Origin of the sequence: Bacillus sp. AF62 (genome assembly GCF_050312695.1) — a bacterium.
Classification (GTDB): domain Bacteria; phylum Bacillota; class Bacilli; order Bacillales; family Bacillaceae_G; genus Bacillus_A; species Bacillus_A cereus.
This window is the reverse complement of record NZ_JBNPJZ010000012.1, coordinates 57672-115342: the sequence shown is the minus strand read 5'-3', so window position 1 is coordinate 115342 and position 57671 is coordinate 57672. Positions and strand designations below refer to the sequence as shown.

Genomic DNA, 57671 nt, shown 5'->3' with positions numbered 1-57671 from the left:
ATTTATTAAACTTACGTAATTTACTACAAATAATAGAACATCCATCTGTTACAACAACAGAAGGCGTACCGGAAAAACAATTTAAAACAGTTCATTCCGCTGACTCAAAAGAATTAGTAGGCGTTGGTGTAGAGCAACGCGTTATGGGTGGTCTAGAATCATGTTATCGCGTTCGCAGTAAACTATATGAAGCTACTCAACTTGAACCACTTACATTAAAGTATACGAATGGTTCTATTCCCGGAAATGGGTTAGGTGCTTACAATAGTGAAAATTTATTTATACACGTAAATGGCGGCGCACAAGATGGCATTGGTAAAACTTCCTTTGGTGGTGGGATTTATATAACGAAATCAAAAGGAAAAGACGGAGTATATTATAACGGTTCTGTCGGAAAAGGATTTGGATATGGCGCACAAAAAGGGGCACTATACGTACAAGGGAATGCTGATGCTCGCGCTGGCATTCGCCTTTCTGGGGCAGACATGATAATTGGAGGTAGAATAACAAAACCACTCCGTGAAAAAGAGCACGGAAATATAGGGGCATACTCCAATATTAAAGGGTTTGCTTTTGAATATATGACAAATGGGCGAGCGCTTGTTTTAGGTGACCCTGGTCCATGGATTTGCGCCGGCATGACTGGCGGTGTTGTTTATTTACGTCATGATTCAAACTTAGGCTTAACAGAACAGGCCTTAAAAAGAAGAATCGCAAAAGGGGCAAATGTTACATTACAACCAATTAGTAAAAATGGTTTGAAAGATGTAACTGAATTATTGCTAGACTATATTCGTGTACTAAACGAGCATGAGCAATATGAGGAAGTTGCTTTGTTAACCCCGTTATTAGATGATATACAGAACCAGTTTTTTGAAATTATCCCGAAAAAAGAACAGGCAGATCCATCTATCTCAACAGAGTGACATGAGTAATTTTCATTATTAAGAAAAAATTGACGAAGTACACTTCTCATAGTAATCTATAGTAACAATTTGAGACCTGCTGAAATTCAGCAGGTCTTTTTACTAAAAACTGATGTTTAAAAGAAATTAGGAAAAATTATAAAGTGAAACTTTAATTAGCCTACAGCAATTGAGCGTTTACCGGCATCCAGCTACTGAATTTAGAGGCGGGAATCTTACTGTTCACAATTAGCGCGATAAAATGAATACTAATTTCTTTTAACGTCACTAAAATATCACTTGCTAACATATTGTAATGAATGTATAGTATCATGTTGTACATTCATTATGACAAGAGAAAGGATCTTATTAAGGGTATGAAACTTGGTGCTCGCATTTTAAAAACGGGTATTGCCATCACGTTAGCTTTATTTGCTTGTATTTTACTTCAATTACCGAGTCCGGTATTTGCGGGAATTTCAGCTATCTTTGCTGTTCAACCTTCTGTATACCGTTCTTATTTAACCGCACTTGAACAAATTCAAGCAAATGTAATCGGTGCGATATTTGCTATCGCATTTGCTACTGCTTTTGGACATAATCCTTTTATTATTGGATTAACATGTATATTAGTAATTGCTCTTACACTGCAATTACGATTAGAAAACACAATATCAATTGCTTTAGTAACAGTTATCGCCATTATGGAGTATCAAGGCGAAGATTTCTTTAGTTTTGCCTTACTTCGCTTTGCGACGATTATGATTGGTATTATTGCGGCTTCACTTGTAAATTTAGTATTTATGCCGCCGAAATATGAAACAAAACTTTATCATCGTATCGTTGATAATACAGAAGAAATTGTAAAATGGATTCGAATGAATAGCAGGCAAGCTTCTGATTTTACAACGCTAAAAACTGATATTGATCGTATGAAAGAAAAAATGATCAAATTAAACCATTACTATTTGCTGTATAAAGAAGAAAGAAGCTACACGAAAAAAGTAAAGTTCGCAAAAATTCGTAAGCTCGTTTTATTCAGACAAATGTTAGCGACAACAAGCCGTGCTTTAAGTACGTTAAAATCATTACACCGTACTGAAAACGAACTGCGTTACATGCCGGAAGAGTTTCAGGAATCTATCCAAAACGAACTTGACTCATTAACGCATTATCATGAACAAGTTTTATTAAAATTTATTGGTAAAGCAAAAAAACAACAATCTGTTGAGATGCTTGATGAAGTTGAAACAGGTAAACAAGAATTAATTGATATCTTTATGGAATATCAAAATAAGGACGATGAAGAAGCATATAAAACATGGCTACATCTCTTCCCTCTTATTTCTTCCATTATTAACTATAGTGAAGAAGTAGAGCATTTAGATTTACTTGTAGATAGCTTCTACACATACCATAAACCAGAAAAAGAACTCCAAATCGATGATAGAAAAGAAGACGAATAAAAAAACAGCTCCTTTTATGCTAAAGGAGCTGTTTCTGTTATATGTTGAAGTTGATATAAATTGTAATAAAATCCTTTTTTTCGCATTAACTCTTCATGAGAACCAGTCTCTTTAATCTCACCGTCTTCAATGTAAATAATCGTATCAACATGCGTAATCGTCGCTAATCGATGTGCGATTATAATCGTCGTCCTGTCAGCAGCTAACGTCTGAAGCGCCTCTTGAATATACCTTTCATTTTCTAAATCCAATGCCGAAGTTGCTTCATCCAATATAAGTACCGACGGATTCTTTAGAAACACTCGTGCAATTGCCACACGTTGTCTTTGCCCGCCCGATAGCTTTACACCACGTTCTCCAACGACAGTATTATAACCCTCTGGTAAGTCTATAATAAAATCATGAATTTGCGCAGCTTTGGCAGCTGCAATCACTTCTTGCTCTGTAGCTTTCGGATTTCCATATAATATATTAGCTCCAATTGTATCGCTAAACAATAAATTATCTTGCAGTACAATTCCAATATTACTACGTAAATTTCTCATATTATACTTTCTTACATCTATCCCATCTACATAAACCGCTCCCTCAGAAACATCATAGAAACGCGGGATCAAACTAGCAAGAGATGACTTTCCTCCCCCACTCGCTCCTACAAGCGCTACTTTCTCTCCAGGCTGCATAGTTAATGACAAGTTGTGTAATATCTCTTTTTCATCTGCATTATAACGAAAAGAAACATTATCAAATACAATTTCTCCATTTAATTTTTTCGTTTGTACCGCATTTGGCACATTAACAATATCGTATTTTTCATCTAACAGTTCAAACACACGGTCCATCGATGCAAAAGATTGTGTTAATGTTGTAGATGAATTAACAAGGCGGCGAAGCGGACTATATAAACTATCCATATATCCAACAAAAGCTACCATCGTCCCTAGCGTTAACTGCCCTTGAATTACTTCATATGCTGCAAAACCAATCACAAGTAACGGACCTAAATCTGTTAACGTATTTACTGCCGAGAATGTTCTCGCCGTCCAACTTGTATGGGTTAATGCTTTCGTTAAAAATTCATTATTTCTTTTTTCAAACTGCTTCCCCTCATACTCTTCTAACGCAAAGCTACGTGTCACTTGCATTCCTTGAATACGTTCATGCAAATATCCTTGCATCGTCGCTAACGCTTGTGAACGCTCTTTCGTCAATTTCCGAAGACGTCCGAAAAAATATTTCACTGCAATTACATAAATAGGTAAAATCAATAACGCAACAAATGTTAATTTTATATTCATAGAAAACATAACAATGATGGCAATAGCAATTGTTGCAGTATCTAACCAGACGTTCATCAAACCAGTAATTACAAAATCCTTCGTTTGTTCTACATCATGGATGACACGCGAAATAATCTCTCCTGTTTTTGTATTGGAGTAATAACGTAAACTTAACTTTTGTAAGTGACCGAAAATATACTTCCGCAAATCATACAGTATTGTATTTGCGATACGCTGCGCGAAATATTGACGATAATATTCAATCGGTGGTCTTAATACCGCAAAAATAAAAAAAGCAATTCCAATCGCTGTTATTAATTGAGATGTTTTATCTTGAAGTGAACCTCCGCCTTGAATTACATCATCGATAATATACTTTAATAACCACGGCATAATAAGTGGGATACCAAACTTAACTAGTCCAATAATAATTGTAATAGCGATAAGCCATCGATATGGTTTAACAAATTGTAAATATCTTTTTATGCCCTGCACATAATCCCCCCTCTAATAGGACAAACCTGCCGGGAAGCCCCCTGCAGGTTTGCTTTAATTTCTGTACATTAAATATCGTTCATACCACATATCTACGAAGTCTGGTGCGAACGGACCTTTTCTTTGATGAATCCACTGTGTTAAATGTGCTACATTTCGTTTTAAAATTGTATCGATAACAGGTGGATACTGCATAATTTGACTATGTTTTTCATACTCATCTTCATCTAGAAGCGTATATGTCATATCTGGATACACTTTAATATCTAAATCATAATCAATATACTTTAATGCTTCAGAATCATACGCAAAAGGGGAGCTTAAATTACAATAATAATATACGCCCTCTTCCCTAAGCATCCCAATCACATTAAACCAATAGTTGGCATGAAAATAACAAATTGCTGGTTCACGCGTAATCCATGTTCGGCCATCCGATTCTGTAACTACTGTACGATCATTCGCTCCGATCACAAGACTCTGTGTCCCTTTTAAAATTGTTGTTTCTTCCCACATTCTATGAATGGAGCCATTATGTTTATAACTATGTATTTGTACTTTTTCTCCTTCTTTGGGAAATCCCATATATGCTCCCTTCTTTCAACTGCAAATGCCCTTTGAACGGCATTCACTTTTCTTCTATTATAACTTTTTTGTCAAAATTTTAAAACTAAAGGGATAAGACTCTATTTTCCACACTGAATATGCAGGAGGTTTATCGTTGAATACAATAATACCCAATCTTCTCATAACACAAGGATTATACTGTATTATTTATAAACGAGGACATGTAATAGAAAAAGCCCCTCTCTATTTGAAGGACTTTTCACCTGAAGGCAATAATATATCTTATCCTAAATTTGAAATCATTTTTTCAGTTGCAAAAGATTGGATTACACTATTCGTTTGTTCTTCAAATTTCTCATGTAACATCTTCAACGCTACTTCTGTTCTATATATTTCCTGACGGATAAAATGCAGTTCTTTTTTATCGCACGTTTCTTTTTCATTCATTTCAATTTGTTGATACTTCTCTAGATGTGCTTGTAACTTTAACAACTCATCCATCGTTTCTAATTGCTCCCCTACCAACTTATCAAAATCGTTCATTACTTACCCCCTTTTGGACTTATTCATCAGTTATTATTCCTAATTACATATTTCTAATCTTTAACTTCCTTCTCCTTTGACAACATTTGTTGACTTATTAGAAGTTATGTCGTTCACTTTCTTTTCATTACAATGACCCGCACACAAAGAAAACACTTCTCTCGAATTGGAGAAGTGTTTTTCTTTCATTACTCGTTTGAACTAGAAGATTGTGATTGTTTTGCAGCTGACTTAGCATTTTGTTTTTTCACAGCATGCACGTCTGTTTCAGTTGCAAATTCTGTACCATAACTAGCGTTTGCACTTTGTGCACCAGAAGCTTGTGCTTTCTTTGCTTCTGATTGTGCGTTTGCTTGTTTTACTGCTTGTACATTTGTTTCAGTTGCAAACTCTGTACCATAACTAGCATTTGTACTTTGAATACTAGCACCAGAAGTTGCCTTGTTATAACCTTGTTGTTTTTTACTCATCTTTCTCACCTCCACAATCAATAATGTAACCAATTCAACTAGAAGCTATCCGTAATTTTCTTTTGAAAAAATTCCGCATATATCTCTTGTTACTCATTCAAACTATAGAAAATGGAGGTGGAAATATGTATATAGGACGCGATATGACTGAACTAACGATGCTTTCAAAAAACGAATGGAAAGAAGATGAATTAGCTTATTTTCATCATTCATTACAACAGATTTTGCCCTATTTAAATGCGGAAGGGCAAAGTATTTATAAAGAAATTGTAATAGAGATCGAATCAAGGGGCGGCTTACAAGAAGGTGATGCCAGTTGGACTCATGGGACAAAAATTTCTTACGATTAAAAAAGTGTTCCCAATTTAGGGAACACTTTTTTGTTTATTGCATTGTAATTTTCTCAACACAACTCTCATAAATCGTACGATGCGATTTAGAGAAAGGTAACTGCTCAAATGCTTCTTTCGATACAAGTTTCAATGTATCTGTTTCAACAATATCACCGGTTACTTTTCCGTAAAATACAAATATATCCCAAGTACGATGTGTAAATGTATGTTGTACATTCATTGCGTACTCATCAATAGAAATCGAAAGCTCAAACTTTTCTTTCATATAATCTATAAGCTGTTCTTTCTGACTTCGAATCCCTTCGCCAAGTTCAATATTCGGAAACTCCCACATATTAGCTAATAATCCGCTACTTGGACGTTTATTAATAACGTAACGACCATCTTCAGTTTGAAGTACTCCTGCAACAAGCGGTACCATTGTAGGAGCTTTCGCTTTACTTTTTACTGGTAGTTCTTTTTGAACACCTTCAGCATATCCTCTGCAATGCTCACGTACAGGACAAAGTAAGCAAGATGGATTTTTTGGAATGCAAATCAATGCACCTAACTCCATCAAACCTTGATTAAAATAAGATGGATTTTCTTTCGAAATAATTTCACGCACAATTTCTTCAAAAACTTTTCGAGTCTTTGGTTTTGCAATATCATCCCATACTGATAAAATGCGAGATAATACACGCATAACATTTCCATCAACTGCCGGCTCTGGTATACCATATGCGATACTTAAAATAGCACCTTTTGTATATGGTCCGACTCCTTTTAACTTTTCAATTTTCTTTACATCACTTGGTACAACCCCGCCGTATACTTCTTTTACCTCTTTTACTGCCGCATGTAAATTACGTGCTCTAGAATAATACCCTAAACCTTCCCATGCTTTTAATACTTCTTCATCATCTGCGTTCGCTAACGCTTCAAGTGTAGGAAACTTCCCCATAAAATTTGCGTAATATGGTTTTACAGCTTCTACTCTTGTTTGCTGTAACATAATTTCAGAAACCCAAACGCGGTATGGATCTTTATTCTTTCTCCACGGTAAGTCGCGCTGTTCTTCTTCAAACCAACCAATTAAATCATTTTGAAACTGCTCTATATTAAAATTTTTTAGTATTTCAAGTGTCAAACTTGATCCCCCTCATTTTTTTGCATATAAGTACTATTATAAAGATTTTAGGAAAAAATTTAAGTAAGATGACATAGGAAATTGAAGGCAAAGGACTTGAGGTATCGAATAAAAAGAGTTACATTAATAAAAAACGGAGGTGGATTTCTATGGACACAGCCACTCACCTTGTTATGGGTATCACTTTAGGTAGCTTAGCAACATTAGACCCAGCCATAGCACAAAGTGATATTGGCCCACAAGCTGTTATGCTTGCTACAATTGCTGGTTCCAACATTCCTGACATTGACACAGTTTTAAAATTGCGTAATAACGCTAAATATATAAGAAATCATCGCGGAGTTACTCATTCCATTCCCGCGGTAATTCTTTGGTCATTCCTTATAAGTGGCATCTCTTTCGCCTTCTTTTCAGACGCTCCATATCTTCATCTACTACTTTGGTCATTTATTGCAGTCTTCCTTCACGTCTTTGTAGATATTTTCAACGCCTATGGTACACAAGCATTACGGCCTTTCACAAAAAAATGGGTCGCACTCGGCGTGATTAATACATTCGATACCGTAATTTTCTTTATCCATATACTTGCAATTGCTTGCATGCTCGTCGGTTCTCATAAAGGATACACTGCCTTAGCAGCATATATATTAATGATTGTTTACTATATCGGACGAATTATGATGCACAGAAATATAAGAAGCGTTGTACACAAACGTTTCAAAAATGTCGAAAAGATTATCATTTCTCCTTCTTACCGATTTTATCATTATCATTTAGCAGTCGTTACAGCTGATTATTACTACGTTGCGAGATGGCACCGTGGTAACATCATGATATATGACAAGTTCGATCGGGTACCGTTCCCAGACAATGATATTATGCGAGCAGCTAAACAAGATGAAAACATCTCGGCCTTCCTATCTTTCTCTCCTGTATATCGCTGGGATATTTTTGATCATGATCATTATTACGAAGTACGATTCATTGATTTACGGTATCGAAGTAAAGATTATTATCCATTTGTCGCGATTGTTCAGCTCGACCATAATTTAAATATTATTAGTTCCTATACAGGATGGATTTTTAGTGAAGAAAAACTTCGAAAAAAACTGGAATTACTTCCACATTAAAAAAAGCGACTCAAGTCGCTTTTTTTTATGTTTCAAATGATCTTCTTGATTAATTAAATGACTATACTTCGGATTGTTTGTACGCATTTCATGAAGGCGTACACCATGATTATTAATCCATGATCGTACCACTTGCTCAGTCATTTCCTCACCTTGATAACGCCCTGATTTTGCATAAGTTGTTTGAAAATCTTCCCAAAGTAATTCAACCCATGCACGAGCTTGTCCGTAAGAAAGCTTATCATTCTTGTCTAATAATTCTTTCGTTAATGCTTCATAAATATCATTCATGTTCTAATCTCCTTTTACCTATTTATCCCTTCATTTCTAAAGGATAGTTTCTTCTGTTTTGCACATTCTATAAGTGATACTTCTTAAAGAGGTATCAACTGATGAGGAGGAGGGCGTTCGCAATGGGTAAACAAGCCGAATTTTGGTCTGAGTCAAAAAACAACAGCAAAATCGACGGTCAGCCGAAAGCGAAATCACGCTTCGCTTCGAAGCGACCTAACGGCACAATTAACACGCACCCACAAGAACGTATGCGTGCTGCAAATCAGCAGGAAGAGTAGTACAAATTAAATTAACTTCCTACACGAGGTGATAAAGATGAGCTACCGTGATCGCTTAGATAGTCGTTCTGAATTATTTAACCATACGTGGACTCGTCCAAAACATGCAAAAGCGCAAGTTAACGGACAGACGCAACAAACCCAGTCTCTCATTATATTGGCAAATGAATGTAAAAAACGCCAATTTTAGAATCTCCTATCTCCTTTAACGCCTACCAAAGATGAAAACCAGAGAGATATGTGCTCTCTGGTTTTTATTTTTCTTGCAATAAGGAAATTGGTATGCCAATCTCTTCATTATCATTTTGCTTATATCCCCAAGCAAATACCCCATTGAAATACGTAATTTTAAATAATACACCAGGTTCTTCTACTAATTCATATATTTCACCAATACGGAACTTGTTTATATCCGTCATATAAGCACGAGCCATTGCCATTTTTCTCATTAATACATCGAATTCATTGACAATCCCAAGCTGCTCAGCTTTTACTGCTTGCTCCTTCAAAGCGCCAATTTCTTCCCTTAGCTCATGCGGTGTCATTTCACTGTAGCGTTTTGGCATATTCATCTTATTCTCCTCATTCCTCTTCGCGTTTCATTTGCAAAAATATCTCAATTTCATCAATAGAGAATCCTTTTCTATATAACGCTTGTTTCATCTTGTTTTCAAATGTCCATCCATCATGCTTCTTATATTTCTCATAATATTTATTCCCATGATAGTGTAACGCTTCTTGTTGCTTTTCGTCATCTCTTTCGTCTTTCAATTCTTCCAAACAAATTTGAATTACTTCTCTAGAATATCCTTTTCGAACAAGCATCTCATCTAACTTTAGCTTCATTTGTAAAAAAGAATGCTTTTGATAAGATTTTTTCTTCTTTTCTATGAGAAACAAGGCATTCTCAATTTGCTTTTCCTTCGGATATTCTTGTAAACTGTGCATAATAAGTAAATCTTGAACACCTTTATTTAACAACTCTCTTTTAATAACAGTTGGACCTTTTCGATTCACATTACTTTGCGTTCGCGTATATAAAACAGCGTACTCTTTATCATTAATATATCGGTCATGTAATAATTTCGAAACGACTTCAGAGATGATGGCCTGTCCCACTTCTTTTTTTCGTAAAAAATCTTCTATTTCTTGTTTTGTTCTCATTTGATAGGATAAATAGGAGATTGCTTGTAAATATGCTTTTTGTACCTCTTCATTGTACAAAATATTTCCTAACTCTATTTCATCAATTTCTAAGCCTTTTTGTAATCCATGTTTCATTAAGATTACTTGATCCACACTAAACCCGTACTCTTCACCTTGGCCTTTATCAATATAAATATTAAATCGTTCTTTCGATCGTTTTTGTACTTCTATTTTTGTAATGACAGCCATACTCTCACCTCTCTATTATTTTAACATAGTCGAGGAACATTTTTTCTTTTCAAGAATATATATAATGAGGAGGAAATACTTGTGAAAATCGCAATTTCTGGTGGTACAGGCTTTATCGGTAAATATCTTTCTACTTTTTTTGTTCAAAAAGGATATACTGTTTACATCCTCACACGAAAAAAAACTACTGAAACTTCCGACCCTAAACTTCAGTATGTTCAATGGACACCAGATTTACAAACCTTCCCCCTCTCTTCTATTGATGTAGTTATTAATCTAGCCGGAGAGTCTATTAATAGTAGATGGACAAAGAAACAAAAGAAAGCCATTTTAAACAGTAGAATTCAAACAACAAAAGGACTCATTAAACAATTGCAGGCACTCCATAAAAAACCACATACATTTATTAATGCAAGTGCTATTGGATACTACGGAACATCTGAAGTAGAGTCTTTTACTGAGCAACAAGAAACTCCTGGAAATGACTTTTTAGCAGAAACAGTATTTTTATGGGAACAAGAAGCAGCTAAAGCATGTTCTCTCGGAATAAGAACAATTTACACAAGATTTGGCGTTGTATTAGGTGCAGATGGCGGAGCCTTGCCAAAAATGTTACTTCCCTATCAATTCTATATCGGCGGCACCATTGGTTCTGGGAAACAATGGTTATCATGGATTCATATAGACGATGTCGTTCGTATGATGGATTTCATCATACACAAAAAAGAAATTGATGGTCCTCTTAATATGACAGCACCAACACCTATAAGAATGAAGGAATTTGGAAAGACCATCGCTGCTGCAACGAGAAAACCACATTGGCTGCCTGTCCCTTCATTTATGCTTCACGCCTTATTAGGTGAGATGAGCATACTTATACTAGAAGGGCAACATGTATTACCTAGTAAAGCAATTAAACATGGATACCAATACACATTTCCGGCAATAGACCATGCATTACAAAATATACTTTCGCATACAATGTAGTACTTCTAAAACACAATTTTACATGGGCCCTTTTAAAACTTTCATTTTCTAGGATCCGAAGCATTACCATACAAATAACCTTTCAGTTACTTTCCCTTAACTTCCATTAGCATTATAAAGTAACAGAAATGAGGTACCTATGAAAATATTGCTCAAACAAGCCATTGTATACCCTATTACATCTCCAAAGTTTCAAGGCGATGTACTCGTTACAGGAGAGCGAATTACCGAGGTCAAACCTTTTATTCAACCTACTCAAGATATGACCGTTATAGATGCACGAGCACTCCATCTCTTACCTGGCTTTATTGATGTCCATACTCACCTTGGTCTCTATGATGAAGGTACTGGTTGGGCTGGAAATGATGCCAATGAAACATCTGAAGTTTCAACACCACATATTCGTTCTTTAGATGGAATCCATCCTCTCGATATCGCCTTTCAAGACGCTGTACAAAATGGAATTACAACCGTTCACGTTATGCCTGGCAGTCAAAATATTATCGGAGGTACTACTTGTGTAATAAAAACAGCTGGAACTTGTATTGATCATATGATTATTCAAGAACCTGCTGGTTTAAAGATTGCCTTTGGAGAAAACCCTAAAAAAGTCCATAGTAATGGAACAAAAGAATCCATAACACGTATGGGGATTATGGGGTTACTTCGGGAATCATTCTATGAAGCACAACACTACGGGCACGAAGCTGATTTTCGAATGCTTCCTATTTTAAAAGCATTACGTCGTGAAATACCCGTACGTATCCACGCTCACAGAGCAGATGATATTAGTTCTGCGCTACGCTTTGCAACGGAATTCAACCTCGATCTACGTATTGAACATTGTACAGAAGGACACTTTCTTGTTGAAGAGCTTTCGAAACACAATTTGAAGGTTTCAGTTGGTCCCACTCTGACACGCCGTTCTAAAATCGAACTAAAAAACAAGACATGGGATACTTACCATATATTATCCAAAAATGGTGTGGAAGTTTCTATAACAACAGACCATCCTTATACACCCATTCAGTATTTAAATATTTGTGCTGCTGTCGCAGTAAGAGAAGGGTTAGACGAGAAAACAGCACTAGAAGGAATCACCATATTCCCAGCGCGAAATTTGCGGTTAGAGGATAGAATTGGAAGCATCGAGGTTGGAAAAGACGCCGATCTCGTGTTATGGACTCATCATCCTTTCCATTATTTAGCCAAGCCTGTACTAACTATGATTGATGGAAAAATAATTTACAAAAAAAATAAAAAAAACTAGTTTATTTTTTTGACTAGATAAAGTATTATACGATTATAAACTGAATGAAACCATAATCAATTTGTGTCGTGATTATCATTTTCAAATTGATGAATGGGGAAGGCAAATGGTGCGCCACCAGCGTTAGAAACTGGTTCTAGTGGGTTCGATTCCCACCCCGAAATTTTTTAAAGATTGATATAAAAATTTCGAGGGTGGGGTGTTTTTTCGTCATGCTACCCTCGTGTGAGGAGGAGTTAGTATGTTGAAAAAACGCGACTTACACGACAGCCACGTTCTATACGAGTTAATGGTGGATCCAGCTGTCTTCCCTTTTGTGCGTCAAAAGGCTTATTCTTATGAAGAATATTTATTCTTAACGAAACAAACGATTGAAGCTGAAGAGCGTGGTGAATTAATTTCACGCACAATTTTAGATGAATGGGGTAACCCTATCGGAACAATTACTTTATTTGATGTGCAAGAAAAAGCTGGATTTCTCGGGACATGGCTTGGCAAACCATATCATGGAAAAGGCTATAATAAATTGGCAAAAGATTCATTTTTTAGTGAACTTTTCTATGAATTAGATATTGAAACAATTTTCATGCGTATTCGTAAAATAAATATTCGTTCTATTAAAGCTGCAGAAAAACTGCAATATGTGAATCTAGCAAATGAAACAAGAAAAGCCGTATATGATGAAATTAACGCAAACGAAGAAGTATATAACTTATATGAAATTCCAAAAGATCAATACACACTTGCTACAATGCGAGATACAACCTTCCAAGATGCTCATCAATTAAAAGAAGCATAATCTAAATTTTCTGAAATGATAATCAATCATTAACATTTTCCATATGCGTATATCCCCTCATGTCTTTGGAAACGATAAATAGTAACTTTAAGACACGAGGTGATTTGTAATGGATAAAAAGAAACGTGATAAAACAAAAAACACATTATCTAGTACACAAGAAGTTCTCTATCAACGCGAATTTCAAAAAGCAGATCGTGCAGCAGGATATCGCTCGAAAAGCATTTAAAGTGAAAATGAATAATTAGAAGTTTCCCCCCTAATTATTCATTTTCATTACATAATTTTCTCGACTGATAGAAGTAAGCAAAAAGACCCCTTATGCTTATGCATAAGGGGTCTTTTTGCTGTGGACAACTTTATCCACAAAACTGATGCAATTGTTAGTAATTTTCAAAAACACTTAATATTTTTCTATATTAAAGCATATATCAGCTGTTTTAATTGTGGATATTTTTCTAAAAATTGTGGACAATGTGGATATAGTTGTTAATATTCCGACTTTACTGTTTAATGAAAGCGCAATTATTTTGTGGATAACTGGCTAAATTTTCTTTAAAAATAATAAAGAACCCTCTTTACATATACAAAGAGGGTTTCATATTAAGTAAAAGATTGTGCAAGAGCAGGTGATTTAATAGGTATATGACGCGGTTCTGCATGATTTTCTGCCAAAATTGCATCTACAATATGACCAGCTGGCTCTGGAAGATAGATGCTTTTCATTGCTTCTTTCATTTGAAGAAGCTTCACATCATCTTGTAATAATGCCTCTGTTTTTGCGAAAACCTCACTATCATCGCGAATGACAACTGCTGCTCCTTTTTTTTCAAAGTACATCGCATTTTCATTTTCTTGTCCTGGAACAGGCTTATATAAAATGACAGGTACTTGCAACGCTGCTGCTTCACTTAATGTTATTCCGCCTGGCTTCGTAATCATACAAGAAGTAACTCGGAATAATTCATCAATATTTTCAACATACCCAAACACTTTTAATGCATCGGAATTTTGCTTCTGTAAACTTAATAAATCATGTTTTAAAGCTTCATTTTTTCCACAAACGACAACTACTTGTAAATTAGGCACTGACATAAATGATTGGCATAGTTCTTTTACATTTCCTAATACCCCATGAGCACCTGCTACAATTAGTAAAATCTTTTTATTCTTACATAACTGATATTTATTATATATGATGTCTGAATTTACCTTTAACTCAAAACTACTCCGAATTGGAATTCCTGTTTCAACAATTTGTTCCGCAGGTACACCGATATCAACCATCAATTCTTTCACGTGATCCGTTGCAACAAAATAACGATCTACTTCTCGATGAATCCATATTTTGTGCACGCAAAAATCCGTTAATACGTTATAGACAGGAATTGAAATCCCCGTTTGTTTTTTCAATTCTGGTACAGCAATAATTGGAAATGTATTAATTACAATATCTGGTTTCTCCACCTGTAACAGTGTTTTCAAACGTTTTCTTCCAAAGTTCGCATACCAAGATGCTATTTTCTTATCATAAATTTTTTCTACCCCGTAATAAAACAAACGATATAATTCTTTTCCTATTGTATAACTTTTTAAATATAGATATTTTGTAATGTCAGTTATAAATGGATGTGATTCTCCAAACAAGTCGCATACAATGACATCTTCAATTCCTTTTTGGCGAAATGTTTGTTCTAATGTTTTTGCTACTTGCACATGACCATTACCGTAATGTGCAGTTAATATTAAAACCTTGGGGTTTTTTATCAAACAAATCCACTCCTAGCTTTTTGTTTCTCCATATTGCATATACGACAATAGGAAAAACATTTTCCTTAAAAATTACATAAACAGATTCTAATAATTCCCTTTTCAGCTATGTACCTGTCGTGGATATGCAAAGCATATAAGATTGACCCCTTAATCCTATCTGTGCTCATATCTTTACATTATACTTTCCTATAAGAGCTTTCGCAATAACTTACAAATCTTCTCTATTCCATGATACTCACTCTTTTACTTCTTAATTCTTTTTACTATTTTGATTTCCCTTTACAATTATGTAAATTTATCCACTTAGTCCGTACAAAATTATGGATATTCTACTTTCAGTATACTCTTTTATCAATATATACTCTAGATTTTATTGTAAAGAAAGCAAAAAGCCTAATCCAATATTTGGATTAGACCGCTTGTAAAATATGTTTAGCATGTTCTACATTTTTCTCAGTAGGTGGTTCTACATTTGCGAGTGGGTACTTGTGTCCAAGCGCCTCCCATTTATATACACCAAGCTTATGATATGGTAACACTTCAACTTTTTGAACATTAGACAGACTTTGAATAAAGCTAGATAGTTTTTGTAGATCCTCTTCATTATCCGTAACACCAGGAACTAATACGTGTCGTACCCAAATCGCTTTATTCTTATCCGATAAATAACGAGCAAATTGTAAAATATGTTCATTTGGTTTCCCTGTTAATTTACGATGCTTTTTGGAATCGATATGTTTCAAATCCAATAAAACTAAATCTGTATAATCCATTAAAATATCTAGCTTATTTTGGAATTCTGGTTCCTCAGAATAACACCCACCAGAAGAGTCGATTGTTGTATGGATACCAGCCTCTTTACACTTTTTAAACAACTCAATTAAAAAGTCTAGCTGTAATAATGGCTCTCCACCGCTAACTGTTATACCGCCTCCGGAGGCTTCAATAAATGGAAGGTAACATGTCACATCCTGCATCACTTCTTCAACTGTTATTTCTTTACCTTTACCGATTTCCCACGTATCAGCATTATGACAATATTGACAACGTAATAAACACCCTTGTGTAAATATGACATAACGAATCCCTGGGCCATCAACAGTACCACAAGACTCTACAGAATGTATTCTTCCTTTTACCATGTTACTTCCTCCTTTATTGAAACAGCCTCCCTTCGCTATGTATTAAAAGCGAAGGGACACTTTTTTCATTTACATGCTTTCATGCATTGTACGGTTAATTACATCAATTTGTTGTTCACGAGTTAATTTAATAAAGTTTACAGCGTAACCAGATACGCGAATTGTTAATTGTGGATATTTCTCAGGATGTTCCATTGCATCCATTAATGTTTCACGATTAAATACGTTAATATTTAAGTGATGGCCTTCTTTTACTGCATAGCCATCAAGCATAGATACTAAGTTACGTACTTGTACATCATCTTCTTTACCAAGTGCTTTTGGAATAATAGAGAATGTATTAGAAATACCATCTTGTGCATCTTCATATGGTAATTTAGCTACAGATAATAATGAAGCTAATGCACCTTTTGTATCACGTCCATGCATTGGATTTGCACCTGGTGCAAATGGCTCTCCAGTACGGCGTCCATCTGGAGTGTTACCAGTTTTCTTACCGTATACAACGTTAGAAGTAATAGTTAAAATTGACATTGTATGAACGGAATTACGATATGTTTTATGTTTACGCAGTTTATTCATAAATGTTTTCACGAGATTTACAGCGATCTCATCTACACGATCATCATTGTTACCGTATTTTGGGAAGTCTCCTTCAATCTCGAAGTCAACTGCAATACCATTTTCATCACGGATTGGTTTTACTTGTGCGTATTTAATTGCACTTAATGAGTCTGCTACTACAGATAGACCCGCGATACCTGTTGCCATTGTACGAAGAACATTTGTATCATGAAGTGCCATTTCAATACGTTCATAGCTATATTTATCATGCATATAATGGATAACATTTAATGTGTTTAAATATAGACCCGCTAACCATTCCATTGTCATATCAAACTTATGCATAACTTCTTCGTAATTTAGTACTTCAGAAGTAATTGGTGCGTACTCAGGGCCAACTTGTGCTTTTGATTTTTCATCTTTACCACCGTTAATCGCATATAATAATGCTTTCGCTAAGTTTGCACGAGCTCCGAAGAACTGCATTTGCTTACCGATTCTCATTGCAGATACACAACAAGCAATTCCGTAATCATCGCCGTAATCAGCACGCATAATGTCATCATTTTCATATTGAATTGCTGATGTTTTGATGGACATTTTCGCACAGTAGTTTTTAAAGTTCTCTGGTAATTGTTTAGACCAAAGAACTGTTAAATTCGGTTCTGGAGCTGGTCCTAAATTATCTAGTGTATGCAAGAAACGGAATGAGTTCTTTGTTACTAATGGACGACCATCTAATGCCATACCACCGATAGATTCAGTTACCCAAGTTGGGTCACCAGAGAATAATTCATTATAATCAGGTGTTCTTGCGAATTTCACAAGACGTAATTTCATAATGAAGTGATCTACAATTTCTTGTACTTCTTCTTCTGTTAAAGTACCATTTGCTAAATCTCTTTCAATGTAAATATCTAAGAATGTAGAAGTACGTCCAAGACTCATTGCAGCTCCGTTTTGCTCTTTAATCGCTGCAAGATATGCGAAGTATAACCACTGGAATGCTTCTTGTGCATTTGTTGCTGGTTTAGAAATATCGAAACCATGAGAAGCAGCCATTTGTTTTAGTTCTTGAAGTGCACGCATTTGCTCAGATAACTCTTCGCGTAAACGCATTGTATCTTCGCTCATTACACCACCAGTTAAATTCAAATCGGCTTTTTTCGCTTCAATTAAATGATCAATACCATATAATGCTACGCGTCGATAGTCACCGATAATGCGTCCACGACCGTATGCATCTGGAAGACCAGTAATAACACCTGATTTACGTGCATTTCTCATTTCTGGTGTATAAGCATCAAATACACCTTGGTTATGAGTCTTTCTCCAATCTCTAAAAATACGACTAAGTTCTTTGTCCATTTCGTATCCATAAGATTCACAAGCTTGTTCTGCCATACGAATACCACCATATGGTTGTAAAGAACGTTTAAATGGTTTATCAGTTTGGAAACCGACTACTTTTTCAATATCTTTATTTAAGTATCCTGGGTCATGTGATGTAATAGAAGAAACAATTTTTGTATCCATATCAAGAACGCCACCGTTTTCACGTTCTTTTGTTGTTAAATCCATTACTTGATCCCAAAGTTGTTTCGTTGCTTCAGTTGCTTCTGCTAAGAAAGATTCGTCTCCTTCGAAAACGTTTACATTATTTAAAATGAAATCGCGAACATCAATCTCTGCTTTCCATTTTTCACCTTTAAAGTTTTCCCATGCGTTTTTAACATTTTCTAATACTTGAGTCATCCTAATCTCCTCCATTTTTGATTAGTACAGGACTAAGATTTTTTATATAACAGCTTACACACTTAGAATACTACTTTTTTACGAAAGTGAACGAAATAGTTGTGACATGTTTGTGAAATGTTGAGCAAACTACTATATATATAGTGTTAACTTCATTTAAAAGTCTTTAAAATTAACCCTTTCCTTAATTGTATTTTTTTGGTATCCTTATATACGAGTCCTATTTTGTAATATAAGAACAATACCCATTGTAGAGCTGTAATACTCTTATCTCCTAATCTGTTATAGTTTTTATAACAGAACAAAAAAGTGTACACATGTTGTACACTTTTTTGTTACTTCTATAAAACATCTCTTTTTCTATTGCCATCATAGAATCCGCCACGATTGTCTGTTGATGCAATTATTTGCTCTAGTCCTTCTATATGATCACCTATAATTCGAAGTACAGCTGGAGGATGACCTATTTTTGCAAAATGTTCACTGGGACGAATACGGTTCATCTTATCAACCTCAACACGACATACACATGCAATTTCAAATCCAGAAAGAAGAGCCTTCACCTGTGCTACACAAGGTGACAATAAAGATTTATATCCAATTGCTTTCAAACACTTGTGGCTAAATGCATTAGGTACCGCAATAAGTGAGCCTACCCCTAAATCCTTTCTATCACAAGCTAAATTTAGTGCATACTTAAATGCAGTTACAAGATGAAGTGGTACTCTTAAATCTAAATAATGATTTAAATCATTTAATGCGACGTCCTTTCCATCTGCAATAGCTTTTGCAAAAGGATATAGTTCACTAGCTGGAATAACAAAATCACCATCTATAAATAACACAATTTCTCCTTTTGCAAAATAAGTTCCAAGTGAACGCCCTACATCGTTTCCAAGGGCTTCTTTATATACAATGGTTGTTGCGCCTTTGTCTTTTGCAATCGTTGCTGTTTTATCTGACGAACCATTTACGACAACGATGATTTCAAAAGGTTCAATTTTACGAAGCTCTTCTATAACCTTTCCAATTGTTTTCTCTTCATTTTGTACAGGAATAACAACCGATAGTTGCTTTTCTCTATACAAATTGGATGTAACGCCCCATCCTTGATAAAAATCTTCGAAATTTAAAGTATGATAGACGCTATCCCTTTTCCTATTTCCATCATAATATCCCCCGCGTATATCACTGCTTACTATTCGTTCTGCAACTGCTTCTATATGATCACCTATCATTCGTCTTTCAGATTGAGAAAGGTTCGTGCCATATGCAGCATGTTCAATCGGTCGAAATTTATTCGGCGTAATAACATCAATAGCACAATGACGGTTAATTCTCCATTTACTTTGTGCTATACGTAAATGAGCTACAATAGGATTAACTAAACATTCATATCCAATACTTTGGACGACTTCTTTCGTCAACGCATGAGGTACAGATAATAAAGAATCTATCTTTAATTCTTCACGCTCTAACATTGCATTTAATATTTGACGCCACACTGTAACGGAATGGGGTTTTTGTTTCTTTAAAAACAATGCGTCCAAATTATTTAAAACGATGTCAGTCTGATCATGTAAAATTGGATTAAGAAACAATTGTAATTTGGAAGTTGGAATAGCAAAGTCCCCATCTATAAATAGTAATACATCACCTATCGCATGTTTTGCGCCAACTGCACGCCCAACATCGTTCCCTAATAGTTCTGTATACCTGATTACCTTACAACCTAGCTGATTAGCAACCTCTTCTGTACCATCATTACAACCATTTGCTATGACAATAATCTCTACTGGATTTAACGGTTTTACCGATTGAATAACGTCTGAAATCGTATCTACTTCATTACTTGCAGGAATAATAACTGATAGCGACTTAGCCATTGTTTTCTTCACGAAACCATTTAATAGTTTCTTTCAATCCTTGTTCCCACGTTACTGTCGCTTGAAATTGAACAAGTTCTCTTAACTTTGTTACGTTCGGCCTTCTATTCGGAATTTCTTCAAAGCCATGTGGATATACTTCCTCAAAAGGAACTTGTACAATTTTCGAAGAAGATTTCGTTAGTTTTTTTATTGTTTCTGCTACTTCTTTTATACTCTGTTCGTTCTCAGAACCTATATTAATAATCTCACCATTTACCTTCTCATCCATTGCCCGAATTGTTGCTTCTACCGCATCACTCACATACGTAAAGCAACGTGTCTGCTTTCCATCTCCATATACGAGAATGTCTTCTCCTTGCAAAGCTGCACGGATAAATCGCGGGATTACTCCTGCATATGGACCATCTTTCGCTCTTGGACCATAAATATTAAAATAACGAACAATCGTTACAGGTAAGCCTTCTAATGCGTATCCTAAACATAATGTTTCTTCTAACGTTTTACAAACTGCATAACTCCAACGAATTTTAGAAGTTGCCCCGTACAATCGATCTCCTTCTTCAGAGAAAGGCGGTTTGCCTTTACCATATACTTCTGAAGTAGATGCAAAAACTACTTTCTTCTTTCCTTTTAATGCTGCTTGTAAAATGTTTCTCGTTCCGTCAAAATTCGTTTCAATGAGCTCTATACTTTTTTCCATTGTCGTTTTAACACCTAAAATTGCTGCTAAATGAAACACTACATCATGTTGGTTTACTAATTCATACATAGAATTTTTATCTAAAACACTTATTGGAATAACCCGAATCTCTCTCATTAGCTCATTATGATACTTATTTTTCCCTTTATAGAAGTTATCCACAATCGTGACTTCATAACCCCTTCTCACCAACTCTTCAGCTAAATGAGATCCAATAAATCCGGCCCCACCTGTAATTAAACATTTCTTACTCATACACTCACCTTCTTTATAATTCCCCGTGTATCTATTACTCGGTCTATTCCTTTAAAAAGCTTCCAATCGATATTAGAGTGGTCAGTTAAAATTAAAACACAACCTGCCTCTTTAACTGTTTGTTCATCCAAAGCAACAGATTGATACACCTTATCTCCAATTTCCGCGGAAGAAATATATGAATCATGGTATTTTATCTCGTATCCTTCTTTTATTAGTAATTGAATAATTGGCAAAGCCGGTGATTCTCTCAAATCATTTACATCTTTCTTATATGCGATTCCTACAATTAAAACTAGTCCGGGTGATTGCACCATGCCCTTTACTTTCCGGACTATTTTCTCTGGCATTTCTTCATTAATTACATGTGCCGCCTCAATTAATTGACTAATTGCCCCATTCTTTTTTATTCGCCATTGAAAATATAAGGGGTCTACGGGAATACAGTGCCCCCCTATCCCTGGTCCTGGCCAATACGGAGTAAATCCAAAAGGTTTTGTAGATGCCGCTTCAATGGCCTCATAAAAATCAATCCCTAAACTTTCACATAATGTGTTTAACTCATTTACTAAAGAGATGTTAACTAAGCGCTGAATATTTTCAAATAGCTTACACATCTCTGCTACTTTCGGCGAACTAACAGGTACAACTACGTCAAAAATGGTACTATATAAATCCTGTACTTTTTGTTTACACTTTTCTGTTTGTCCACTAATAACTTTTGGAATAGATTGAACTGAATATTGACTATTTGCTGGATCAATTCTCTCAGGGGAATATCCGATATAGAAATCTTCTCCTACCTTTTGGCCAGCTTGAGAAATAATAGGAATAATAACTTCCTCAAGTGTGCCTGGATATGTGGAACTTTCAAAAATGAAGGTTTGTCCTTTTTGGAGATTTTGTTGTATATAATGCGAAGCTGAAATGAGGGCACTTAAATCTGGTTCTCTTCGTTCATTAATTGGAGTTGGAACAGTAACAATAACATAATCACTATTTTGGAAATCAGTAATACCTTTATCTGGTGTATTTACTATTAATTTATTTTTAGTCAATAAACTTTGCAACACTTTAGAAGAAACATCTGGAATATAACTTTCTCCTTTTATAATCGATTCTATTTTTCTAGTATCTTTATCTAATCCAAGTACGGTATGTCCTCTTTCTGCAAAATGGACTGCTAAAGGAAGACCAACATACCCTAATCCAATAATAGCTACTTTACTACTAGCATTCATCTGTATTCTTTTCTTCCTTTCTCAATTGTTGAATAGTGTCTCTATCGCGATCTCCATCTGTAAAACTCCCACGTTCGTCTGTATATTGCAATAGATAAGCAATCGCCTCAAGTTGATCACCGAAAATACGGTCAAATGCCGGAATACGCCCATTTACAAATCCATGTTGCTCCGGGCGTATCCGATTGGTTTTTATAACATCTACAAATTCTACTGCTGTAATAGAAAAAACCTCCAAAATAGCTTTCATTTGAGCTAATGGCGGAATAACAAGCGAGTCATATCCTATTTTCTCTATTACCCTTTTATGCATAGCATGTGGTACTGCCGTTAATGAGTTATTCCATAAATCCGGTCTTTTCGCTACTAAATTCATAAAATATTTCCCCATACTAATTGGATCTGCAGGATGAAACATATCTAATAAGCATTGTAAATCATTTAAAACCACGTCACTTCCATCTTCAACAGCTTGCAAAAATGGAGTGAGTTTTTTTGCTGGAATAACAAAATCACCATCAACGAATAAACAAATATCGGCTGTGGCATGCATAGCTCCTATCGCTCGAGCTACATTATGTCCGAGTGCTTCCTCGAATTCAATAACGATAACATTCTCTAACTTTGCCTGTTTAACAGTCTCAAAATCTGCTCCATTCGCGACAACAATAATTTCATCTACCCCTGCTTTTTTCACTTCTTGTATAACAGATCTTATCGTTATTTTTTCTTCTGACACTGGTATAATCGCACTATATTTCGCTTTTTCCTTCTTTAATACAACTGGTTTATAGTTCCCTATAAACTCCCTATCCCTGTTTCCCTCCGAAAAACCGCCGCGTTTACCATATGTTTCGATTACATATTGCAAAGCACGTAAATGATCACCCATAATACGGCTAGTCGCTTTCGGATAAGGAGAACCAGGTGATGTTCCTGTATGCACAGGACGAACCTTATTTGTGTGAATTACATCGACCGAAGCCATATCAACAATATCTACTCCTCTAGACATCGCTATCGCTTGAAATAGTGCTGGATCTGCTAAATTCCACCACCCAAGTTTCTCGATAACTTCCCTGCTCATCGCATGTGGAATTGCGATTAAAGATCCAACAACAAGCTCTTTTTTATTCAAATAGCGATTCAACATGAACTTTCCAACTGTCGTATAATGTGGTCTCATCTTTAAATAAACCGACCATGTTAAATTATTCACAACAATTTGATGCCCTTGTCGAATTCCTTTCACGAAACGTTGTAACTCTTTACTATCAATAACAATATCACCATCTAAAAACAAAACAATTTCACCTTTTGCTTCTCTAGCCCCAATAGCCCGTCCAACATCATTGCCAAGAGAATGTTTATAATAAATCACGTGACAATGATGTTGTAACGCTATGTCTTTCGTTCCATCTGTGGAGCCATTATCTACTACAATAATTTCGTAAGGCTTGAGCTTCTCCACTTCTACTAAAACTTGTGATAAAGTACTCGCTTCATTGTGCGCTGGAATAACAACTGATACTCTCATACTTGTATCACACTTACCCTTCCAAGCGAACATAAGCAATAATAGGAGTACGCACGATTACATCTTCCGGTGGTCCATAAGAAGGAGAAGTACGAACACTTACTGCCCCATCCGTCACAGATAACAGAATGCCTGCAACAATTTCTACAGCTGTAACAACTTGCACTAACTCACCAACATGGTTACGCAATTCATCAGTAAATAACATATATAAGTCTCCTTTCTTACGCTTCTTTTATTGATATAATACTTGTAAATGGTAATAAAACTTCCGTCCCTATTCCTTCTTGTAGTGTTAAGAAATCATCACCAACCGCTACAATCACACCTGTTAATTGTCCAACTGTCACCGTAATTTCAACGTTTTTACCTAAATACTGCTTTGCAATTTCTTTAAAAGGTGATGTATTGCATTCTTTTAAAATGTTACAAATAATAGATTGAAATTGGCTTGATTTTATAAATTCTTCCGTAGCTTGCCTAGAGTTTCTTTGAATAAACCTTGCAAAGTTTTGCGAAAATAAAAGTCGTTCCACAGCAGGCAATAATTTATCATCTAAAAAATAGCCTAATTGTCTATTAAACACTCTTGATAATTTATGCCAATATTTTCTGAACAGACACATACACTTCTCCTCCTATTATTTTTAGATTATAAAATTTTACATCCATACATCTTAATGTATACAAAATAGATATTTTTGTGATAAGTAAGGCATACATTTTCTAAAAGAAATATTTGTTTCAGGGCAAAAAAAAACTATCCAAAAGGATAGTTTCTTACACTTCAATATTTCGCAACATCGTATAAATGTCATTATTCACTTTACCAAATGATTTAATGTTGTTTTGAATGTTAGATAATAAAACAACATACACACTACCGTTTTTACTAAATCCATTTAAACAATTCCAACCTGGCATTACACCGTGATTCGAATAGCTTCCTGGGTCTACGTACCAGCCAAATCCGTAATCTTTTTTCACGGCTGTAAACATTTGATCGTAACTCGCTTTTGAAATTAACTTTCCAGAGTATAACGCTTCGTTAAATAAATATAAATCATGTGCACTCGTATATATATCACCACAACCATATAGTTGTGACATGCTCGGAATATTAGGTGTTGTCATATTATTATTTACTATTTTATAACCCGTTGATGGGAATCTTGTTTGTTCTAACGCTGTGCCAAAACCAGAATGTTTCATACCAGCAGTAGCAAAAATATGTTGTTTAATATATTCTTCAAGCGACTGTCCACTTACCTTCTCGGCAATGTATGCAAGTATAGAGTAGTTCGAATCGGAATACTTCCACTTCTCTCCTGGACCACCAATACGCTTTTGATTTCCTATTCGCTTTATCAGTTCTTCATGAGAAATATCTTCTTTTCCTTGCTCATATTCTGGAATCCCTGATGTATGTGTTAATAGATGTTTTAGCTGAATACTATTACCTTGTGGAAAATCTGGAATATACTTCGCAACAGTATCTTCAACTTGTAATTTATTTTGATCTTTCAATTGCATAATAGCAGTTGCTACAAACGCCTTTGAAATAGAGCCAATATAAAAAGTCGTCTCTGAATTATTCGGTACTTGCTGCTCTTTATTTGCCATACCGTACCCTTTATTCAGAAGAACTTTTCCGTTCTTCACAATAACAGCTGTCCCGCTAAATCCTGCGTTTTGTAAATACTGGTCCAATTGAGCGTTTTCATTAATTTCTTGAGGTGGTCCTTCAGCAGGCTGTTCCGCAGCTTGCGCTTGCTTCACTTGTTCTTCCTGCTCTTTTTGTTTTTGCTTCTGTACGTCTTGTTTCTTTTTTTCTTCTTTCTTTTTTAGCTCTTCTTGTTTCTTCATTTCTGCTGCCGCTTTTAAAGTTTCTTCTTTCTTATTATGCGCAACAATTTTTGTATACATGAAATATACAAGTGATAATAGTAAGACGAGAATGATTGTCCTTTTTATGTATACAATCGGCCGATGTGCTTTCCCATTCGCATTATTTTTTTCCTGATCCATAATTGCTTTTTTCCCCTTACTCACCAATAATTTAATTCCTCTACTAAAGATTTATTTTAGTAGATTATGGATAATCCATTCTATATCATCCCTACCTTATCACGCACTGCACATATTACCAACCCATATGTACAAAAAAGAAAAAGAAAATTTACAAAAGTAAGATTCCCGTTAAATTGTTAACAAAAAAGAGGATGTCCTCTAAAAAATTGATGTTATCAATCTTTTGGGACATCCTCTTATCTCATTATTTATACGTGTTTTTTCATATCATCGGCAACAGATTCAACATTTGTACCTACGATAACTTGTACACTTGTATTACTTAATTTCATAACACCTTTTGCACCAGCACGTTTTAATGCTGCTTCATTTACTTGACCAGCATCTTTTACTTGTAAGCGTAGACGTGTTGCACAGTTATCAATAACTGTTAAGTTTTCTTTTCCGCCTAAAGCTGCTACGTAAGTTTCACCAATTGAACCTGCAACTGGAGCTTCTTCACCTTCAGCTACCTCCTCTTCGTCTTCACGACCAGGAGTTTTTAAATCGAACTTCTTAATTAAGAAGTAGAATACAACGAAATAAATTACTGCGTAAATTAAGCCGACTCCCGCTAGTAATAATGGTTTTGTTGCAATACCGAAGTTTAAGAAATAATCGATTGCACCGGCACTAAATGTGAAACCATCGTGAATACCAAGAGTTGTTGTAATGAATAAAGAAAGACCTGTTAATACAGCATGAATACCATATAATACTGGTGATAAGAACATGAATGAGAATTCAATTGGTTCTGTAATACCAGTTAAGAATGAAGTTAATGCTAGACCACCTAACATACCTGTAACCATTTTACGTTTTTCTGGTTTAGCAGCCGCAATCATTGCGAAACATGCTGCTGGTAAACCGAACATCATAACTGGGAAGAAACCAGTCATAAACATACCCGCTGTTTTATCTCCGGCAAGGAAGCGAGCAATATCACCATTTACAACATTACCTGCTGCATTTGTAAAGTCACCAAGTACGAACCAGAAATATGTGTTCATTACATGATGTAAACCGATTGGAATTAATAGACGGTTTAATAAACCAAATAGACCTGAACCAACTGCCCCTAAATTAACAATTCCATGAGCTAATGCATCGATAGCATTTTGAATTGCTGGCCAAATTTGTGCGAATAGAATTCCTAATATTAACATCACAACCGATGTAACAATTGGGACGAAACGTTTTCCAGCAAAGAACCCTAACCATTCTGGAAGTTTAATCTTATGGAATTTATTATAAAGAAGTCCCGCTATAACACCAACAATAATACCACCTAAAACTTTCATATCCACTTTAGTCGATAATTCGGCTGCCTTAGATACTTGTGTCATTGTATCTGCAAGCTTAGATGGATCAACATTAGCGCTATTACCTATTAAATCTTGGACTTTGCCTAATTTATCTTGTAATTCTACAGTAGAATATCCCTTACTAAGTGCATCAATACTGTTTTTCATAACTAGATAACCAATTGCACCTGCAAGACCTGCTGCACCACTACCATCAACTGAAAGACCGATTGCAATACCAATTGCAAAAATGAGTGCTAAATTATCAAAAACTGCTGCACCGGCCTGTGCCATAACAGGAATATCAAATACATCTGGTTGCCCTAAACGAAGCAATAATCCTGCTGCTGGTAGTACGGCGATTGGAAGCATTAACGCTTTACCAATACGTTGTAAAAACTGCAACATTTTAATTCCCCCTATCAAATTTATGAAATCGTTATCATTATAAGTACGCCTTAGAAAACGCTTTCTATTTACATAACCATAATAACATATAGTTGTATAGATGTGTAGTTTTTATTTTCGAATTTTTTATGGATAAATCTCCTATTTCCAAACTGTTATATAAAAGGGAAATTCTCCTTTTTTAATACAAAGGACTTGAAAGAACGACCTACTATAGAACATATAACTTTCGTTTTATCATTCCACTTTTTCATGTTATTATTTATTTCCGAGCATATCGGGAAAAGTAAACTTAGTTAATTCGAAATAGGAGCGTTGGTACTATGCAGTGCATTGAAACAAACAACTTACAACAGTTGTTAGAACAAGTAAAACCATATACGAAAAAAGGAAAACTTGCTACTTATATCCCCGAACTAGGAAATGCAAATCCAGACGATTTAGGGATTGCCATTTTCCATAAAGAAACAGAATATATCCATGCAGGCAACTCACAAACACTATTTACTCTTCAAAGTATTTCCAAAGTAATCACACTTGCCCTTGCCCTTTTAGACCGTGGTGAAGAATATGTATTTTCTAAAGTTGGAATGGAACCAACGGGTGACCCATTTAATTCTATTATTAAGTTAGAAACGACAAGTCCATCCAAACCCCTTAATCCAATGATAAATGCAGGAGCATTAGCTATTACAAGCATGTTAGCAGGAAAAGATAACGAGGAAAAAATGGAACGTATTCTTCATTTTGTACGTGAAATAACAGATAATCCTACTATTAATTATTCCTCTAAAGTTGCCGATTCAGAATTAGAGACAGCTTATCTAAACCGTTCACTTTGTTATTATATGAAACAAAACGGAATTATCGATTGTGATATTGAAGAACTTATGGATTTATATACTCGTCAATGTGCAGTTGAAGTAAACTGCATCGATTTAGCACGTATCGGCTTAATTTTTGCAATGGATGGATATGATCCATATAAAAAGAAACAAATCATCCCTAAACATATTACAAAAATTTGCAAAACATTTATGGTCACATGTGGTATGTATAACGAATCTGGTGAATTTGCAATTCGTGTTGGTATCCCTGCAAAAAGTGGTGTAGCCGGTGGTATTTTCGGTTGCGTAAAAGGAGACATGGGAATCGGTATTTTCGGACCAGCTTTAGATGCAAACGGAAATAGCATTGCTGGTTTTAAAATTCTTGAACTTCTTTCTGCTCAAGAAGGCTGGAGTATTTTTTAATCGCGAGTTATCCTGCTATACTAGCAGGATTTTTTATTTCACCAAAACCTCACTTTTGTCAGTTATCAATCCTCTTACAAAAACAGTGCTGAAAGTTTCTCTATATCATGCATATTTGTTCCCCCTTCCTGAATAATATAGTACAACCTAGCGCTATATGTGGAGGTGTGAAAGATGAAACTAATATTTCAAATGGGAAAACAGCCTGTTCTTGAAAAAACAATTCTTCTTTTTATATTGAGTATTGTAGAAAGCTTAAAGCTAAAAGTTGTTTCACTCGATGAAGCTCACCGATACATATTCAATTTAGAAGTACTTGAACTATTAATGGACCGGAACATCGATGATCAAGTACTTGAACTTATTCATTTCGGAATGGGACTTGAAGACATTCACCATGTGCTTCCTGAAGAACTTGAGCATACGATCGAAGAATTAAAGTGGCTTTGCATTCAAGTATTAAGTGAGTACAGTATGCATGAAGAATCCGAACAATTAATTGAAGATATACGGTAAAAAAAGCACCTATGTAGGTGCTTTTAATGTTTTTTTAAACTATTTTTATACGCCTCAATATTTACTGGTAGCTCTTCCTCTTCCAAAGTATGTTCATTTACATCTTTATGAATGAACGCACCTTTAGGTGGTTGATGATCATGCCCTTTTTTCTTATGATCAAATGCTTTCCCGCGTCCCATACAAATCCCCCTTTCTTAAAAGAAATCCGTATTAGTATGGAGAAAAGTACGTCGATATATGCAATCCCTTGCTGTATTTCCAAGGAAATACTCGAACCTTGTTTTCTACTCTCCTTACAACAACTGATCAATCCCAATAAGTATTAATAACACTCCTGCAATAACCGTCGCCCATTTCCCTAAGTAAGCTGCTAAATATCGTTTCCCTACATATGCAAAACCACTTATGCAAATAAAACTAAACACCCCAGAAATAGTCGCTGTAAGCCAAAGATTTAAATTTGTTACCCCAGCATCAAACCCACCTGCAATATTATTAATAGATAATGCAACTCCTAAAACAAGTGCTTCAGAAAAACTAATTGTTTTAGATCCATCAAAATCTGCTTTTTCTGGATCACGTAAAATTCCCATAAGTACATTATCATCTTTAGAACCTACAGTATTTTTTTGACCCAAGAAAGGCTGACATAAAATAAACACCCCAATTATCCCTAAAACGATTGCTCCAATCAGGTTTGCTGTAAACTCTGAAATAAATAATGCAATCCAGTTCCCAAAAAATCCAGCTAGTAAAGTAAATAAAAATCCAAAGAATGCGATGATAAAATTGTTAAACCACGAAATACGAATTTTACGAATGCCATACGCAATCCCAACACCTGCATTATCTAAATTAGAAGCGATCCCAATTAAAAAAATTGAAAATAAGCCTACCGTATTCATAAATAGTCACCCCTTTTTCTCACTTTTCAATGCATATTATGAAAATGTTGAGCAACTGTGCCTGTCTGTTTCATATACTTGTAATAAATGCTCAACATTTTTTCAACACTAAAAAAGGAGTGCCTGCACTATGGCTAATGAAAACCCGAATAATCGGCTTGGTAAATTAATAAAAAAACTTTTAAAAGAACGCGCCTTATCTATGCGCCAACTAGGAATACTTACAAATATTGATCCTGCAACAGTCTCAAGAATTATTAATGGCAAACAACCGCCAAAACAAAAACATCTACAAAAATTTGCAGAATGTCTTCAAGTTCCACCCCAATTGTTATTTGATGAAATGTACCCTGATTCTCCTCACATTAATAAAGAAAAAACGGATATGTACACATCTCTTGATACCATTCAACAAACTTTACAATCCTCTAACTTATTCGATTTCGATTACACTACAACTCGCGTAAAACAAGAACTCGAAAATTACGAACGCTATGCCCAGACAACAGAAGGCGAAAAACGTATTCATGACAGTTTTGCAAGCAAATTAGAGCAAATTGATAGTGCTGGTCCTTTTATTGAACAATTAACAGATATGTATCAACAATTTTGTAATGAAACCATTTCAAAAGAAGAACGTGCAGTTCTTGGGAGCGCATTACTTTATTTCATTTTATCGACAGATATTATTCCCGACTATCTCTTTCCAATTGGCTATTTAGATGATGCGATTGCCGTTGAATTAGCAAAAGAGAAATTACTTGAAATGAAACGAAAGACATAGCAAAATAAAGAACTATTTCAGTTGTTTATATTCAACTCTGAAATAGTTCACTAAAAAATCGTACAAGTATACATACTCGTACGATTTTACTATACAAATCTATTTTTTCGTGTGGCACCATTCATATATAAATGTTGTTATCACTTTTGTAAATTCAATTAACTGTTCAATTTCAACTTTCTCATTTACAGAATGTGCTTCTTCTAATGTACCTGGTCCATATATAATCGCTGGAATGTGAAACTCACTAAACCAACCACCATCAGTTACCGTTGCAGACATATCTAAAATTGTATTTTTTGATAGAATAGACTCGTGTACTGAGCTAAGTTTTTTTACAGCTTTATGTTCACTATCTACTTCTAATGAAGGGAAAATTTCCCCACGATCTACAATCATTGATTCTCCGCCCCACTTAAATTGTGGCGGATTTTCACTTAACCATGGATCGGCAGCTGCCACCTTTCCAATATACTCTTCAATTTCGTTTATTATTTGTTCATGTGTTTCATTCGGATAGAAGTGCACTGTTATCCACAATCGGCACTCATCCGCAATAAACGCCGCATGCCTTCCTCCCTCAATAACAGCTGGATTAATTGTTGTTGTTCCAGATGGATAGCCTTCATATGTTTTCATAACTGCCCAGTGGCGCTCTAATTCTTGTAAGCTTTGTAAAATTTTCATCATTTTTTCAATCGCACTCGCTCCAAATAAACGTCCTCCAGCATGGATCATTTGTCTGCGCGTTGCATCATGAAACGTTTGTGGACTTTTCACTGTAATCCATCCAGTAATGACACCGCCTTGTCCTTGCATATGTAAATCGCTCGTATCCACTACTACTGCAAAATCAGCATCGTAACCCCTTTTGCAGCATTGAAGTGTACCTGCTTCTCCAACTTCTTCTCCAATTACCGATTGAAAAGTTAAATCTCCAGGTAATTCAATACCAGCTTCTTGTAAAAGTTGAATGGCAAATAGCGCTCCAGCCAGCCCACCTTTCATATCTGCTGCGCCACGTCCAACTAACCAGCCATCTTTTATAAATGGATCAAATGGATTTGTTTCCCACGCCTCATCTGCTGACACTTCGGCTACATCCATATGTCCATTAATAATAAGACTTTTATATGAGTCACTTTTTATCCCTTTTTTTACCCCAACAACATTCGGATCATTCGGATATACATCCCATTTATCAATACTAAAATTTCGTTTTCTTAAAAACTCTGCAACAAATTCTTGTGCTTCATTTGTATTTCTCGCTGGCGGTGCTGGTGTTTCAAAACGAATTAAAGTTTTTGTAAGTTCTAGTAATTCCTCTTTCCTTGAATCTATTTGTTTTAACAACTGCGAAACTTCTGGATTCATCGCTAATTCCCCTTTGCATACATAGTATGTTTCCAGCTTTATTTTCACAAAAAAAGAGACTGTTTACAATTTTACAGTCTCCTAATTAATCACTATTATAAACTCTCTACTTCCGTTGTATTTGTCTTTTCAATATGCTCTACATTACTTCCCTTATTTCTTGTAGCACGATAAAACAGTAAGCAAACAATCATAAATGGAATACCACAATACAATGCCATTCTTTGTTCTGGAATAAAGGCCATGCCAACGATTACTGTTAAATTTAATACTAACGCAAGAAGTGGTACAAATGGATACAATGGTGTTTTGAATTTCAAGTCCTTAACATCCCCGCCCCGCTTCATGTATGACCTTCTAGCTAATAAATTTGATAAAGCAATAGATGCCCAAACTAGTATCGCTCCGAATCCAGCGATAGAAAGCAGCCATAAATAAACTGTATCTTCCGCATAAATACCTGATAGTAGTGAGAGACACCCTACAATTGTGCTTACGATTAATGCATAAATAGGAACACCGTTTTTAGATAACTTTCCAAAAATTGGACTAATCATTCCTTGATTAGACATAGACCATAGCATACGCGAAGTTGCATATAATCCTGAATTCGCAACGGATAGTACTGCTGTAATAATAACGAAATTTATAATATCTGCTGCATAAGGAATACCAATTTTATCAAATACAACTACGAATGGACTTTCTATTACTCCTGCTTGCTGCCAAGGGAATAGTCCAGCAAGAATAAAAATAGATAGTACAAAGAAAACAAGTATACGCCAAACTGTATTGTTAATTGCCTTCGGGATCGTTTTCTCTGGATTTTCACTCTCACCTGCTGCAATACCAACTAATTCTGTTCCTTGGAAAGAAAAATTAACTGCAATCATTGTAATTAAAATGGCTGATAATCCATTTGGAAACAATCCACCATAATCAGTAAAGCTAGAGAACATTGGCGCTGGTTCATTCCCTTTCATATCTAGAAACCCAAACATTGCTGCCCCGCCCAAAATAATAAATGCAATAATTGTAATTACTTTAATACTTGCAAACCAAAATTCCACTTCCGCAAAACTTCTTGAAGATAACGCATTAATAGCAAAGAGCAGTACCGCGAACACTACACACCAAATCCATGACGGTACATCAGGAAACCAACGTTTCATCAAAATACTAACTGCAATTAATTCAATACCTATCGTAGCAGACCAGTTTAACCACGACATCCATCCCACTACATAACCTGCTGCAGGAGAAATATGCTTTGTCGCATACGTTTGATAAGACCCTGCGTCAGGCATCGCAACCGCTAACTCTCCAAGACAGAGCATCGTTAAATACATTACAAATCCACCGACAAGATACGCTACAATTGCTCCTCCAGGTCCAGCTTCATGAATCGTATAACCTGATCCTAAAAAAAGTCCTGTACCAATAACTCCACCGAGTGCAATCATAAATATGTGCCTGCTTTTCAATTCTCTTTTTAATCCTTGGTTTTGATCCATCATATAAATCCCCCCTTTTCACTTTGCCAATCCATTTAATGTAAGCGTTTTTAAAATTCTTCACCGTAAAAATAATGATTTAAAAGAGCAAAAATACACATCACTTACATTAATCACTGCCTGTTACTAAAAGGTCATCCCTTACTGTTATTAATAACTTTTGATCAGCAATAGCTTGTCCTTCTACTACTTCTAATGATTCAATATAACCACTGATTCCTATCTTAATTTCTACTTTCTGTTTATCTATTGTTTCAATTAACGCTAATTTCTCCCACTCGTATACGTAAGAACTTTCCGTAACAAATAACTTCTCTACTTTTCCATAACAAGGACTATACACACCTTCTATAACTGTCTTCACTTTATAAATCCCTCCCTCTTATTAATTGACACCGAAACGTTGTATATCCTGTAAAAATTCATATTCTCCCCTCTAGAGATTTCAAATATTATTTATGCAAAATGCGTACCAAGTCTCTAATTCATATATTAAATGAGAGTTTTACACAAAAAAGCGTGCACAACCGCAAAATTTTTCTATCATTTGAAAAGTTTTAAAAGGAAAATAGCAAAAAAATTTTGCGGTTTTATAAGAATTTTAATAAAATTATAAAAAGTCAGTCTTCATAGGGTGAAATGAGGAGAAGATAATCTATGCGTACAGAAGACATTAATTTTAAACAGATCATTGAAATGAACATGCTATATGAAACTTTACTCAATGAACTCGATATCGGGATTCATATTATTAATGAGGAAAGTAAAACGATTATCTATAACCGCAAAATGATGGAAATTGAATCAATGGAACGCTCAGATGTATTATATAAAAGTCCTTTAGAAATATTTGCATTTGAAGAAAATAAAAATAGTACTCTTATAGAGGCATTAAAATTAGGAAAAACAAACAAAAATATAAAACAAACGTATTTTAACAATAAAGGACAAGAAATTACAACGATTAACGATACTTTCCCTATAATAGAAAATGGAAAAATTAAAGGCGCTATTGAAATATCAAAAGAAATTAGTAACTTAAAGCAAACAATAAGAATGGGCCCTTCTCGAAAACAAAGTACTAAATTTACCTTTGATCACATAATTGGTGATTCTGAAGCTATTCAATCAATCATTACTGAAGGAAAAAGAGTAATTCGTACATCTTCCTCCATACTTCTAGTAGGAGAAACAGGCACTGGGAAAGAACTATTTGCACAAAGCATCCATAATGAAAGTCAGCGTTCAACAAAACCCTTTATTTCACAGAACTGTGCCGCTATACCTGATACACTCATGGAAAGCTTATTATTCGGTACAAACCGAGGTGCATTTACAGGAGCTATCGATAAAGCTGGTTTATTTGAAGAAGCGAACGGAGGAACTTTGTTATTAGATGAAATCAACTCATTAAGTCCAGCACTTCAAGCGAAGTTACTACGAGCTATACAAGAAAAAACAATACGAAGAATCGGAGGCACACACGAAAAAGAAATTGATGTTCGTATTATAGCAACTATCAATGAAGATCCTTTCGAAGCCATCGCACATAATCGATTAAGAGAAGACTTATATTACCGATTAAGCGTCGTTACTTTATGTCTTCCGCCTTTACGTGAAAGAAAAGAAGATATTCTAGCTCTTGTTCAGCACTTTATTGAAAAATATAATACTCAATTCGGGCTAAACGTAACCGATGTAGATGTAAATGTAAGAGAATTTTTCTATGCATACGATTGGCCTGGGAACGTACGGGAGTTGGAACATATAATTGAAGGTTCCATGAACTTAATAGAAGATGAAACCATCATTACAGCGTTTCATATGCCTACTCGCTTCCGTGAACGAATAAAAACAGAATTCAATATGCAACATGCACTAACTAATCACAATACTGATGCACCAAAAACTTTAAAACACACAATAGAAAAAATGGAAAAGAACTACATTAACCAAATTCTTAAAGAGAATCATGGCAACATCTCACAAGCTGCAAAATTTTTAGGATTAAGTAGGCAAAACTTACAATATCGAATTAAAAAACTGCATTTACACATATGAAATGAACATGTCTCCAAGTGTAAAAACAACTTGGTAAAATATGTTATAATAAACATATAACATGCTAGAAAGGGGCTATATATATGAGTAATGATAAAAAATTAAAGTTATTACAATACTTATACTTTTTCCCTGCCATGCTCTGTATGATGTTATTCATTAATGCCGATGTAAGCAGCTCTCCTTATGCAAAACTATTTGGAACAATTAGCGGCTCCTTTGCAGCTATTATGCTTGCTGCTTTTTGGAATTTGAAGATACGTATAAAAAAAGAGAAATCTTCGTAATACTAAAAAAATCGAGCTACTTAGCCCGATTTTTTTATTTGCCATTAAAACTCAACATTCTCCAAATACAAACCACTCGCCTCAGCAAGACAATTAATTTGATTACGTTGTTTCGCCTCTAGAATTTGTGGAATTGCTTCAGCATCTAATTGTCCTAATCCAACTTCAATTAATGCTCCAACAATTTTTCTTACCATGTTATGAAGGAAGCCGTTACCACTTACTCTAATTTGTACAAACCCTGCCTCTTCCATCACATCAAGTGTATATACTTCTCGAACCATAGATTTTTTCTTTGATTTCGCATTTGAAAAAGCAGTAAAATCATGTGAACCAACTAAATGTTTCGCAGCTGCTTTCATGCTTTCCACATTTAATTTTTTATTCACATGCATGCTGTATTTACGCATAAATGGATTTGTATGCTCTTCATTCCAAATTTTATACAGATATGTTTTTGCTTTAGAATTGTAACGAGCATGGAAACGATCATATACTTCTTCCACATTCGTAATGCTAATATCATTAGGTAAATATTGATTTAAATATTTTTTCACTTTATGTTCCACTAACTTCTCATCACTTTGAAAGTTAGCAACTTGATTCAAAGCATGTACACCAGCGTCTGTTCTACTACAACCGATAATTTCAATTTCTTTTCCGATCATTTCAGATATGACACTTTCGATTTTTCCTTGAATCGTATTATCGTTATTACCGAGACGTTGCCATCCTTTAAAACGTGCACCATCATACTGAATCGTTAATTTATAATTATGCATAATATTCTCCTTCATAGAAAATATTCCCTCATACCATGAGGGAATATTAATAAACTTTACTTTCTAACAAGCTTCACTACATTTTCTACGTGAGCTGTATGCGGGAACATATCAACTGGTTGCACATACTCCACTTCATAGCTCTTCATTAATGCTTGTACATCACGTGCTAATGATGAAGGATTACAAGACACGTACACAACTTGTTTCGGCTTCACTTTTAAAATTGTTTCCAGTAATTTATCATCGCAACCTGTACGTGGTGGATCGACAACAATTACATCTGGACGCCATCCTTCTTTTACCCATTTCGGTAACCATTGTTCAGCTTTACCTGCTTCATATTTCGTATTTGTAAATCCGTGACGCTTCGCATTTTTTCTTGCATCTGCAATCGCTTCTGGAATTACATCCATACCACGTACTTCCGCTGCATCATTTGCAAGCCAAAATCCAATTGTACCAACACCACAATACGCATCTACAATTTTCTCATCGCCTGTTAACGCAGCTGCTTTTTTCGCTTCATTATATAAAACAACTGTTTGTTCTGGATTCAACTGGAAGAATGCACGTGCTGATAATTCAAATGATAAATCGCCAAGTGTTTCTTGAATTACTTCTTTTCCAGCTAATTTAAATGTTTTGTCTCCAAAAATAACAGATGTTTTACGCCAGTTTACATTTTGCATAATTGATTTAACCGCTGGCATCTGTTTTTGTACTTCTGCAACAAATTGTTCTTTATTTGGTAATTCTTCTTTTGTTGTAATAAGTGTAACTTGTACTTCCCCTGTTTGAACTGCAGTACGTGTTACAATTGTGCGTACTAAACCTTTTTGTTTTTTCTCGTTGTAAATAGAAACATTTAATTTTTCTAAAATACGTCTTACAACTTTTGTCGCTTCATTCGTTGCTTTATGTTGAATCATACAGTGAGCAATATCAATTAACTGATGTGAGTTTTGTTTATATAGCCCTGTAATAACCTTTTCGTCTTTACGCCCCACTTGTAATTGACTCTTATTACGGTAATGCCATGGATTTTCCATGCCAAGCGTTGGACGAATTTTCTCTTCCATACTGTTTTTCATGTACTTCTCAAATGCTTGTACAACGATATCACGCTTTTGATTCAATTGTTCTTTATAATCTAAATGTTGCAGCTGACAACCGCCACACTCCTCATATACTGGACACGGTGCTTTCACACGATGCGGTGAAGCTTTACGAACTTTTTTCACTTTCGCTTCAGCGAAGCCACGCTGAATTTTCGTTGTTTCTGCAACAACTTCTTCTCCTGGTAATGCCCCTGGAATGAAAACAACTTGTCTCTTAAAATAACCAACGCCTTCTCCGTTAATCCCAAGACGTTTAATTGTCACAGGAAACGTTTGACCAACTTCCAACTTACTCTCATGTTGCTTTTGTATCATTATTACACCTCTACTCTATACTTTTCCATAAATATAACGCTGCATAACTGCAGTATGGTTCACACTCTTGTTTCACTTTTTCTAAAAATACATCATCAGGTTTATCATCTAATTGAAATATACCTTGCACTGCACGCTGAATCCCAATGTCCGCTTTCGGGAACATATTTTTCCGTCCAAGCCCAAACATTAAAAAGTTTTGCACTGTCCATGCACCAATTCCCCTAATTGGCAACAATTGTGCTGAAACTTCTTCTTCCGTCTCATTTTCTATACTCGCTAAATTTAATGTACCACTGACAATACTTCGACCTAATCCTACTATATATTCAGCCTTTCGCTGACTAAACTTCTGCTCTCTCAATTCTTCTATTGAAATATTTGCTACTATTTCCGGAGTGGGGAAAAAGAATACACCGTTCTTCTCTGTTCCATACCGTTTCACAAATTGTTCTGTTAACACAGTAGCAAATTTCAAATTTATTTGTTGGTGAATGATACAGCGAAGAAGACAAGCAAAATAATCAAATTCTAAAATAATTGGAGTATAAGCATATGTTTCAAATAGTGGACGTAATGATGTGTTTAAAAAATGATTTTGTATATCTTGAAACGGTTCATTCCAATGAAAAATGGCTCTCATTCGTTTCATGACTTTCTCCGGATTTCCTGTCTGACTAGAAATCCAAAACTGTGGATTTTGAACAGTACCAATCCCTTGTAAGCGAACAATAACCTGTTCCTCATCTATACAAAGCGGGATATAAATGACTTTCTCATCTAATTGAATGACGTTAAGAGGATCAAAAGATAAACGTTTTAATACTTCTTCAAAATGATACGGATACTCTAACGTAACATGTTCGCTCCACATACGTTTCCCCATCCTTTTTACACATCATTATAGCATGAGAAAACCGTAAGCATACATGCTTACGGTTGATTGCCTTTTACTAAGTCATCTAGACTTTTAAAATGATACCCTTTCTCGCGCAAATCATCAATGATTTTTGCAAGTGCTTCTGCATTATCTTTTGATATTGCATGAAGTAATAAAATAGATCCTGGATGAATCATCGTCATAACATTATTATGCGCATATTGCCATCCTCTTTGCTGATCCACTTTCCAATCCAAAAATGCAAGTGACCAAAATACATTATAGTAGCCCATTTCTTTCGTAAGAGCTAACGTTCTTTCACTAAATACACCGCGCGGAGGACGTACATATTTCACTTCTTTTTGCCCAGTTACTTTTTTAATTTCTTCCGTTACACTCGTTAATTCTTCACGAAGCTTCTCATCATTTACCGCTGTAAAATCAGGATGACTCCAAGAATGATTTCCAATAATGTGTCCTTCATCCTTCATTCTTAACAATAAATCTTTTTGTGTTTTAATGTAATGCCCCGTTACAAAGAAAGTTGCTGGTACTTTTTTCTCTTTTAATACATCTAAGATTTTCCCTGTGTATCCATTCTCATATCCATTATCAAATGTTAAATAAATATCTTTTTTCTTCGTATCTCCTAAATAAAACCCGCCATTTTTTTGCAGTAAATCCGTATATAACTTTCCTGCATCTGGTACTGTTTCATTTTTAGGACGCGGGATTCCCCAGTTATGTGGAGTATTTGTATAAGCCAATGCCGAAACTGGAACAAGTGCCATCATAATTGAAAAAATGAGACCGATATATAACCATTTATATTTCATAAATAGTCTCCTTTCCATATATAATCGTACCTGTAGTTTCTGTTTACTTACTTACTTTCATGCTGTGCATGTTTTTCTATATATACCAAAAAATGCATCTCGAAAGATTCGAGATGCATTTTTGTTTATTTAAATACCGGCTCTTTAAAGCTCGCTAATTTTTCAAGTGATGTTTTATCAACATCTGCATGTAAACTATTAACATGAGAGTCCATCGTTACAACTGCTTTAAAACCTTCAATGCGTAAATGCCACATTGCTTCTGGAATACCAAATTGTAAGAAATCAACATCTTTCACTTCTTTAATACATTCAGCATAATATTGCGCCGCACCGCCAATTGCGTTTAAGTACACGCCGCCGTGTTCTTCTAAAGCCGCTAATGTTTTCGCACCCATACCGCCTTTTCCAATAACAGCGCGAATACCAAATTTCTTCATAATATCGCCTTGGTACGGTTCTTCACGAATACTTGTCGTTGGACCTGCCGCTTTAATTTGCCAATTGTCATTGTCATCTTTCACAACAACTGGACCACAGTGGTAAATAATTTGTCCATTTAAATCTACTGGACAATCATTATCCATTAAATGCTTATGGATTGCGTCACGACCTGTATACATCATGCCATTAATTGTTACAACATCACCAACGCGAAGTCCACGAATTTGCTCTTCTGTAATTGGTGCTTGTAATACAATCTCACGTTGCTCTGTTTTTTCTTGTGCTTCATGCTGAAGTGTATCTTCACCTTCTTGATATAACCAATCCATAATTTCACCTGTTTCAGGATGGATTGTTACACCTAGGCGGCGATATGCCCAGCAATTATACGCCACAGATACGTAGAAGCTAGCCGGCAGGCGGTTATACACGCCAATTTTACAGCCCAGTAAAGTTGTTTCTCCACCAAATCCCATTGTACCAATGCCAAGCTTATTCGCATTTTCTAATACGTACTCTTCAAGTTGTTGTAACTCTGGTACTGGATTGACATCATCTAATGTACGGAATAATTGATTTTTTGCTAATTCATAACCTGATGTGCGGTCTCCCCCGATACCAACACCAATTACACCAGCACTACATCCTTGACCTTGTGCCTGGTATACTGCATGAAGAAGGCATTTACGAATTCCTTCTAAATCACGGCCAGCTCGTCCAAGTCCTTCTAGTTCACACGGTAAGCTATATTGAATATTTTTATTCTCACAGCCACCACCTTTTAGGATTAAACGTGCATCAATATAATCTTTTTCCCATTGTTCAAACTTAATAACCGGTGTACCTGGTCCTAAATTATTTCCACTATTGTCTCCAAAAAGAGAGTCAACAGAATTTGGACGAAGTTTACCATCTTTTGTCGCCCGCTCAAGCGCATTATAGATAGCTTCCTTCAACTTTAATTGATTCACACCAACTGGTGTATAAATTTTAAACGTTGGCATCCCTGTATCTTGGCAAATCGGTGAGATGTTATCATCAGCCATTTTAATATTATTTGTAATTGTGCCAAGTGCCATCGCAGAACGAGTCCCTGCATTTTCTCGCTCTTTCGCTTGTTGAATCGCACGACGAACATCTTTCGGTAAGTTCGTTGACGTTTCAACAATTAGTTGATACATGCTTTCTTGAAGCTTTTTCATTGTTACTTCCCCCTCAATTGTGAACGCTACCAAAACGTTATGAGCTGAAAATTCCATTGTTATGCTCTTTAGCTTTTTATTTGTTTCACGCTATTAAAGCATAAATGAAATTTTTCACAACTTGATTATACCTCTTTTTCTATCGTCCTTCTATTATCCGCACAGAAAAAGGCTACCAAATTGGAATTGGCAGCCTTTTTAATATATTATTCGTCTTTTTTAAATTGCTCACATTTTAATTCTAATTCATCTAACATTGCAAGAAGACGATCTACATCTTCTAATTCTACTTCTTCAGGTTCAATTGTATCAATTACTTCAATGAACATATTTAAACGCTCTTTTAAATATACTAATTGTGTATCTTTATCTTGAATTGCTTTTCCCATGAAGGCACTCTCCTTTTAATTCGAGTTGCTTTTATTATACCGCAAAAATGATTGCTATGGGCATGAAATTTCATCAATTTTGTCACAGTCATCCACTATAATGTAAGCCCTCTCTCTTTTCACGCTAAAAAGTTTCACTTTATAAAAAGCACATATTCTTCTATTATAGAGAATGGACAAATTGTTATTTCAATAGTCAAAGGAGTATTTCATATGACGATATCACAAAAAATGAAGCCGATTACTCCTTCTTACGATCCATGGGAAGCGTATATGGACCTTGAAGAGTACGGCAAACTACTATTAACAAATGTTGAATTTACAACGACGACGTTATGCAATATGCGCTGTGAGCATTGCGCTGTTGGTTACACGTTACAGCCGAAAGACCCAAATCCGCTTCCGATGGATCTTTTATTAAAACGATTAGATGAGATTCCTCATTTACGTTCTTTAAGTATTACTGGCGGAGAACCTATGCTTTCAAAAAAATCCGTCGACAACTATGTAACACCACTCTTAAAATACGCCCATGAACGAGGCGTTCGCACTCAAATCAACTCTAACTTAACTATAGATTTAGCACGTTACGAACAAATTATTCCTTATTTAGACGTGTTGCATATCTCTCATAACTGGGGAACAATTGATGACTTCGTTGAAGGCGGATTTGCAATGATGGAGCGTAAACCTACTTACGAACAACGTGCAAAATTATTCGAAAGAATGATTACAAATAGTAAGGCTCTATCAGATGCAGGTGTACTTGTATCGGCCGAAACAATGTTAAACAAAAGAACTCTACCACATATTGAACATATTCACCGTCAAATCGTCGAAGAGATGGGCTGTAAACGTCATGAAGTTCACCCAATGTATCCAAGTGACTTCGCGAGTAATCTAGAGATTTTAACAAAAGCTGAAATTCGTGATGCTATTGAGCATTTACTAGAAATTCGTGATGAAAATGTATGGATGTTATTTGGAACGTTACCTTTCTATGCTTGTAGCGATGACGAGCGAGACATTGCCACATTTAAAAAATTACAAGAGAGCAAAAATGTCACTGTTCGTAATGATCCAGATGGCCGTTCTCGTTTAAATGTAAATATTTTCGATGGAAATATTATTGTAACGGACTTTGGTGATGTTCCACTTCTAGGAAACATACAAACAAACACATTACAAGAAGCATATGACAAATGGAGTGCTTCAAAAACAGCAAAATCATTAAGCTGTCACTGTCCTGCAGTAAAATGTCTTGGACCAAATGTTCTTGTAAAAAACAGCTACTATCCGACAGAAGATTTCTTATCAAAAACAGCAAACATTACATTATAAAAAAACGTCAGCTTATAAGCTGACGTTTTTTTACGTTATTGCGAGTGGGAAGAAGAAATGAATTTAAAAAATAAATGATCATGAATTGGAATCGCCGCTCCAATTCCTTGAGAAGTAATATTTTTCACAACAAGTCTTTTTTGATTTCCCTTTAATACAAGATACACTTCTCCAAATGTTACTTTTCCCTTTTCATTTACTGCTGGTGTATAAGCGTATAAATATCCGAGTTGACTCGGACTAATATTATACACACGCTCATGTCCAGTACCATAACCAATAGTTGTTTTAAACGAAAGGGGCAATTGTACTTTTTCAAGCGCTTTGAGAAGCATCATTTTTTTCACATCTGCAGCATCTTTCATATCTGCTGTTAAATCGCCTTCAACCGTCTTTTGTGTTTCTTGCTTATAGCGAAGTGGATATAAACGGTCTCCTCCGCGATTATCATACACATTTCGATTCACTTGTTTATATTCCCAATTAATCGATGTGTCTACTGATTCATAATGTAAAGCCCATTGACCTAAATAAATTTTTGCCCGGTACCCTACTGCAAGCGGCGCATTTGAAATTGTCGTTTCATTAAACATCCGAATTAAGTCTGGATTTTCAATTTTAATATTAGCTGTTTTCAATAGTTCTTGAGCAAACTTACTTGGCTGTAAACGTGGCAAATCTTGCGCATCATTTGGAAATGTATTGTCTTTTGAAATATTTAAAACAGATGAAGGCATTTTTGTTCCTACTGTTGTCTTTGCAAAACTCATGTTAGGAAATAATAAAATAAACGAGACCATAGTTGAAAGACATATGCTGTATACTCGTTTCACCTGTCTGGCTCCTTCCTATGTAAAGGTATATATACTACTTTGTTTATTGTTTTCTCTGAGCACAATTGTTATGCCTATTTTTCATAATAAATAAAAACCAATTCCCATAATGACATACGCGGCTAGTAAAGTGCCGCCTTCAAACCAGTTTGTATCTCCATCATTTGAAATCGCAATCGTTAAGAAAACGGCTGTAATCATAGATACAAGTTCTGGTATGGTAAATACTAAAGGCATCCTCTGCGCGAAGAACATAGATAGCAATACTAGTACAGGAGCAACAAACATGGCGATTTGTAATGTAGAACCTATTGCAATTTCGACTGCAATATTTACTTTATTTTTATAAGCCATAATAATTGCAGATGCATGTTCCGCTGCATTTCCAACAATTGCAACGATAATAACCCCTATAAATAATTCTGACCAACCAAATGATTTTGCAACAGTTTCAAAAGTATGCACGAGCGCCTCTGATACATAAGCTACCGCCAGTGTTGCTATCGCTAAAATAAGGAGTGCCTTCCCTTTCGACCACTCTGGCTCTTCTTCATGCGCTACTTCGTCACTTTTATGTTGATATACACCACGGTGCGTAACTAACTTAAATAGTAATGCAGCAATGTACATTATAATCATAATAATAGAAACACCTATACTTAATTGATACGTCTTGCCAGCGTCCATCTTCATTGAAAAGATCTCTGGAATAACAAAGGCCACGACAACAGCAAATATTAATAAAGCTGAATTATGCCTTGCATCGTAAACGTTAAAGCTTTGCCTTTTATATTTAAGTCCACCTACAAAGAAGGATAGTCCTCCTACTAATAATAAATTTCCAAGTACAGAACCCGTTAAAGAAGCTAACACCACTTCAATTAACCCCGCTTGAAGTGCAAAAATTGAAATGATAAGTTCAACAGCATTACCGAAAGTAGCATTTAATAATCCGCCTATTCTAGGACCAGATACAATTGCTAAACTCTCTGTTGCTCTCCCCATAAAACCAGCTAACGCGATAATCGTAATACAATACACAGCGAACATAATTGTTTCTGGCCAATGAAGTGTTTTTCCAAGTACAGATAGTGGTACACCTATAAGTGCTACTATAAGAAATATTTTATTAAACATGCTTTTCACCCTTCCATCGTATGTATTTCTCCACAATATTATTATTATTCTTCTCCTAACTTGTCCGATTTCATCACAATTACGTTTAAAAAATCGGATTGAAGAAAACAGTATGAAAGATATTTAAATTATCTTGTTTAAACAGACAGAATTATAAATTGTGAAAAGGGGTTAAAATTATGCACTTAAAAGAAAAAATCGCAACTATTATTCAAGGTCAACGTACCGGTGTATTATCTACAGTACGAAATGAGAAACCTCATAGCGCCTTTATGATGTTTTTCCATGAAGATTTTGTACTGTACGTTGCAACAGATCGACAATCAAAAAAGATAACAGATATTGAAAACAATCCTAATGTCCATGTATTACTCGGACGAGAAGGGAAAAAGTTAGATGAAGATTATATTGAAGTTGAAGGATTAGCTTCAATTGAGGAAGACTCGACATTAAAAAACAAGTTTTGGAATAATAGCTTAAAACGTTGGTTACTCGGTCCTGAAGACCCTAATTACGTATTGATAAAAATCAATCCCGACACAATTTATTACATCGATGGTGCCGGTACGACGGAGCCTGAGATTTTACGACTATAAAATAAAACAAGCCCCCCTTAGGTGGGCTTGTTTTGTCGAAAAGTTCTTTTGAAAAAAACAATAAAATAGGTGGAACTTTCTAAAGATTCTGTTATATAATAGCAGTAACTTAAATAAACTGTATTAAAACAGATTGAGAGGAGAAATAAAATTGATGAAGAGAGAAGAACGCAAAAACATGATTGAGTTTATTGAAAAGAAAAAAGGGATTGAGCGTGACGAATTACTGTTTATGACAGACGATGAAGTAGAACATATTTATAATGTAACGTACTTTTTATATGAGGAAATTGCAGAGTAGTATAATAATCCCCACCTTATTAAAAATATAAGGTGGGGATTATTTCGTTATTTAGCCCACTATTTGCGGGCAGTCAAACTCCCACCTTAAAATTCAGGTGGAACAAGAAGTTAAGTTGAAGTCGTGCTTCCTATAAACCTCAATTGCTTCAACTTTATACATGAGAATCATTTTCATGTATAATACTGTAAGATTGGAGGAATTTTACTATGAGTTCGTGGCTCTTGTTTGCACTATTATCAGCAATTGCTGCTGCCCTTGTATCGATTTTTGGAAAGTTTGGTTTAGACGGCATCGATGCAAACGTTGCAACAACAATTCGATCTATTATTATGGCATTATTTATGATAGGCGTTATTATCATACAAGGTAAATTTCAAAATATCGGCGACGTACTGCTAAATAAAAAAGCACTGCTATTTATCACATTAAGTGGGGTTGCAGGTGCTTCGTCATGGCTATTTTATTTTCTTGCCCTCAAAACAGGAAAGGTTTCACAAGTAGCTCCTGTCGATAAATTAAGCGTCGTATTTTCTATCATTCTCGCTATGATTATCCTCGGTGAAAAGTTAAACTTTATGACCGGTGTTGGTGTAGTCTTTATTACAGCTGGTGTATTATTTATTGCTTTCAGCTAAAAAAACCGCTATTAGCGGTTTTTCTTTTTCTTTATGTACAACCATACAACACATGTAACAACTGCTGAAATTAATAAAATCCATATTCCATAATGATGTAAACTATACTCAACGAAGCGCCACTTCTCGCCTAACTTCCAGCCAAGCCCAATAAAAACACTTATCCAAATGAGCGCACCACCGTAAGCGTACAAACAAAAACGCCAAAGTGTCAAATTTGATACCCCAGCAAAATATGCTGTTAAATGACGTACTCCCGGTATAAAATAACCAATCATTAAAAGAAATGGCCCATATTTTTCAAATAAAATATGTGTTTTTTCAATGTGATGTTCTTTAATTCTAATTTTCGGCCCATATTTCTTTAAAACAGGGAGCCCAAGTTTTAAACCTAATATGTAGCTTAACGTGATCCCTAACATCGCACCAGCCATCCCACTTAAAAAAGCAGCAGTTCCTGACATAACTCCTTTTGAAACATTATAACCAACAAAGGTCAATAAAAACTCGTCTGGTATCGGTAATCCGACAATCCCACCAGCCAAAGCTATAACAATTCCAAAATAGCCATAATGCGCGATTAACTCGCCAATATGTTGTTCCATTCGGAAGACACATCCTATGCACGATCGTTATTCCACATTGTACCCTTTCTATCTTTAAGGCAAACATGGTATACATATTCACTATACATTGTTTTTATAATGAACTCTACTTCTATTCTTTCCTTTAACAGAGATAAAATTAAACTTCAATCCGCGTGGGTTTTCTTCATCCTCTACTGATTATTAGCCTACATCCATCAGGCTTCTACAGGTATCTCGCCTCCGACATAATTCACTTACATTCACTAATTTTGAGATTAGATTCTTACTGCCTGCAAATGTCCTGATAAAAAATAAAAATTCATATGCGTGTTTTTTTGTTACAATAAAGGAAAGTTACTTTTCGCAACGGTTTAACTCTCAAGAAAAATGATATATCTAGCAAAAACATAGTTTGGTCTATATAATACAACTTCTACCTATTAAAAGAACATGAACCCTTTTACATACAACATCATTTTTCTAAATTATACAGGGGGGAACGAACATGACCATTGAAAATCAATTTATTCAAAAAGTTTACTATAAAACATTTTTAACAGAAGAAACTTCTACTCCTGCATCGGAAGTACTCGGTGAAGCATATATAAATGAATCTAAAAATGAATTCTCCAACATTTCTAATATTCGATTTGCTCAAGGTGAATTTTATTATCAAAATAAAGATTTTGAAGCAGCTATATTTAAATGGGAAAAAGTTAATAATACTCTTGCACTTTGGGCAACAAAAAATATTGCAGATGCTTATTTTGAACTAGGATTCCTACCAAAGGCAGAAGAAATTTATCAATCTATTCAAACAGAAGATACAACTCTTACGATGGAAGTTTCATTACAACTTCTTTCTCTTTATATCGAACAAGATCGTTTAGGACTTGCTTTTAAGACGATTAGTGAAGCTGTTGCATTCCAACCGGATTACCCAAATATTACTGCAATTGCACGTTCTTTCTATGAAAAACAAGAAGATTGGAACAACGCTATCGAACTAGCTGTTCAAGAAGGTATTCGAACACAATCTTTACACTGGTTTGATACATTAATAAATTACATAAACAAAGGATTTACTAAAAATATTAAGCCTGAATATTTCTATGAGTCTTTAAAAGCTCTATATGCTGTTGATCAAGCTCAATTTAAAGAACTTGTTATTGCTCTTTGGAATAGCTACCAACATGAATCCTTATACCTTCCTTGGATTCAAAGTATTAATCATTTATTCTTGCATATTGAAACAGACAATAATGACGATTGGAATGAAATTTCTACTCGCTATCAAGAAACATACTTTGCATTAATTACCGGAAATCATTTTATGCATGAATTAAACGGACTTGTACCAAATCTATTAACAAATTGGTTCAGTTTAACGAAAGCAAAAGATTCTCTAGTTGTCACTGCAGCAGTATTAGCATGGAATGAAGTCTCACCTACAACTTTAGAATCATTACTCGTAAAAAGTGCTGGATCCTTACTTTCTAATACATCAGCTGAAGCAGATGTAAATATGGAAACAGTTTCTCATTTATTCGAAACAATCGCTGTATGGGCTGAGAAAAATGATGTAGATTTAAGTCATCAATTTACGCTACTCGTCCATGAACTATGTGATTTAAATGTCACACCACTACTAATAGCTGGAACTAGTGACCATGATAAAACATCATTTGTTAATTCAATATTAGGAGAGAACATCTTAACTGAAACTTTAACAACTCCTATTCTATTTAAAGACGCTAGTCAAACTGAAATAACAGAATTTACCGAGTTAGATATCAGAAATATCTCTAACCTTGATGAATTCCATCAAATAACGGCTACATCTGCTCAGTCAGAACTTGAGAAAAAATGTATAGAAATTAAGCTACCAAGTAGATTTTTAAGAAAAAATAAGTTTACATTTCTTATTACACCATCCATTCAAGGACAATTGGATAAAAACAATGCATACTTTGAATACTTACAAGCAGCAGATAGCCTTGTTTACGTATTAAATTCTTCTTCACCATTGCATAGTGAAGAAATTGATACGTTAATTTATTTACGTGAACAAGTACCAAACTTACAAATTCACTTCGTATTACACACAAATAATACGACTACTAATGAAAAACTAATTAGTAAACTTAAAGTACATTTTCCAGATGCACAATTCTTCCCATACTCTCCTTCGCAAGAGAGTAGTCAGCAACTTGGAGATGTAACAGAATCTATTCTCTCTAATCTTGCAAAACGCGATATAGAAAAAGAACGTATAGAAAAGCTAATATGGTTTACGCAAAAGACAATTGCTTATCTCATAAATGAACGTGTGGAATTAGAAAATACATTAGTAAAATCCGTACGCTGGAATAAACACATCTCAGTGAAACTTACTGGATTTATTAATAACCTTACTGCTCTTGAAAAAGATAAAATTCGCTCTATTACCGAATCCTATCTTTTAACGAAAGAAGAAATTACACGAGATATACATTCTCAAATTCCTGAATTATTACAGAGCTGCTCTGATCTTGTTCAAGAAGATAGTGATTTCAAACTAGTTCATGAAGAATTAAATGCTGCAATGAATGAACGAGTTCAAAAGCATGTACAACAGGTACTTCTTCCTAAATTTACTGGGTCTATTCAAGAATGGATTGAAACAGCACATAATGAATTTATTCAAGCTCAAGCTTATTTAGATGAAATGAGTGAAACGTTTAATAAATTATATAAAGAAGAACGTATGAAACTTCCTTGCGATTTCAAATTATTAGATGATTGGAATCGAGATGTTGTACGAATGACAAATCGAATTACAGTAACGAACATCAATATTTTATTACGCTTTACACCAACACAGTTTTTCTTAAAAAGTGCCGGAAAATTATTTGGTAATATGCAAAAAAACCAATCTATGCTCGCCAACAAATATAAACAATATATTGAAACAGAAGACTATACAGAAATTGCTCACACAATTTCAAAACAATTCTTCCTACAATTTGAAGTATTTGAAGGTGCATTAGAACGTGATATCATGATGTTCTTTAAAGATCCACTTAGCATATTGAAACAAAATGTGGATGCAGCTCAACTTGAGATAAAGGAAGACGAGCAAACATTAGCAACGCTAAGAAGCAATCCAGAAACATATCATGATCCTTTAGCGCTATTTAAACTACAATTGCTACAACATAAATTTGTTTTAAGTACTACAAAGAAACATGAAAATATCTTTGTATCTAACGAATCTCCTACTGTTTAACAAAAAAACCAAGCAAACTAAAATTTGCTTGGTTTTTTACTTTATTATCTTCATATTTTCAAACGGATAATAAATGCCTGCTAACTTACCTAACACATCTTCTCTATCAATAAAACCTAAACCATTTCTACTATCTTTACTTATTAAGCGATTATCTCCCATAACAAAAATCTTATTTTTAGGAACTGTAATCGGTCCAAAGTCCTCTGTTAAATTCATAAGTTTTTTTTCTGCTTGTTTTTTATTACTATCCAAATACTCTTCATCTATCACTTCAGAATTCACATATAATTGATCATTTCTCATCTCAATTATATCTCCAGATAATCCAATCACTCTTTTGACATAAAAATTATCTGTTTTCACAACAATAATGTCTTCTCTCCCATAGCTTTCAAATTGTTTTGCTAACTTATTAACAATTACCTTATCTCCATCTTGCAACGTCGGCCTCATGGATGCTCCTTTTACAGTCGTCGGAAAAAACACAAAAATTTTCGCCAAAAACACCAATAAACACGCAATTGCAATAGTTCCAAAGAATTCACGCCAACGTTTTTTCTTTTGCATCATTTCACCAACTCATCATCTTTTTACTTTTATTATAAATAATACGACCGATTATTTTCTACAAAATTCTGAATTATAAAATTATAATATTAGAAATTTAAAAATAAAAATACTGATTAAATTAAACAAGCAAAAAAGATACTCTCAAAATAGTCTATTCACTATTTTGAGAGTATCTTTTTATAATCCCACATATACAATACACATTTGAGCAGCTACATATGTAAACCAAATCCAAAGTGGCTCATACTTCAATTTACGCCCTCCGATATCTGTCACGCCAATAATAAAATCAGAAATCACAAACAGTAAACCACCAAACGCTGGTATCCACCATATTCCTGTATTTTCATAATATAAGGCGAATGCAAAGCAAGCCATTCCTCCAACCCACAATCCGTAAATTAGAGCTCCTATCGTAAACAATTTATCCTGTTTATCATTTCGGATAAAGAAGAACCATCCTACAATTAGAAAGAGCCCATATACGAGTAAGCCAATCCAAAAACCATTCCACGAAATTCCTGTTTGCAAAAATGCTTTTACATAAAAACAATGAGCAAGAGCGAAAGTAACCATCCCACCAATTAACCTGTGACCAATTGGAATCAGCCCAGCCATAAACAAATCTCCCACAGTCGATAAAGTCATACCAAGTGCAACCCACGTACTATACTCTACAGATGGATCTTGTAACCATATCCAAATTGCACTACCTGTTAAAGAAAAACTAAGAATAAGACGGATTGCTAAAGGTAACGGCATATTATCTTTCGTTCTTTTTGTCTGCCGCATTGCATAAATTGCACCAATTAAAAAAAGAAGTATTTGCCCAATTAACACCACGTAAAGTAGATTCATAATATGTTCTCCTCAATAAATGCTTTTTGTATCTTTTTTCGTTACACTTAGTCTATTATCCTTTTTCTATAAAAAAGAAGAACAGTACTGTTCTTCCATTGTAATCGCTTTTCTGCTTTCTATGCTACTTGTTTTTCTTTCTCTATTTTTTGCTTAGCTGGCGTCCGATTTACCACAATAATTCCCGCGGCTACACATGCTAAACCGAGTAACACAAATGAATGAATTGCTTCACCTAAAATCATGCTCGATAATAACACACCAAATACGGGTATAAAGAACATATACATAGATACTTTTCCAACCTTATTGTACTTCATAATTGTATTCCAAATGCAAAAACCAGCTGCAGATAAGAAAGATAAATAAATCAGCATAAGTAGTGCATGTAGACTAAATGTAAATGGCATTACTCCAACTTGTAAAGCCCCTATACATAATAATCCTATAGAACCAAACATCATTTGGTATGCTGTCATATAGCCAACATCTAACGTTTTACTACCTTCTTTCGCTAATATGTTTCCATATGAATACAGCATTGCTGCACTAAGAAGTAATAAGCTTCCGATTCCAAAATGAAATGATAAGCTACCATCACTCGGCACATTTACTAAAACGACGCCACAAAAGCCAATCGATACGCCAATTATTTTTCTCATATTGAGGGCATTATCTTTATATAAAAAATGGGCGAGTAAAATTTGAAAGAATGATGATGTCCCTGAAATGATAGCTCCTTCAATTCCCGAACTATAACTCATTCCAATATAAAAACAGATATATTGAAGAAACGTTTGGAATAAACCAATTTGTATTAACTGTTTCCCCGTTCCTTTTTTGAAGCTCATATCTTTTCCTAACACTTTAAAGAATAATAAGAGCATGAATCCAGATAAAAAGAAACGATAACCGGCAAATAATATTTGCTCTCCAACTTCTTGTGGTTGAATTCCAAGTTCAACATAACTTAATTTAATAAAAGGAAATGCGCTTCCCCATAAAAAAGTTGCTACTATTGCAGCAATAAATACGCCAATCGGATGGGTAAAAAATTTCTCTGTCTTCACTTGTTGTCTTCCTTTCCGACCTTTTTATGAACAATATTCATATATACCAAAGGAATTGCGAAAACACAAGTTTTCCGTTTATACTTGAAACAAAACCGTACCATCTCATAAAAACATATGATATACTATAGAATAATTACAACATAAGAACGATTAAAAACAGATTCAACAGAAATGCTGCTATCCATTATGGATGGCAGCTTTCGTCGTTTTATAGGGGTTTCGATTTTGATTATTTTTCTCAATAAGAATTCGGAAGGAGCGAGTAGTAATGAACTCAGAAGTAAAAACGTTACACGCAAAAGAAACAATTTCTCATCCCTCTTTATGGGACACATTAAAAAAACATTATGAACTTGTATTTGCAGTGGCATCTGGTATTTTTATTTTAGCTGGCTGGCTATTCACAAGGAACGATGCAATAAATGTAGGTATTACTTGCTATATCCTTGCTTATATAGTTGGTGGATATGCAAAAGCAAAAGAAGGAATTGAAGATACGATTGAAGAAAAAGAGCTAAATGTTGAAATGCTAATGCTCTTTGCAGCTATTGGTGCTGCAATTATTGGCTACTGGGCAGAAGGGGCTATTTTAATCTTCATCTTTGCACTCAGCGGTGCTATGGAATCTTATACGTTAAGTAAGAGCCAAAAAGAAATTTCCGCTCTTCTTGACTTACAACCTGAAGAAGCATTACGTATTTCCACCGGAACTGAGGAACGTGTTCCTGTTGGAGAGTTACAAATTAACGACATTATTTTAATTAAACCCGGTGAACGTGTTCCTGCTGACGGTACGATTCATAACGGTGAAACAAATATCGATGAGGCAGCAATCACAGGAGAACCTATTCCAAATGAGAAAAGACATGGCGATGAAGTATTTGCCGGTACTGTAAATTTACGTGGTGCTATCGAAGTTAAAATTACGAAGCCGAGCGATCAAACATTATTCCAAAAGATTATCCGTCTCGTCCAAAGTGCACAAAGTGAAAAATCACCATCACAACTATTCATTGAAAAGTTTGAAGGAACATACGTAAAAGGTGTACTACTCGTTGTTGCGCTTATGATGTTCGTTCCTCATTTCTTACTTGACTGGAGCTGGAATGAAACGTTTTATCGCGCTATGATCTTACTTGTAGTCGCATCTCCTTGTGCGCTCGTAGCTGCCATTACACCAGCTACGTTATCAGCCATTTCTAACGGAGCGAGAAACGGTATTCTCTTTAAAGGCGGTATACATTTAGAACGCCTTGCTTCTGTGAAAGCAATCGCGTTTGATAAAACAGGAACATTAACAGAAGGTAAACCTACCGTAACAGATGTATATGTTCGAGAAAATATAACAGAAAAAGAATTACTTTATATTACAGCATCAATTGAAAGTCACTCTACACATCCTTTAGCTGAATCCATTGTTAAATATGCACAACATGCGTACGACATTACTTTAAAAAAACCAGAAAAGGTTGAAGATGTAACTGGTTTTGGTCTAAAAGGAATATTGGAAAACAACGCTTATAAAATAGGTAAAGCTGATTTTATCGGTGAAGAAACAAAGACATTTCATAATGGTATTTCTGCCTCACTTGAAAAAGAAGGTAAAACTGTCGTTTATATTAGTGATGAGGGAGGCATTCTTGGACTTATCGCTTTAAAAGATACGCTTCGCCAAGAAACAATAGCTGCTATTCGTGATTTACAAAGCATTGGTGTCGAAGCAATTATGATTACTGGAGATAATGAAGAAACGGCAAAAGCAATTGCCTCTGAAAGTAATATAAAGGAATATTACGCATCATGCTTACCAGAAACAAAAGTTGAAACGATTAAAAAGTTAAAAGAAAAATATGGTACAGTAGCAATGGTCGGAGACGGTATAAATGATGCACCTGCACTAGCTACTGCTAGCATTGGTGTCGCAATGGGAGAAGGAACAGATGTAGCTTTAGAAACTGCAGATGTTGTACTGATGAAGAACGAACTATCTCGCCTTTCCCAAGCAATTCGTTTATCAAAACGAATGAACCGTATTGTGAAGCAAAACGTAATCTTTTCGCTAGCCGTTATTGCCATGCTAATTTGTTCAAACTTCTTGCAATTTTTAGCTCTTCCATTCGGTGTTATTGGCCATGAAGGAAGTACGATTCTTGTCATTTTGAATGGCTTACGATTACTAAAAGGAAGCAAATAAAACGGGTCCCTCATAGAGGACCCGTTTTTTTTTAGTGATAGCTATTATGACCGTTCGCACTGCTACTCGTTTTATGCTTTGGATGCGAACTGCTCTTTTGTTTATTATTACTTTTATTATTATGGTTCTTTTTATTATTACTCATGAAATATCCCCCCTGTTCCTTTTTATTATGGAACAAGAACTCATTATTCATTACGGGAATTATTGTCACCGGTTCTATAATGGTGGAGTAAACCATTAATTTCACCGCCAAGTAAAATTACCCATCCAGTTAAATAAAACCATAACATTAAAATAATGATACCACCGAGACCACCATATGTATTGGCGTAATTCGCAAACTTATCTACATAATAAGCAAATGAGTAAGACACCACAATCCATCCTACAGTAGCAAATAACGCCCCTGAAATAACTTCTCTTCTTTTTAACTTTCGATCTGGTGCAAATGTATATAAGAAACTAAACAAAGCAAATAGTACGAAGAAACTCGCTACTAATCGTGTAATGCTCCATACGAAAGAAAAACTATCTGATAAACCGAGTGCTTTAAACACTGCTGCTCCAATAACTTGTCCGAATACCGGAACAATTAACGCAAAGACAATCATAAAAATAATAGCTAATGTAAACACAATTGATAACGCTCTTGTTGTAATAAAAGAACGTGTTTCCTTCACGTCATAAGCGCGGTTAAAAGCATTCATAACCGCATTAACACCATTTGAGGCAAACCATAACATGGATAATAAACCAAATGATAATAAACCACCATTTTGCTGGTTTACAACTTTATCTACATTTACCTCAATTAAGTTCATTGCATCATCTGGTACATAAACCTCTAATAAACTAAGCACATCCTCTGTTTGAATGGGAATAAATCCAAGAAGCGTAATTAAGAAAACGAGCCCAGGAAAAATTGCAAGCAAGAAGAAATAAGCGAGCTGTGCTGCCAAGCCCGCTACATCATCGCGCATCGTCCGGTCATATAAATCTTTACCAAACGAATAAGTACGATTTCTTCTCACCTTTTCTAAAATTTTTCTCATATATGTTTAAACGCTTTTCTTCTCTTCTTTATCTTGCTTTAACTCAATGTACGCTTCAGTTTTTTTTTCCACTGCATTTGAGTCTTTTATAAATAATTCACGCGCTTCTTTCATACCACCATCTTCAGCAACTACTGGCTCTTCTTCTGCTTTCAGCTCATCTACCTTTGGAGATACAGCTTGAATTTCAATCGTTTCTGGCTTTTCTTCTGGCTCAACTTTTTTCTTACTAAAAATTTCTTTCGTTTCTTTTAACGTCTCTACAACAGATGGCGTTAATTTTTTAATTTCTGCTACTTTCGCTTTTACCACATTGAAATCAGCAAGTTCGCGTCCTTTATCTGTAACAGTTTGCACTTTTTCTTTGATCTTTGCATTTTCACCAATTTCAATCATCTTTGTTTTTGCTTTTTCTGCTGTATTTTTTACTTTTTCACGGTTTTCTTTCTTTAACATGGATACAGCTACACCTGCCGCTACACCAATCGCAATGTTTCGAGCAATATTATTTTTCTTTGCCATATTCCTTCACCCTTTCATTTCTTATGTTAG

The 57671-nt window shown here is 35.1% G+C and carries 60 protein-coding genes and 2 pseudogenes (1 of these 62 only partly in view); 21 read left to right on the top strand and 41 right to left on the bottom strand.

Annotation, left to right across the window (positions count from 1 at the left end; translation table 11 throughout):
- Nucleotides 1-926: the final stretch of a glutamate synthase-related protein gene (locus tag ACQRBL_RS02400; protein WP_000935316.1), read on the top strand. Its footprint begins 3511 nt before the window's first position; 926 of the gene's 4437 nt are visible here — the last part of the coding sequence; its start codon lies beyond the left edge, outside the window; its stop codon occupies nt 924-926.
- A gap of 160 nt (nt 927-1086) precedes the next feature.
- Here the strand turns inward: ACQRBL_RS02400 and ACQRBL_RS02395 are convergent, their stop codons facing one another.
- Complete coding sequence (locus tag ACQRBL_RS02395; protein WP_153601216.1) at nt 1087-1239, bottom strand: hypothetical protein; 153 nt, start codon at nt 1237-1239, stop codon at nt 1087-1089.
- Nucleotides 1240-1282: 43 nt separating this feature from the next.
- Here ACQRBL_RS02395 and ACQRBL_RS02390 point away from each other — a divergent pair, with 43 nt between their 5' ends.
- The gene (locus tag ACQRBL_RS02390; RefSeq protein ID WP_000765788.1) at nt 1283-2371 is read left to right on the top strand and encodes an aromatic acid exporter family protein; all 1089 of its coding nucleotides are present in this window, start codon (nt 1283-1285) and stop codon (nt 2369-2371) included.
- Between the two features lie 14 nt (nt 2372-2385).
- Here ACQRBL_RS02390 and ACQRBL_RS02385 read toward each other — a convergent pair whose 3' ends face one another.
- From ACQRBL_RS02385 to ACQRBL_RS02370, 4 genes are all read right to left on the bottom strand, one after another.
- Nucleotides 2386-4146 (bottom strand): ABC transporter ATP-binding protein, encoded by a 1761-nt coding sequence (locus ACQRBL_RS02385; protein ID WP_001161605.1) that lies wholly within the window; start codon nt 4144-4146, stop codon nt 2386-2388.
- Nucleotides 4147-4200: 54 nt separating this feature from the next.
- Nucleotides 4201-4731: a nucleoside tri-diphosphate phosphatase gene (gene ntdP / locus ACQRBL_RS02380; RefSeq protein WP_000506627.1), complete on the bottom strand. Its 531-nt coding sequence runs from the start codon at nt 4729-4731 to the stop codon at nt 4201-4203.
- A 264-nt stretch (nt 4732-4995) separates the two neighbouring features.
- Complete coding sequence (locus ACQRBL_RS02375) at nt 4996-5256, bottom strand: YgaB family protein (RefSeq protein ID WP_000997578.1); 261 nt, start codon at nt 5254-5256, stop codon at nt 4996-4998.
- Nucleotides 5257-5444: 188 nt separating this feature from the next.
- A complete protein-coding gene (locus ACQRBL_RS02370) occupies nt 5445-5726 on the bottom strand; it encodes a gamma-type small acid-soluble spore protein (protein ID WP_000039034.1) in 282 nt (93 codons plus the stop codon).
- A gap of 125 nt (nt 5727-5851) precedes the next feature.
- Here ACQRBL_RS02370 and ACQRBL_RS02365 point away from each other — a divergent pair, with 125 nt between their 5' ends.
- Nucleotides 5852-6076, top strand: a complete 225-nt coding sequence (locus tag ACQRBL_RS02365; RefSeq protein ID WP_000275439.1) for a hypothetical protein — start codon at nt 5852-5854, stop codon at nt 6074-6076.
- A gap of 34 nt (nt 6077-6110) precedes the next feature.
- Here the strand turns inward: ACQRBL_RS02365 and mutY are convergent, their stop codons facing one another.
- On the bottom strand, nt 6111-7208 hold the full coding sequence (gene mutY, locus ACQRBL_RS02360) for an A/G-specific adenine glycosylase (RefSeq protein ID WP_000171383.1): 1098 nt from the start codon (nt 7206-7208) through the stop codon (nt 6111-6113).
- A 149-nt stretch (nt 7209-7357) separates the two neighbouring features.
- Here mutY and ACQRBL_RS02355 point away from each other — a divergent pair, with 149 nt between their 5' ends.
- Nucleotides 7358-8338, top strand: a complete 981-nt coding sequence (locus ACQRBL_RS02355) for a metal-dependent hydrolase (RefSeq protein WP_000379115.1) — start codon at nt 7358-7360, stop codon at nt 8336-8338.
- Here ACQRBL_RS02355 and ACQRBL_RS02350 read toward each other — a convergent pair.
- A complete protein-coding gene (locus tag ACQRBL_RS02350; protein WP_411996144.1) occupies nt 8324-8629 on the bottom strand; it encodes a YfhJ family protein in 306 nt (101 codons plus the stop codon). The genes ACQRBL_RS02355 and ACQRBL_RS02350 overlap by 15 nt on opposite strands.
- Nucleotides 8630-8751: 122 nt before the next feature.
- On the opposite strand from ACQRBL_RS02350, the gene ACQRBL_RS02345 reads away from it, so the two are divergent.
- A complete protein-coding gene (locus ACQRBL_RS02345) occupies nt 8752-8910 on the top strand; it encodes a small, acid-soluble spore protein K (RefSeq protein ID WP_000517891.1) in 159 nt (52 codons plus the stop codon).
- Between the two features lie 37 nt (nt 8911-8947).
- On the top strand, nt 8948-9100 hold the full coding sequence (locus ACQRBL_RS02340) for a YpzG family protein (RefSeq protein ID WP_000122093.1): 153 nt from the start codon (nt 8948-8950) through the stop codon (nt 9098-9100).
- A 64-nt stretch (nt 9101-9164) separates the two neighbouring features.
- Here ACQRBL_RS02340 and ACQRBL_RS02335 read toward each other — a convergent pair whose 3' ends face one another.
- Together ACQRBL_RS02335 and recX are read right to left on the bottom strand one after the other, a co-directional pair.
- Nucleotides 9165-9482, bottom strand: coding sequence for a YfhH family protein (locus ACQRBL_RS02335; RefSeq protein ID WP_001057023.1), 318 nt, complete (start codon nt 9480-9482; stop codon nt 9165-9167).
- A gap of 10 nt (nt 9483-9492) precedes the next feature.
- Nucleotides 9493-10305, bottom strand: a complete 813-nt coding sequence (gene recX / locus ACQRBL_RS02330; protein ID WP_000268513.1) for a recombination regulator RecX — start codon at nt 10303-10305, stop codon at nt 9493-9495.
- An 81-nt stretch (nt 10306-10386) separates the two neighbouring features.
- Here recX and ACQRBL_RS02325 point away from each other — a divergent pair, with 81 nt between their 5' ends.
- From ACQRBL_RS02325 to ACQRBL_RS02310, 4 genes are all read left to right on the top strand, one after another.
- A complete protein-coding gene (locus tag ACQRBL_RS02325) occupies nt 10387-11292 on the top strand; it encodes a TIGR01777 family oxidoreductase (protein WP_411996143.1) in 906 nt (301 codons plus the stop codon).
- A gap of 139 nt (nt 11293-11431) precedes the next feature.
- Nucleotides 11432-12562, top strand: a complete 1131-nt coding sequence (locus ACQRBL_RS02320) for an amidohydrolase (protein ID WP_000698297.1) — start codon at nt 11432-11434, stop codon at nt 12560-12562.
- A gap of 241 nt (nt 12563-12803) precedes the next feature.
- A complete protein-coding gene (locus ACQRBL_RS02315; protein WP_000914737.1) occupies nt 12804-13361 on the top strand; it encodes a GNAT family N-acetyltransferase in 558 nt (185 codons plus the stop codon).
- A 109-nt stretch (nt 13362-13470) separates the two neighbouring features.
- Entirely contained in the window at nt 13471-13590 is a 120-nt protein-coding gene (locus ACQRBL_RS02310) for a YfhE family protein (RefSeq protein WP_000358486.1), read from the top strand.
- Nucleotides 13591-13964: 374 nt separating this feature from the next.
- Here ACQRBL_RS02310 and ACQRBL_RS02305 read toward each other — a convergent pair whose 3' ends face one another.
- The 13 genes and pseudogenes from ACQRBL_RS02305 to ACQRBL_RS02245 form a co-directional block, all read right to left on the bottom strand.
- Nucleotides 13965-15131, bottom strand: a complete 1167-nt coding sequence (locus tag ACQRBL_RS02305; protein ID WP_000594694.1) for a diglucosyl diacylglycerol synthase — start codon at nt 15129-15131, stop codon at nt 13965-13967.
- A 413-nt stretch (nt 15132-15544) separates the two neighbouring features.
- Entirely contained in the window at nt 15545-16276 is a 732-nt protein-coding gene (gene pflA / locus ACQRBL_RS02300) for a pyruvate formate-lyase-activating protein (RefSeq protein WP_000238463.1), read from the bottom strand.
- Between the two features lie 69 nt (nt 16277-16345).
- Nucleotides 16346-18595, bottom strand: coding sequence for a formate C-acetyltransferase (gene pflB / locus ACQRBL_RS02295; RefSeq protein ID WP_000195468.1), 2250 nt, complete (start codon nt 18593-18595; stop codon nt 16346-16348).
- Nucleotides 18596-18747: 152 nt separating this feature from the next.
- Nucleotides 18748-18968: pseudogene (locus tag ACQRBL_RS02290) on the bottom strand (hypothetical protein).
- Nucleotides 18937-20481: a glycosyltransferase family 2 protein gene (locus tag ACQRBL_RS02285; RefSeq protein ID WP_001130008.1), complete on the bottom strand. Its 1545-nt coding sequence runs from the start codon at nt 20479-20481 to the stop codon at nt 18937-18939. The pseudogene ACQRBL_RS02290 and the gene ACQRBL_RS02285 overlap by 32 nt, the downstream one beginning before the upstream one ends.
- Entirely contained in the window at nt 20474-21439 is a 966-nt protein-coding gene (locus ACQRBL_RS02280) for an NAD-dependent epimerase/dehydratase family protein (RefSeq protein ID WP_000037050.1), read from the bottom strand. Before ACQRBL_RS02280 ends, ACQRBL_RS02285 begins: the two co-directional genes overlap by 8 nt.
- Nucleotides 21436-22680, bottom strand: a complete 1245-nt coding sequence (locus tag ACQRBL_RS02275; protein ID WP_000994261.1) for a nucleotide sugar dehydrogenase — start codon at nt 22678-22680, stop codon at nt 21436-21438. Before ACQRBL_RS02275 ends, ACQRBL_RS02280 begins: the two co-directional genes overlap by 4 nt.
- On the bottom strand, nt 22670-24217 hold the full coding sequence (locus tag ACQRBL_RS02270) for a glycosyltransferase family 2 protein (RefSeq protein ID WP_232357445.1): 1548 nt from the start codon (nt 24215-24217) through the stop codon (nt 22670-22672). Before ACQRBL_RS02270 ends, ACQRBL_RS02275 begins: the two co-directional genes overlap by 11 nt.
- A gap of 13 nt (nt 24218-24230) precedes the next feature.
- Nucleotides 24231-24425, bottom strand: coding sequence for a hypothetical protein (locus ACQRBL_RS02265; protein ID WP_000899471.1), 195 nt, complete (start codon nt 24423-24425; stop codon nt 24231-24233).
- A gap of 16 nt (nt 24426-24441) precedes the next feature.
- Nucleotides 24442-24843 (bottom strand): hypothetical protein, encoded by a 402-nt coding sequence (locus tag ACQRBL_RS02260; RefSeq protein ID WP_000335546.1) that lies wholly within the window; start codon nt 24841-24843, stop codon nt 24442-24444.
- 154 nt (nt 24844-24997) lie between these two features.
- A complete protein-coding gene (locus tag ACQRBL_RS02255) occupies nt 24998-26245 on the bottom strand; it encodes a serine hydrolase domain-containing protein (RefSeq protein ID WP_153217498.1) in 1248 nt (415 codons plus the stop codon).
- Nucleotides 26246-26496: 251 nt separating this feature from the next.
- Entirely contained in the window at nt 26497-27999 is a 1503-nt protein-coding gene (gene nagE / locus ACQRBL_RS02250; RefSeq protein WP_000938907.1) for an N-acetylglucosamine-specific PTS transporter subunit IIBC, read from the bottom strand.
- Nucleotides 28000-28140: 141 nt separating this feature from the next.
- Nucleotides 28141-28253 (bottom strand): annotated as a pseudogene (locus ACQRBL_RS02245) (transcriptional regulator).
- 69 nt (nt 28254-28322) lie between these two features.
- Between ACQRBL_RS02245 and glsA the strand changes: the two are divergent.
- Both glsA and ACQRBL_RS02235 read left to right on the top strand, forming a co-directional pair.
- Nucleotides 28323-29252: a glutaminase A gene (glsA, locus tag ACQRBL_RS02240; RefSeq protein WP_001149850.1), complete on the top strand. Its 930-nt coding sequence runs from the start codon at nt 28323-28325 to the stop codon at nt 29250-29252.
- A gap of 174 nt (nt 29253-29426) precedes the next feature.
- Entirely contained in the window at nt 29427-29768 is a 342-nt protein-coding gene (locus ACQRBL_RS02235; RefSeq protein ID WP_000766603.1) for a DUF3969 family protein, read from the top strand.
- 23 nt (nt 29769-29791) lie between these two features.
- Here the strand turns inward: ACQRBL_RS02235 and ACQRBL_RS02230 are convergent, their stop codons facing one another.
- Together ACQRBL_RS02230 and ytaF are read right to left on the bottom strand one after the other, a co-directional pair.
- Nucleotides 29792-29950: a hypothetical protein gene (locus tag ACQRBL_RS02230; protein WP_000532409.1), complete on the bottom strand. Its 159-nt coding sequence runs from the start codon at nt 29948-29950 to the stop codon at nt 29792-29794.
- Between the two features lie 114 nt (nt 29951-30064).
- A complete protein-coding gene (ytaF, locus tag ACQRBL_RS02225; protein WP_001098787.1) occupies nt 30065-30676 on the bottom strand; it encodes a sporulation membrane protein YtaF in 612 nt (203 codons plus the stop codon).
- 130 nt (nt 30677-30806) lie between these two features.
- On the opposite strand from ytaF, the gene ACQRBL_RS02220 reads away from it, so the two are divergent.
- A complete protein-coding gene (locus ACQRBL_RS02220; RefSeq protein WP_023521001.1) occupies nt 30807-31460 on the top strand; it encodes a DUF1232 domain-containing protein in 654 nt (217 codons plus the stop codon).
- Nucleotides 31461-31559: 99 nt separating this feature from the next.
- Here the strand turns inward: ACQRBL_RS02220 and ACQRBL_RS02215 are convergent, their stop codons facing one another.
- The 3 genes from ACQRBL_RS02215 to ACQRBL_RS02205 form a co-directional block, all read right to left on the bottom strand.
- Nucleotides 31560-32834, bottom strand: a complete 1275-nt coding sequence (locus ACQRBL_RS02215; RefSeq protein ID WP_001067761.1) for an acetylornithine deacetylase — start codon at nt 32832-32834, stop codon at nt 31560-31562.
- Nucleotides 32835-32929: 95 nt separating this feature from the next.
- Entirely contained in the window at nt 32930-34351 is a 1422-nt protein-coding gene (locus tag ACQRBL_RS02210) for an amino acid permease (RefSeq protein ID WP_000969253.1), read from the bottom strand.
- A gap of 106 nt (nt 34352-34457) precedes the next feature.
- Complete coding sequence (locus tag ACQRBL_RS02205; RefSeq protein WP_000859489.1) at nt 34458-34712, bottom strand: biotin/lipoyl-containing protein; 255 nt, start codon at nt 34710-34712, stop codon at nt 34458-34460.
- Nucleotides 34713-35005: 293 nt separating this feature from the next.
- Here ACQRBL_RS02205 and ACQRBL_RS02200 point away from each other — a divergent pair, with 293 nt between their 5' ends.
- Nucleotides 35006-36409 carry a sigma-54 interaction domain-containing protein gene (locus tag ACQRBL_RS02200; RefSeq protein WP_001258420.1) on the top strand — a complete coding sequence of 468 codons (1404 nt, stop codon included), beginning with the start codon at nt 35006-35008 and terminating at the stop codon, nt 36407-36409.
- Nucleotides 36410-36492: 83 nt separating this feature from the next.
- Nucleotides 36493-36696: a hypothetical protein gene (locus tag ACQRBL_RS02195; protein WP_000063858.1), complete on the top strand. Its 204-nt coding sequence runs from the start codon at nt 36493-36495 to the stop codon at nt 36694-36696.
- Between the two features lie 44 nt (nt 36697-36740).
- Here ACQRBL_RS02195 and truA read toward each other — a convergent pair whose 3' ends face one another.
- From truA to ACQRBL_RS02165, 6 genes are all read right to left on the bottom strand, one after another.
- A complete protein-coding gene (truA, locus tag ACQRBL_RS02190) occupies nt 36741-37478 on the bottom strand; it encodes a tRNA pseudouridine(38-40) synthase TruA (protein WP_048538466.1) in 738 nt (245 codons plus the stop codon).
- A gap of 56 nt (nt 37479-37534) precedes the next feature.
- Nucleotides 37535-38914: a 23S rRNA (uracil(1939)-C(5))-methyltransferase RlmD gene (gene rlmD, locus ACQRBL_RS02185; protein ID WP_411996142.1), complete on the bottom strand. Its 1380-nt coding sequence runs from the start codon at nt 38912-38914 to the stop codon at nt 37535-37537.
- 10 nt (nt 38915-38924) lie between these two features.
- On the bottom strand, nt 38925-39788 hold the full coding sequence (locus ACQRBL_RS02180; RefSeq protein ID WP_000269416.1) for a DNA-3-methyladenine glycosylase family protein: 864 nt from the start codon (nt 39786-39788) through the stop codon (nt 38925-38927).
- Between the two features lie 59 nt (nt 39789-39847).
- Nucleotides 39848-40630: a delta-lactam-biosynthetic de-N-acetylase gene (gene pdaA, locus ACQRBL_RS02175; RefSeq protein WP_000875956.1), complete on the bottom strand. Its 783-nt coding sequence runs from the start codon at nt 40628-40630 to the stop codon at nt 39848-39850.
- A gap of 125 nt (nt 40631-40755) precedes the next feature.
- Nucleotides 40756-42276 carry a class I fumarate hydratase gene (fumA, locus tag ACQRBL_RS02170; protein WP_411996141.1) on the bottom strand — a complete coding sequence of 507 codons (1521 nt, stop codon included), beginning with the start codon at nt 42274-42276 and terminating at the stop codon, nt 40756-40758.
- 206 nt (nt 42277-42482) lie between these two features.
- The gene (locus ACQRBL_RS02165) at nt 42483-42665 is read right to left on the bottom strand and encodes an SE1561 family protein (RefSeq protein ID WP_000513558.1); all 183 of its coding nucleotides are present in this window, start codon (nt 42663-42665) and stop codon (nt 42483-42485) included.
- Between the two features lie 213 nt (nt 42666-42878).
- On the opposite strand from ACQRBL_RS02165, the gene yfkAB reads away from it, so the two are divergent.
- On the top strand, nt 42879-44006 hold the full coding sequence (gene yfkAB, locus ACQRBL_RS02160) for a radical SAM/CxCxxxxC motif protein YfkAB (RefSeq protein ID WP_000156022.1): 1128 nt from the start codon (nt 42879-42881) through the stop codon (nt 44004-44006).
- A 35-nt stretch (nt 44007-44041) separates the two neighbouring features.
- On the opposite strand, the gene ACQRBL_RS02155 is transcribed toward yfkAB, so the two are convergent.
- Together ACQRBL_RS02155 and cax are read right to left on the bottom strand one after the other, a co-directional pair.
- Nucleotides 44042-44839 (bottom strand): YfkD famly protein, encoded by a 798-nt coding sequence (locus ACQRBL_RS02155; RefSeq protein ID WP_002083605.1) that lies wholly within the window; start codon nt 44837-44839, stop codon nt 44042-44044.
- A gap of 81 nt (nt 44840-44920) precedes the next feature.
- Complete coding sequence (gene cax, locus ACQRBL_RS02150) at nt 44921-45976, bottom strand: calcium/proton exchanger (RefSeq protein ID WP_000482131.1); 1056 nt, start codon at nt 45974-45976, stop codon at nt 44921-44923.
- Between the two features lie 179 nt (nt 45977-46155).
- Between cax and ACQRBL_RS02145 the strand changes: the two genes are divergently transcribed.
- The 3 genes from ACQRBL_RS02145 (at nt 46156) to ACQRBL_RS02135 (ending at nt 47511) form a co-directional block, all read left to right on the top strand.
- A complete protein-coding gene (locus ACQRBL_RS02145; RefSeq protein WP_411996140.1) occupies nt 46156-46572 on the top strand; it encodes a pyridoxamine 5'-phosphate oxidase family protein in 417 nt (138 codons plus the stop codon).
- Nucleotides 46573-46726: 154 nt separating this feature from the next.
- The gene (locus tag ACQRBL_RS02140; protein ID WP_000817786.1) at nt 46727-46873 is read left to right on the top strand and encodes a BH0509 family protein; all 147 of its coding nucleotides are present in this window, start codon (nt 46727-46729) and stop codon (nt 46871-46873) included.
- A gap of 209 nt (nt 46874-47082) precedes the next feature.
- Nucleotides 47083-47511, top strand: a complete 429-nt coding sequence (locus ACQRBL_RS02135) for an EamA family transporter (RefSeq protein WP_000100296.1) — start codon at nt 47083-47085, stop codon at nt 47509-47511.
- An 11-nt stretch (nt 47512-47522) separates the two neighbouring features.
- On the opposite strand, the gene ACQRBL_RS02130 is transcribed toward ACQRBL_RS02135, so the two are convergent.
- Nucleotides 47523-48116, bottom strand: a complete 594-nt coding sequence (locus ACQRBL_RS02130) for a DedA family protein (RefSeq protein ID WP_000434878.1) — start codon at nt 48114-48116, stop codon at nt 47523-47525.
- Nucleotides 48117-48603: 487 nt separating this feature from the next.
- Between ACQRBL_RS02130 and ACQRBL_RS02125 the strand changes: the two genes are divergently transcribed.
- The gene (locus ACQRBL_RS02125) at nt 48604-51366 is read left to right on the top strand and encodes a tetratricopeptide repeat protein (protein WP_411996139.1); all 2763 of its coding nucleotides are present in this window, start codon (nt 48604-48606) and stop codon (nt 51364-51366) included.
- Between the two features lie 36 nt (nt 51367-51402).
- Here the strand turns inward: ACQRBL_RS02125 and lepB are convergent, their stop codons facing one another.
- The 3 genes from lepB to ACQRBL_RS02110 form a co-directional block, all read right to left on the bottom strand.
- Nucleotides 51403-51939 carry a signal peptidase I gene (gene lepB, locus ACQRBL_RS02120; protein ID WP_000983309.1) on the bottom strand — a complete coding sequence of 179 codons (537 nt, stop codon included), beginning with the start codon at nt 51937-51939 and terminating at the stop codon, nt 51403-51405.
- 177 nt (nt 51940-52116) lie between these two features.
- A complete protein-coding gene (locus tag ACQRBL_RS02115; RefSeq protein ID WP_001051080.1) occupies nt 52117-52797 on the bottom strand; it encodes a lysoplasmalogenase in 681 nt (226 codons plus the stop codon).
- A 119-nt stretch (nt 52798-52916) separates the two neighbouring features.
- A complete protein-coding gene (locus ACQRBL_RS02110; protein ID WP_411996138.1) occupies nt 52917-53867 on the bottom strand; it encodes a DMT family transporter in 951 nt (316 codons plus the stop codon).
- A gap of 271 nt (nt 53868-54138) precedes the next feature.
- Between ACQRBL_RS02110 and ACQRBL_RS02105 the strand changes: the two genes are divergently transcribed.
- Nucleotides 54139-56064 carry a heavy metal translocating P-type ATPase gene (locus ACQRBL_RS02105; protein ID WP_063546352.1) on the top strand — a complete coding sequence of 642 codons (1926 nt, stop codon included), beginning with the start codon at nt 54139-54141 and terminating at the stop codon, nt 56062-56064.
- A 188-nt stretch (nt 56065-56252) separates the two neighbouring features.
- Here the strand turns inward: ACQRBL_RS02105 and ACQRBL_RS02100 are convergent, their stop codons facing one another.
- Nucleotides 56253-57119: a YihY/virulence factor BrkB family protein gene (locus ACQRBL_RS02100; RefSeq protein WP_001226536.1), complete on the bottom strand. Its 867-nt coding sequence runs from the start codon at nt 57117-57119 to the stop codon at nt 56253-56255.
- Between the two features lie 6 nt (nt 57120-57125).
- Nucleotides 57126-57641 (bottom strand): DUF4075 domain-containing protein, encoded by a 516-nt coding sequence (locus ACQRBL_RS02095; protein WP_001085387.1) that lies wholly within the window; start codon nt 57639-57641, stop codon nt 57126-57128.
- Nucleotides 57642-57671: the final 30 nt, after the last annotated feature.

What these genes read in the sequence shown, in the direction of transcription:
- recX (WP_000268513.1), bottom strand. Translation starts at nt 10,305, where the DNA reads ATGGCTGTCATTACAAAAATAGAAGTACAAAAACGATCGAAAGAACGA.
- ACQRBL_RS02125 (WP_411996139.1), top strand. Translation starts at nt 48,604, where the DNA reads ATGACCATTGAAAATCAATTTATTCAAAAAGTTTACTATAAAACATTT.
- truA (WP_048538466.1), bottom strand. Translation starts at nt 37,478, where the DNA reads ATGCATAATTATAAATTAACGATTCAGTATGATGGTGCACGTTTTAAA.
- ACQRBL_RS02395 (WP_153601216.1), bottom strand. Translation starts at nt 1,239, where the DNA reads ATGATACTATACATTCATTACAATATGTTAGCAAGTGATATTTTAGTG.
- ACQRBL_RS02135 (WP_000100296.1), top strand. Translation starts at nt 47,083, where the DNA reads ATGAGTTCGTGGCTCTTGTTTGCACTATTATCAGCAATTGCTGCTGCC.
- yfkAB (WP_000156022.1), top strand. Translation starts at nt 42,879, where the DNA reads ATGACGATATCACAAAAAATGAAGCCGATTACTCCTTCTTACGATCCA.
- ACQRBL_RS02355 (WP_000379115.1), top strand. Translation starts at nt 7,358, where the DNA reads ATGGACACAGCCACTCACCTTGTTATGGGTATCACTTTAGGTAGCTTA.
- ACQRBL_RS02235 (WP_000766603.1), top strand. Translation starts at nt 29,427, where the DNA reads ATGAAACTAATATTTCAAATGGGAAAACAGCCTGTTCTTGAAAAAACA.
- ACQRBL_RS02265 (WP_000899471.1), bottom strand. Translation starts at nt 24,425, where the DNA reads ATGTTATTTACTGATGAATTGCGTAACCATGTTGGTGAGTTAGTGCAA.
- ACQRBL_RS02340 (WP_000122093.1), top strand. Translation starts at nt 8,948, where the DNA reads ATGAGCTACCGTGATCGCTTAGATAGTCGTTCTGAATTATTTAACCAT.
- glsA (WP_001149850.1), top strand. Translation starts at nt 28,323, where the DNA reads ATGCAGTGCATTGAAACAAACAACTTACAACAGTTGTTAGAACAAGTA.
- cax (WP_000482131.1), bottom strand. Translation starts at nt 45,976, where the DNA reads ATGTTTAATAAAATATTTCTTATAGTAGCACTTATAGGTGTACCACTA.
- ACQRBL_RS02195 (WP_000063858.1), top strand. Translation starts at nt 36,493, where the DNA reads ATGAGTAATGATAAAAAATTAAAGTTATTACAATACTTATACTTTTTC.
- ACQRBL_RS02105 (WP_063546352.1), top strand. Translation starts at nt 54,139, where the DNA reads ATGAACTCAGAAGTAAAAACGTTACACGCAAAAGAAACAATTTCTCAT.
- ACQRBL_RS02130 (WP_000434878.1), bottom strand. Translation starts at nt 48,116, where the DNA reads ATGGAACAACATATTGGCGAGTTAATCGCGCATTATGGCTATTTTGGA.
- ACQRBL_RS02095 (WP_001085387.1), bottom strand. Translation starts at nt 57,641, where the DNA reads ATGGCAAAGAAAAATAATATTGCTCGAAACATTGCGATTGGTGTAGCG.
- ACQRBL_RS02375 (WP_000997578.1), bottom strand. Translation starts at nt 5,256, where the DNA reads ATGAACGATTTTGATAAGTTGGTAGGGGAGCAATTAGAAACGATGGAT.
- ACQRBL_RS02145 (WP_411996140.1), top strand. Translation starts at nt 46,156, where the DNA reads ATGCACTTAAAAGAAAAAATCGCAACTATTATTCAAGGTCAACGTACC.
- ACQRBL_RS02270 (WP_232357445.1), bottom strand. Translation starts at nt 24,217, where the DNA reads ATGAGAGTATCAGTTGTTATTCCAGCGCACAATGAAGCGAGTACTTTA.
- ACQRBL_RS02180 (WP_000269416.1), bottom strand. Translation starts at nt 39,788, where the DNA reads ATGTGGAGCGAACATGTTACGTTAGAGTATCCGTATCATTTTGAAGAA.
- ACQRBL_RS02140 (WP_000817786.1), top strand. Translation starts at nt 46,727, where the DNA reads ATGAAGAGAGAAGAACGCAAAAACATGATTGAGTTTATTGAAAAGAAA.
- ACQRBL_RS02370 (WP_000039034.1), bottom strand. Translation starts at nt 5,726, where the DNA reads ATGAGTAAAAAACAACAAGGTTATAACAAGGCAACTTCTGGTGCTAGT.
- ACQRBL_RS02315 (WP_000914737.1), top strand. Translation starts at nt 12,804, where the DNA reads ATGTTGAAAAAACGCGACTTACACGACAGCCACGTTCTATACGAGTTA.
- ACQRBL_RS02220 (WP_023521001.1), top strand. Translation starts at nt 30,807, where the DNA reads ATGGCTAATGAAAACCCGAATAATCGGCTTGGTAAATTAATAAAAAAA.
- ACQRBL_RS02280 (WP_000037050.1), bottom strand. Translation starts at nt 21,439, where the DNA reads ATGAGTAAGAAATGTTTAATTACAGGTGGGGCCGGATTTATTGGATCT.
- ACQRBL_RS02275 (WP_000994261.1), bottom strand. Translation starts at nt 22,680, where the DNA reads ATGAATGCTAGTAGTAAAGTAGCTATTATTGGATTAGGGTATGTTGGT.
- ACQRBL_RS02255 (WP_153217498.1), bottom strand. Translation starts at nt 26,245, where the DNA reads ATGGATCAGGAAAAAAATAATGCGAATGGGAAAGCACATCGGCCGATT.
- pflB (WP_000195468.1), bottom strand. Translation starts at nt 18,595, where the DNA reads ATGACTCAAGTATTAGAAAATGTTAAAAACGCATGGGAAAACTTTAAA.
- ACQRBL_RS02345 (WP_000517891.1), top strand. Translation starts at nt 8,752, where the DNA reads ATGGGTAAACAAGCCGAATTTTGGTCTGAGTCAAAAAACAACAGCAAA.
- ACQRBL_RS02285 (WP_001130008.1), bottom strand. Translation starts at nt 20,481, where the DNA reads ATGGCTAAGTCGCTATCAGTTATTATTCCTGCAAGTAATGAAGTAGAT.
- lepB (WP_000983309.1), bottom strand. Translation starts at nt 51,939, where the DNA reads ATGATGCAAAAGAAAAAACGTTGGCGTGAATTCTTTGGAACTATTGCA.
- pdaA (WP_000875956.1), bottom strand. Translation starts at nt 40,630, where the DNA reads ATGAAATATAAATGGTTATATATCGGTCTCATTTTTTCAATTATGATG.
- ACQRBL_RS02165 (WP_000513558.1), bottom strand. Translation starts at nt 42,665, where the DNA reads ATGGGAAAAGCAATTCAAGATAAAGATACACAATTAGTATATTTAAAA.
- ACQRBL_RS02320 (WP_000698297.1), top strand. Translation starts at nt 11,432, where the DNA reads ATGAAAATATTGCTCAAACAAGCCATTGTATACCCTATTACATCTCCA.
- ACQRBL_RS02230 (WP_000532409.1), bottom strand. Translation starts at nt 29,950, where the DNA reads ATGGGACGCGGGAAAGCATTTGATCATAAGAAAAAAGGGCATGATCAT.
- ACQRBL_RS02115 (WP_001051080.1), bottom strand. Translation starts at nt 52,797, where the DNA reads ATGAATCTACTTTACGTGGTGTTAATTGGGCAAATACTTCTTTTTTTA.
- nagE (WP_000938907.1), bottom strand. Translation starts at nt 27,999, where the DNA reads ATGTTGCAGTTTTTACAACGTATTGGTAAAGCGTTAATGCTTCCAATC.
- ACQRBL_RS02200 (WP_001258420.1), top strand. Translation starts at nt 35,006, where the DNA reads ATGCGTACAGAAGACATTAATTTTAAACAGATCATTGAAATGAACATG.
- ACQRBL_RS02310 (WP_000358486.1), top strand. Translation starts at nt 13,471, where the DNA reads ATGGATAAAAAGAAACGTGATAAAACAAAAAACACATTATCTAGTACA.
- ACQRBL_RS02215 (WP_001067761.1), bottom strand. Translation starts at nt 32,834, where the DNA reads ATGAATCCAGAAGTTTCGCAGTTGTTAAAACAAATAGATTCAAGGAAA.
- ACQRBL_RS02390 (WP_000765788.1), top strand. Translation starts at nt 1,283, where the DNA reads ATGAAACTTGGTGCTCGCATTTTAAAAACGGGTATTGCCATCACGTTA.
- rlmD (WP_411996142.1), bottom strand. Translation starts at nt 38,914, where the DNA reads ATGATACAAAAGCAACATGAGAGTAAGTTGGAAGTTGGTCAAACGTTT.
- ACQRBL_RS02100 (WP_001226536.1), bottom strand. Translation starts at nt 57,119, where the DNA reads ATGAGAAAAATTTTAGAAAAGGTGAGAAGAAATCGTACTTATTCGTTT.
- pflA (WP_000238463.1), bottom strand. Translation starts at nt 16,276, where the DNA reads ATGGTAAAAGGAAGAATACATTCTGTAGAGTCTTGTGGTACTGTTGAT.
- ACQRBL_RS02260 (WP_000335546.1), bottom strand. Translation starts at nt 24,843, where the DNA reads ATGTGTCTGTTCAGAAAATATTGGCATAAATTATCAAGAGTGTTTAAT.
- ACQRBL_RS02210 (WP_000969253.1), bottom strand. Translation starts at nt 34,351, where the DNA reads ATGATGGATCAAAACCAAGGATTAAAAAGAGAATTGAAAAGCAGGCAC.
- ytaF (WP_001098787.1), bottom strand. Translation starts at nt 30,676, where the DNA reads ATGAATACGGTAGGCTTATTTTCAATTTTTTTAATTGGGATCGCTTCT.
- ACQRBL_RS02335 (WP_001057023.1), bottom strand. Translation starts at nt 9,482, where the DNA reads ATGAATATGCCAAAACGCTACAGTGAAATGACACCGCATGAGCTAAGG.
- fumA (WP_411996141.1), bottom strand. Translation starts at nt 42,276, where the DNA reads ATGAAAAAGCTTCAAGAAAGCATGTATCAACTAATTGTTGAAACGTCA.
- ACQRBL_RS02365 (WP_000275439.1), top strand. Translation starts at nt 5,852, where the DNA reads ATGTATATAGGACGCGATATGACTGAACTAACGATGCTTTCAAAAAAC.
- ntdP (WP_000506627.1), bottom strand. Translation starts at nt 4,731, where the DNA reads ATGGGATTTCCCAAAGAAGGAGAAAAAGTACAAATACATAGTTATAAA.
- ACQRBL_RS02350 (WP_411996144.1), bottom strand. Translation starts at nt 8,629, where the DNA reads ATGAATGATATTTATGAAGCATTAACGAAAGAATTATTAGACAAGAAT.